Raw genomic sequence first — 43,476 nt, 5'->3', positions numbered from 1 at the left:
GGCCGGCGCCGCGCCCCCAGGCCCGCCAGGCCAAACCCGCGCCGGCCCCGGCCAAGCGCGCCAAGGCGCGTGCCCAGAACGCCCCGCGCAAGCTGTTCGTGCTGGACACCAACGTGCTGCTGCACGACCCCAGCTCGCTGTTCCGCTTCGAAGAGCACGACATCTTCCTGCCGATGATGACGCTCGAAGAGCTGGACCACCAGAAAAAGGGCATGTCGGAAGTGGCGCGCAATGCCCGCCAGGTCAGCCGCTCGCTCGACGCGCTGGTGCAGGACGCGACCCAACTCGAAGACGGCCTGGAGCTGGCCAAGCTGGGCAACAAGGACGCCACCGGGCGCCTGATGTTCCAGACCACCGCCATCCACAGCACCCTGCCGTCGGACCTGCCCATGGGCAAGGCCGACAACCAGATCCTGGGCGTGGTGCGGGCCTTGCAGGAAAAATACCCGCAGCGCGAAGTCGTGCTGGTGTCCAAGGACATCAACATGCGCCTGAAGGCGCGCGCGCTGGGCATGGCCGCGGAAGACTACTTCAACGACCACGTCCTGGAAGACTCGGACCTGATGTACTCGGGCGTGATGCAGCTGCCCGAGGACTTCTGGAACAAGCACGGCAAGGACGTCGAGTCCTGGCAACAGGGCGGCACCACCTTCTACCGCATCCACGGCCCCTTGTGTTCGCAGTTCGTGGTCAACCAGTTCGTCTACTTCGAAGGCCAGATGCCCCTGTATGCCCAGGTGCGCGAGGTCAGCGGCAAGATGGCGGTGCTGGCGACGCTGCGTGACTACACCCACGGCAAGAACAACGTCTGGGGCATCACCGCGCGCAACCGCGAGCAGAACTTCGCCATGAACCTGCTGATGAACCCGGAATGCGACTTCGTGTCGCTGCTGGGCCAGGCGGGCACGGGCAAGACGCTGCTGGCGCTGGCGGCCGGCATCACGCAGGTGCTGGAAACCAAGCGCTACACCGAGATCATCATGACCCGCGTCACGGTGCCCGTCGGCGAAGACATCGGCTTCCTGCCCGGCACCGAGGAAGAAAAGATGCTGCCCTGGATGGGAGCGCTGGAAGACAACCTCGACGTGCTGAACATGGGCGAAGGCGAAGGCAATGGCGACTGGGGGCGCGCCGCCACCATGGACCTGATCCGTTCGCGCATCAAGGTCAAGTCGCTGAACTTCATGCGCGGGCGCACCTTCCTGAACAAGTACCTGATCATCGACGAGGCCCAGAACCTGACGCCCAAGCAGATGAAGACGCTGGTGACCCGCGCCGGCCCCGGCACCAAGGTGATCTGCCTGGGCAACATCGCCCAGATCGACACCCCCTACCTGACCGAAGGCAGCTCGGGCCTGACGTTCGTGGTCGACCGCTTCAAGGGCTGGCCGCACTCGGGCCACGTGACCTTGCAGCGCGGCGAACGCTCGCGCCTGGCGGACTATGCCGGGGACGTGTTGTGAACCCTCGCGGGTGAGTCTCCGCGCCGCGCCCACTGCCGTGGACGGGCGCCGCCTCCCCGGGATGGCGTCTCCAAAGAAAAAGCCCCTTGAGCGATCAAGGGGCTTTTTTATCACCGGGGTCGGACGATTACTTGTCGGCGGCGTTGGTGATGGCGTTGCCGGCCCGCGACATGTCCTTGCCCATGCCCGCCACGGTATTGCAACCGGCGAGTACGAAGCCGAACACGACGAAGGCGGTCAGCACGATCTTGCTGCGCATGCTGGCGCTCCTGAAGTGAAGAAACGGTTCCGGGGCGTACTTTAAACGATCTGGACGCGGAGTTCGCCCAGGCCTTCCACGCCGCCGGTGATGACATCGCCCTGCACCACGGCGCCCACGCCTTCCGGCGTGCCCGTGAAGATGATGTCGCCCGGTTGCAGCTCGAACAGGCCCGACAGGTAGGCGATGCTTTCCGGCACATTCCAGATCATCTGGGAGATATCGCTGGCCTGCTTGCGCTGGCCGTTCACGTCGAGCCAGATGGCGCCCTTGTCGAGCGTGCCGACCACGCTGCGCGGATGGATCGGGCCCAGCGGCGCCGACAGGTCGAAGGCCTTGCCCACTTCCCAGGGACGGCCCTGCTTCTTCATCTCGCCCTGCAGGTCGCGGCGCGTCATGTCCAGGCCGAGGGCATAGCCCCAGACGCAGTCGTTGGCTTCTTCAACGGGGATGTCGCGGCCGCCCTTGCCCAGCACCACCACCAGCTCCATTTCGTAGTGCAGGTTGGAGGTCTTGGGCGGGTACGGCATCTTGCCCGTCTCGCCGTCGGCCACGCTCAGCACCGCGTCGGCGGGCTTGCAGAAGAAGAACGGATCTTCACGGCCGGTGAAACCCATTTCCTTGGCGTGCTCGGCGTAGTTGCGGCCGACGCAGTAGACGCGGCGCACCGGAAACAGCGCGGCGCTGCCGGCAACGGGAACCGCGGTCAGCGGCTGGGGAGGCAATACGTAGTCCATGATCTATCAACCTATGACGGGTGGGACGGTCCGATGGCAAAAATCATCCGCGAGTGTATCCCTTTCCGGGAACGCGAATATTCAGGAAATTGTAGGGATTTCCCCGTCGAACACCACCAGGCGTTCGATGAAATCCGCCATGTAGGCCTTCATTTCCTGGTGGGTGGGCGACACCTGGTAGCGGTCGTGGGCGGAGGCATCGGTGAAAGCCGCCACCACGGCGTGGGTCAGGCCGTCCGCGCGGCTGGCCAGATTGGGCCGGAAGGCGTAGCCGGCCACCCCGTCGCATTCGGCCAGGATGCGGTCGCAGTACCCCTGCACCCGGTCATGGAAGCGCGCATCGGCGGCGCCGGACAATTGCAGCATCACGACATGCAGGAACATCAGGACTCCTTTTTCGAACGGGCGACGGCCAGCCAGGCCCGGGACACCAGTCCCATGATGCCGTCGCGGAACAGCAGGACGCAGAGGATGAAAATGGCGCCTTGCACGATTAAGACCCAGGAACCCAGCGGCGCCAGGTAATTCTGCAGCGAGACGAAGGTGAAGGCGCCGGCAAGCGGCCCGAACACCGTGCCGATGCCTCCCAGCAGCGCCATCAGCACCACTTCGCCGTTGGCGTGCCAATGCACGTCGGTCAGCGAAGCCACGCCGAACACCAGCACCTTGAGCCCGCCGGCCAGCCCCGCGACCGCGGCCGACAGCGTGAAGGCCAGCAGCTTGTAGCGCGAAGTCGAATAGCCCAGCGAGCGGGCACGCTGCTCGTTGTCGCGCACGGAACGGATCACCTCGCCGAACGGCGAGTTCAACACCCGCAGCACGAAGGCGTAGCCCAGCGCGAACACCGCCAGCGTGAAGTAGTACATCGGCATCACGCTGTCCAGGTCGAACAGGCCGAACAGCTTGCCGCGCGGCACGCTCTGCAGGCCGTCCTCGCCGCCGGTGAAGCCCGCCTGCACCGCGATGAAGTACACCAGTTGCGACAACGCCAGCGTGATCATGGCGAAGTAGATGCCCTGGCGCCGGATCGCAATGGCGCCGAACACCAGCCCCAGCAGGCCGCCGGTCAGCACGCCGGCCAGCAGGCCCAGTTCCGGCGTCGCGCTCAGCAGCTTCATGACGATGCCGGTGGCGTAGGCCGCCGCGCCAAAGAAGGCCGCATGGCCGAACGACAGCAGGCCGACATAGCCCACCAGCAGGTTGAAGGCGGCGGCGAACAGCGCGAAGCACAGCACCTTCATCAGGAAGGTGGGATAGACGAACCAGGGCGCGGCCAGCGCCACCACGGCCAGGCCTGCCATGCACCAGCGCATGGCGCGGCGGCCCAGCTGCACCGGCTCGCGCGTGGCTTCGGCCGCCAGCACGTTCTGCACCTGCAACGGCTTGCCGAACAGGCCGGCCGGCTTGCACAGCAGCACCAGCACCATGATGATGAAGATCGCCAGGTTGGCGGCCTCCGGGTAGAACACCTTGGTCAGCCCCTCGATGATGCCCAGCCCGAAGCCGCTGACGATGGCGCCCATGATGGAGCCCATGCCGCCGATCACGACCACTGCGAACACCACCACCACCAGGTTCGAGCCCATCATCGGGCTGACCTGGTAGATGGGCGCGGCGATCACGCCCGCCACCGAGGCCAGCGCCACGCCCAGCGCGTAGGTCAGCGTGATCAGCAGCGGCACGTTGATGCCGAACGAGCGCACGACGGTCGGGTTCTCGGTGGCCGCGCGCAGCATGGCGCCGACCCGGGTCTTCTCGATCAGCACCCATACCGCCAGGCACAGCACCAGCGACACCACCACCGCCCAGCCGCGATACCAGGGCAGGAACATGAAACCCAGGTTGACCCCGCCGGTCAGCGCCTTGGGGATGGTGTAGGGCAGCCCCGACACCCCATAGGCCTGGCGCAGCCCGCCCTCGATCAGCAAGGCCAAACCGAAGGTCAGCAGCAGCCCGTACAGATGGTCCATGCGGTAGGTGCGCGAGATCAGCACGCGCTCGACCACGATGGCGAACGCCGCCATGATGAGCGGCACCAGCACCAGCGCGGCCCAGTAGTTCACCCCCAGGTAGTTCAGCAGCATCCAGGCCAGGAACGCGCCCGCCGTGTACTGCGCGCCATGGGCGAAGTTGATGATGTTCAACAGACCGAAGATCACCGCCAGCCCGATCGAGAGCAAGGCGTAGAACGAACCGTTGATCAGGCCGAGCAGGAGCTGGCCGAACAGTGCCGTGGACGGCACGCCGAAAATTTCGAACACAGGATTCTCCCCCTCAGACACCCAGGCGGCGCGCGATCCGCCCGGGATCGTTGCGCGCCTCTTGCGCCGACAACTGGTCGACCACGCGGCCATGCTCCATCACGTAGTGGCGGTCGGCCACCTTGGTGGCGAAGCGGAAATTCTGCTCGACCAGCACGATGGTGAAGCCGCGCTCCTTGAGCGTGCGGATGGCCTGCCCGATCTGCTGCACGATCACCGGCGCCAATCCTTCGGTGGGCTCGTCCAGCAGGATCAGCTGGGCGCCGGTGCGCAGGATTCGGGCGATGGCCAGCATCTGCTGCTCGCCGCCGGACAGGTTGCCGCCGGAGCTGCCGCTGCGTTCGCGCAGGTTGGGAAACAGGGCGTAGATCTCGTCCAGCGACATGCCGCCGTCGGCCAGGCGCGGCGGCAGCATCAGGTTCTCGGTCACGTCCAGGCTGCGGAACACCGCGCGTTCCTCCGGGCAATACACCACGCCCAGGCGCGGGATGCGGTGTGGCGCCATGCCCACGGTTTCCTGGCCATTGAGCCGGATCGAGCCGCGGCGCTTTTCCAGGATGCCCATGACGGCGCGCAGCGTGGTGGTCTTGCCGGCGCCATTGCGGCCCAGGATCGTGACCAGCTCGCCGCGCCGCACCTCGATGTCGACGCCGTGCAGCACATGCGATTCGCCATACCAGGCGTTGAGGTCCTTGATCGACAGCATCAGTCGTCTCCCTCGTCGGCGCCCATGTAGGCGGTAATGACGCGCTCGTCGCGCGACACCGTGGCGTAGTCGCCCTGCGCCAGCACCGCGCCGCGCGCCAGCACCGTGATGGAATCGGACAGGTCCGCCACCACCGACAGGTTGTGCTCCACCATCAGGATGCTGCGATTGGCCGAGACCCGGCGGATCAGCGCCGCGATACGGGCCACGTCTTCCTGGCCCAGGCCGGCCATCGGCTCGTCCAGCAGCATCACTTCGGGTTCCAGGGCCAGCGTCATGGCGATTTCCAGCGCGCGCTTGCGACCGTAGGGCAGCAGCGCCGCCGTGGTGTCGGCCAGGCCCGCCAGGCCGACGGCCTCCAGCAGGGCCAGGCCCTGGTCGTTGAGCCGATCGACGCTGCGGCGGCTGCGCCAGAACCGCATGCCGTCGCCATGCTGGCGCATCAGCGCCACGCGCATGTTCTGCAGCACGGTCAACCCCAGGAACACCGCCGAGATCTGGAACGAGCGCACGATGCCCAGCCGCGCGATCTGCTCCGGCGCCAGCGCGGTGATGTCGCGGCCGCGGTAGTGGATCGTGCCCTGGTCGGGCGTCAGGAACTTGGTCAGCAGATTGAAGCAGGTGGTCTTGCCGGCGCCATTGGGGCCGATCAAGGCATGGATGGAACCTTCCCGCAGGGCCAGGGACACGCCGTCGACGGCATTGAAGCCGCCGAACCGCTTGACCAGCCCCTGGGCGGACAGAACCGCTTGGGTGCTCATGGCCGTCCTCCTACATGCGGGCCAGCAGGCCGCCATCGATGGCCAGCACGTGGCCGTTGACGAACGCGGCGCCCGGCGAGGCCAGGTAGACCACCGCCGGCGCGATGTCCTCGGGCGTGGCCCAGCGTCCCGCCGGCACCGCGGTCGACAGGAACGACTGGAACTGCGGATTGTCTTGCAGCCCCTGGGTGAAGTCGGTGCGCACGAAACCCGGCGCCAGCGCATTGCAGGTGACGCCCCGGCCGCCATACTCGACCGCCAGCGCGCGGGTGAACGCCGCGATCGCGCCCTTGGCGGTGGCATAGGCCGCGATGTTGGGCATGGTGGCCTGGCCCGCGACCGACGACATCAGCACGATGCGGCCGAAGCCGCGCGCCGTCATGGCGGGCAGCACCGCGCGGGCGCAATGGAAGGCGCCGTTGACGTGGACGTTCTGCAGCGCCTGCCACTCGGCCGGAGTCATCTCGACCACCGGCTTGCGGTTCTGGTTGCCGGCATTGCTGACCAGCACGTCGATGGCCACGCCATCGGCTTCCAGCTGGGCGATGGCCGCCGCCACGGCGGCGCCGTCGGCCACGTCGAACACCGCGCTACGCGCCGTGACGCCGGCCGCGGCCAATTGTTCGCAGGCGCCGTTGCAGGCGGCCTGCGACAGATCGTTGATGATCACGCGCGCCCCCGCCCGGCCCAGGCCGGCGGCAATCGCATAGCCCAGCCCGCGCGCGGCCCCCGTCACCAGCGCGGTGCGCCCGGCCAGCCCGAAGGCCTGGCCCAGATAGTCCTGATTCAAGCTTGTCTCCTTGTTTTATAGGCGCCGGATCTCTCGCCGCGGCGACCTTCGGGACTGGCTCCTGAAGGTCGCCGCGCCCTGGCCCGGCCCGTGTCGCTCCGCTTTCCTTGCTGGAAAACGTGATTGACATAAATCTCAATATACGCGACTATTTTTAAACACTCAATAACAAGATTTTTAGTTTTTCTTCCATAACGAGTTTTGGCTAGGAGACATCATGGCCCTCGAAACCCCTGGCTGCCCTGCGGCCAACGCGCTGCCGCCGCTGGCATCGCGCTTTTTGAAAGTGGATGAATTGCCCTGGAAACCCACGCAAGTGGCAGGCATCGACATGAAGGTACTGATGCAGGACAAGGAGTCCGGCCTGCTGACCGCCCTGTTCCGCTGGCAGCCGGGCACCGAGCTGCCGCTGCACGAGCACGTCGAGGTCGAGCAGACCTACGTGCTGGAAGGCTCGATCGTCGATGCCGAAGGCGAAGTGCGCGCCGGCGACTACGTCTGGCGTCCGCGCGGCAACCGCCACGTGGCGCGGGCGCCGCACGGCGCGCTGGTGCTGAGCTTCTTCCTGAAACCCAATCTGTTCATCGACGCCTACGCCGGCCAGACGCTGGAATAGACGCCGGAACAGGCGCACCCCGGCAAGACCCGCGCGACCGCCCGGCACAGGATGGCGCGCCAAGATACAAGCCCCCGAGGAGACAAACCCATGAAGACCCGTTTCAAGCATTGCCTGGCCGCCTGCGCGCTGGGCGCGGTATCGCTGTCGGCCCAGGCCCAGGTGTCCGACGATGTCGTCAAGATCGGCGTGCTGGGCGACCAGTCCGGCATGATGGCCGACCTGTCCGGCAAGTTCGGCGTCGAGGCCGTGAAGATGGCCGTGGAGGATTTCGGCGGCACGGTGCTGGGCAAGCCGATCGAGGTGGTGTCCGCCGACCACCAGAACAAGGTGGACATCGGCGTAGCCACCGCGCGCCGCTGGTACGAGAACGAAAAGGTCGACCTGATCCTGGACGTGCCCAACTCCGCCATCGCCCTGGCGGTGCAGGACCTGACCCGCCAGATGAAGCGCGTGGTGATCTTCACCAGCGCCGGCTCGGCCGACCTGACCGGCAAGGCGTGCTCGCCCAACGGCATGCACTGGACCTACGACACCTACGCCTACGCCACCGGCGTGGCCAGCGGCGTCATGGAGGACGGCGGCAAGAGCTGGTACTTCATCACCTCCGACTATGCCTTCGGCCATTCGCTCGAACGCGACGCCATGGCGGTGGTCAAGGCCAAAGGCGGCCAGGTCGTGGGCAGCGTGCGCCACCCCATCGCCAGCGCCGATTTCTCGTCATTCCTGCTGCAGGCGCAGGCCTCCAAGGCCCAGGTGATCGGCCTGGCCAACGGCAGCGGCGACACCATCAACAGCATCAAGCAGGCCTTCGAGTTCGGCATCATGGGCAGCAAGCAGCGCGTGGCCGCGCTCTTCATGAGCATCGTCGACGTGCGCAGCGTCGGGCTGGAATACGCGCAGGGGCTGAACCTGGTCGAGCCGTTCTACTGGGACCAGGACGACAAGGCGCGGCAATGGTCCGAACGCTACTTCAAGCGCACCGGGCGCATGCCCTCGATGGTGCAGGCCAGCAACTACAGCGCCGCCATGCACTATCTGAACGCCATCAAGGCGGCCGGCACCGACGGCTCCGAGGCGGTGATCAAGAAGATGCATGAAACGCCCATCAACGACTTCATGACCGAAAACGGCCGCGTTCGCGAGGATGGCCGCGTGATGCGCGACCTGTACCTGTTCCAGGTGAAGAAGCCGTCGGAATCCAAGCGCGACTGGGACTACTACAAGCTGGTGCGCAAGATCCCCGCCGAACAGGCGTTCCGTCCGCTGAACCAGGGCGGCTGCGCGCTGGTGAAGCAATGAGCGGCGGCCCACTCGGACTGCTGGCCGGCAAGCGCGCCGTGGTCACGGGGGGCGCCAACCCCCGTGGCATCGGCGCGGCCATCGTCGCGCAGTTCCTGGCGCAGGGGGCCAGCGTGGCGGTGCTGGACCGCGACTACCCGGCCGGCGCCGACGCCGCGCTGGCCGGCGGCCGCGTCAACCTGCACTGCGACGTGTCGAGCGGCGCCTCCTGCGAGCAGGCCGTGGCGCGGGCGGCGCAGGCGCTGGGCGGCATCGACGTGCTGGTGAACAACGCCGGCATCGTCGCCGCGACCCGCATCTGGGACCTGCCCGAGGACGAGTTCCGCCGCATGCTCGACGTCAACCTGACCGGCACCTACAACGTCACCCGCGCCGCCCTGCCCCATCTGTTCGAGAGCGGACGCGGTCCCGCCATCGTCAACCTGGGCTCGACCGCCGCATTGCGCGGCGGCGGGCTGCTGGGCGGTTCGCACTATGCCGCGTCCAAGGGCGGCGTGATCAGTTTCACCAAGGCGCTGGCGCGCGAACTGGGGCCTCGCAGGGTGCGCGCCAACTGTGTGGCGCCGGGCATCATCGAGACCGACATGACGCTCGGCAAATTCGGCGAAAATTGGGAACAAGAACTCAAACAGGGCATTCCGCTGCAACGCTTCGGCTCTCCGGCCGAAGTGGCGCAGGCCATTCTGTTCCTGGCCTCGGACCTGTCCTCCTACTCAACCGGCATCGTGGTCGACGTCAACGGCGGCTTCCACATTCACTAGGCGCGTCAGCAGCAATGAGCACTCCCGATCGCATGTTGTCCATCCTCGACCTCTTCCGCGACGACACCACCGCCGCCTTCCAGGAGGACGTCATGGCGCATCTGGAGTGCTCGCGCGCCACCGCCTACCGCTATCTCAAGTCACTCACCGAAAGCGGTCTGCTGGCGCCGACCGCCGGCGGCGCCTACGTGCTCGGCTCGCGCATCATCGAGCTGGACCGGCACCTGCGCCGGCACGATCCGCTGATGCGCGCGGCGCGCGACGTCATGCGCGCCACGGGCGACGAACTCAACGCCAACCTGATGCTGTGCAGCTATTACGGCGACAAGGTCATGTGCGTGGACCGCTACTGGACCGACCATTCGATCGAATCCAGCTACGCCCGCGGCCGCCCCTTCCCGATGTTCCGCGGCGCCACCGCCAAGCCTATCCTGGCCAACCTGCCGCCCTACCAGCTACGCAACCTGATGCTGTGGCATGCCGCCGAGATCCGCGAGGCCGGGCTGGGCGAGGACTGGGATGCGTTCCGCGCCAACCTCAAGCAATTGCGCGCGGCCGGCGTGTGCGTGTCGCACGGCGAGGTCGACCCGGGGTTGATGGGGATCGGTTCGGCCATCTTCACGCCGGACCAGAAGGTGGTGGGCAGCCTGGTGTTCATCGCCGCCGAGGCGCGCACCCCGGCCAAGCGGCTGGTGCTGCTGCAGGAACGCATCCAGGCCGCGGCGGCGCAGGTGACGCAGAATCTGCAGGGCCTGCAAGACAACGGCGCGGCGGCGATCGGCATCATGCCGTCGCGGCCGCGCCGCCTGAAGACGCCCGCCGGTGCGACACCGGCGCGGCGTGGCAAGGCCTGATCAGGCCTTGTTGTAGCGCTCGGCGCTCTTGGTGATTTCCTCGTGGGCGGCGTCGACGCCCTTCCAGCCCTTGACCTTGACCCACTTGCCCTTTTCCAGGTCCTTGTAGTGCTCGAAGAAATGCTGGATACGGGCGGTGTCTTCGGCCGGCAGGTCCTCGTAGGACTTGATGTTGCGGTACGGGGGGTACAGCTTTTCGATCGGCACGGCCAGCAGCTTGGCGTCGCCGCCGGACTCATCGTCCATTTCCAGCACGCCGATGGCGCGGCAGCGCACCACGGCGCCGATCTGGATCGGGAACGGGGTCAGCACCAGCACGTCGGCGGGGTCGCCATCTTCCGACAGGGTCTGCGGGATGTAGCCGTAGTTGCACGGGTAGTGCATGGCCGTCAGCATGAAGCGGTCGACGAAGATCGCGCCCGATTCCTTGTCGACCTCGTACTTCACCGGGTCGGCGTTCATGGGGATTTCGATGATGACGTTGAAGTCTTCCGGCAGCTTCTTGCCGGGGGGCACGCGGTCATAACTCATGATGGAACCTTGTCAGTCTGAAAAGAGGATCAAAGCGAACCGTCGTCCTTGAACGGCGGCTTGGTGGTCGGCACCGGCACGGCGGGCGGCGCGGCCGGCTTGGGGGCGGCCGGCGTGGCCGGCGTATAGGTCGGCACGGGATTGTCGAAAGCCGCCGCGGGAATTGGCGCGCTGTCGAAATACTCGTCGATGTCGGAGGTGCTGCCGCCAACGACCGGCGCGTCTTCGGGCGCCAGGGCGCGGGCCTGCTGCTCCTTGCTGGCGCGGGCATCCGGATCCAGCACGTAGTCGGACGCCGATGCCGCCACGGCGGGCGGCAACGCGGGATAGTCGCCGCCGATCTCGGCGTCGCCATCCGACAGCCCCACCGCGTAGCCGCCCTCGGCGTCGACGTGGTAGGGATCCGATCCGGTATCCGCGGCCGGCAGCGCCGCGTCCGCGGCCAGCACCGGCAGCGCCATGCTGGCGGCCGTCGCCAGGCGCCAGTGGCGCACCGCGTCGGCCGGCCGATCGAGGCGGTCGTACAGGCTGCCCAGCAGCGCGTGCGTCTGCGCGTCGCTGCGGCGCGACAGGCTGCGCAGCAGGTAGCGCTCGGCCTGGCCCCACAGCTGGCCGTTCAGGCACAGCATGCCCAGCGCGGTCAGCAGATCGGGATCGGTGGGACGCTGCTGCAGCCAGGTCTCGGCCTTGGCCAGGCGACGCGAGACCTGCCCGGCATCACAACGGGCGTAGGCAGCCACCAGGGCGGGATTGAATTTCACGGCGATGGCGGCTTCCAGCACCTTGGCGGCCTCGTTGGCCTCGCCCGCCGCCTCGAAGGCGGAGGCGCCGGCCAGCGCGATTTCCGGCAGCAGGCGCTCTTCGGCCTTCAGGTCTTTCCAGATGGCGCGCCAGGCGTCATTGGCCGCACCCGCGCGCAGGCGCGCCGCGCCGGCCGCGTCGATCAGTTGGTCGCCTTCGCTGCGCGCCAGCGCATTGCGGCGCAGCAGGCCGCGCGCCAGCGTGAAGACCTGCTCGTCATGATGCAGGGCCGTGTGGGCGCGCAGGAGCAGGCGCATGGTGTGCAGATGACGGGCGCCGCCGTCGGCCAGCGGCGCCAGTACTGCCAGCGCGCGTTCGGCGCGGCCCTGGTCGAGCAGCATGTCGGCCGACACCGTGGCGGTGGCCTCCACCAGGCCCGGCTCGGCGCCGGCATGTTCCTGGGCCACGGCCAGCAGGCGGTCACGGCGGTCGAATTCACCCAGGCCATGCGCCGCGCGCGCGGCGGACAAGGCGGCCAGCACACGGCGGGTCTGCACCTTGGTCTGGTCGAGCAGGCGGGTCAGGTCTTTCTCGGCATGCGAATAGCGGCCTTCCAGCAGGCCGATCCAGCCGCGTTCGAGCAATTCGTGATCACGCGCCTGCGCGCGCTTGCCGCGCCAGGCGCGGACGCGATCGGGAATCGCCAGCAGCCAGGCCAGCAGGCGCAGGCCCACGTACAGCACCACGAAGGCCGCCACGATCAGCAACACAGCCAGCGTCAGCGACATCGAGATGCGCCACGGCCACACCAGCAGCAGCACATTGCCGGAATGGGAACGCAGCACCACCGCCAGGGCGACGGCGATGACGGCAAGCAGCAGGGTCCAGAACCAGGTACGCATGGGCCTAGTCCTGGTCGGTGGTCTTGAAGCCGGCGGCGCGCAGGGCGGCCACGGCGTTCAGGCTGTCGGAGACGTCCGGCATGCGCACGGCGATGTCCGTCTGCGCCAGTTCGCGGGCCAGGTTCTGGGCCGCGACCGTGTCCGGTGAGCGGTTGTCGAAGTACTTGGCCAGCGTGGTGCCGACGTTGTCGAGTTCGCTCTTCCAGACCGCGGGCTGGCGCATCAACATGGCCAGTTGCACGGTCAGCAGACGCTGGCGCAGCGTGCCGCGCACCTGGTCGGCCTGTTCCGGCGACAACAGCAGCGCCGCGGGTTCGTCCACGCGCTGGATGGTGATCAGGCCGCCCAGTTCATGCGCCAGCGCCGAACCGGCACGGCCAGGCCAGGACGCCACTTCGGCGCGCCAGCGTTGCCACCAGGGCGCATCGGCCGGCAAGGCGGCCTGTGGGTCGGCCACGGCCGGAGCCGGGGCCGCGGGACGGGCGTCGCCGGCGGCGGCGATACCGGGCGCGGCAGCGTCCGGCACCAGCAGCGGCGCCTTGCCGACCAAGGCGGTCAGGCGCTCGATCCGCGCCGATTGGGCGGGGATGTCCACGGTGGACACGGCGCGCAGGCGGTCCAGGTCGCCATTGATGGCTTGCTGCAGGCTGGAAAAGCGCGGACGGTCGGCGCGGGCCAGCCGCGACTGCGCAGTTTCCAGCGCGACGATGGCGTTGGAGACGTTGCCGGCCAGGCGCAACTGCTGGCTGCCGATGGTCAGCAGGCGCTCGACGTCGTTGGCCAGCAGTTCGTCACTGGCGCTGTCGTTGAAGTTCTGCCAGGCCTGTTGCAGGGCGTTGTACTGGCTCTGGGTCTCGCGCACGCTTTCTTCGAGGTCGCCCAGGCGACCGGCCTGGGCTTGCGCCAGCGCCAGCGCTTCGCGCGTGTCCTTGCGCGCCTGCGCCACGTCGGCGGTCAGCGTATCGAGCCGCGAGGCGACCTCGCGGCCGGCGGCGACGAACTGGGTACGCTGTTGCCACAGCGCGTAGCCCAGGCCGACGGCCAGCAGGATGACGATGATGAGGGCGGTGACCAGGGGGCCACTGCCGCGCTTGGCCGGACGGGCCTTGACGGAATCGGCCGGGGCCGATGCGGGCGCGCTGGCGCCCGGGGCGGCCGGGTGAACGGCCGGATCGGTAGCGGGAGTCTTGTCTGTCATGACGCGATTGTATTCGGTGTCAGTCCGAAGCAACGAATCAAGCAGCAACAAAAGCCTGGAAAATCGACTCGTCGTTGGGCATGCAGATTTTTACCATTGCCTGCTGCCCGGCTCCACCGGCCGGTGCGGGCACGCGGGCGCCGAGCGAGGGATGGGTCAGGACGAAGCGGCAGCGCTGCCACCAGTCGGCCAGCCCCGCGGCCCGCAGTTGCGCGCGCACCGCGTCCGCGCCCTCCCCGCTGGTGATGAGCCAGGTGGGGAAAACGCCTTCCGCGGCCCAGCGCCGCAGGCGCGACAGCTCGGATTCGTCCCATTGCGCGGGAGACCGCGCATAGGCCGCATGACGTGTCACGACAACGCCATGCCCCGCCAATTTGTCGCCCAGCCAGTCACGCCCCTGCGTGCCGCGGACCAGCAGAACCCGGGCGGGCAGCCGTGGCAGCCCGCGAAGGACCTCCCAGAGGGCTTCGGAGTCATGGCTGGCGGCCTCGTCCCCAGGGTGCAGAACTGTTGTATTCGCGCCAAAACCGGGCATTTCCCGCAGCCCCGCCGCGCTGGCCGGCCCGACCGTGGCGACGACCACCTGCCGCGGCCAGGCCGTGCAGGCTCCGATGCGCGCCAGCTGGTCCAGGTACTGCCGGGCGGCATTGCCGCTGACGAACACCACCATGTCATGGTCGGCCGGCCGCGGCAGGTCGTCCGCGGCCACCGGCAAGGCGTGGATGGCAAGCGCCGGCAGGACGCAAGGCGTCCAGCCGGCGGCACGCAGACGGTCGGCCAGCGCCTCATTGCGGCCCGCGGGCCGTGTCAGCACGGCCACGCGCGACGCTCGGGCGGCGGCCCTTTCCATCACTCGGGGGCGGCGTCTTGCTGCAGTTCGTCGAGGATGGCCTGGGCGCCGGCGTCGAACAGCTCGGCGGCGACCGCCTCGCCGATCGCCTGGGCCTGGGCCACCGGGCCGCTGCCGTGGGCGCGCAGCATGCGCGTGCCATCGGGCGACGCCACCAATGCGCGCAGCGTCAGGGTGTCATCGGCGATTTCAGCGTAGGCCGCCAGCGGCACCTGACAGGAACCGCCCAGCCGGCGCGACACGGCGCGCTCGGCCAGCGAAATCGACGTGGCGCCCGCGTCGTTCAGCGGCGCCAGCCAGGCGCGCATATCGTCGCGATCGTCACGGATTTCGATGGTCAGCGCGCCCTGCCCGGCCGCCGGCAGGCTTTCGGCGGGATCGAGCAGGCTGCTGATGCGGTCGGTCAGGCCGAGCCGGTTCAGGCCGGCCGCGGCCAGCACGATGGCGTCGTATTCACCGCGATCGAGCTTGCCCAGGCGGGTGTCGAGGTTGCCGCGCAGCGGCTTGACCAGCAACTGCGGATAGCGCGCGCGGATCTGCGATTCGCGGCGCAGGCTGGAGGTGCCGACGACCGCGCCGGCCGGCAGGTCGGCCAGCGTGGCGTAGCGGTTGGAGACGAAGGCGTCGCGCGGATCGGCGCGATCGAGCACCGCGCACAGCTCGAACGGGGCCTGCATGTCGACCGGCATGTCCTTCAGGCAATGCACGGCCAGATCGGCGCGGCCGTCGAGCAAGGCGGTTTCGAGTTCCTTGACGAAGAGTCCCTTGCCACCCACCTTGGAGAGGGTGCGATCGAGGATCTGGTCGCCTCGGGTCGTCAGGGTGAGAAGCTCAACCGCGCACGCCGGATACAGCGTGCGCAGCCGATCGCGCACATGCTCGGCTTGCCACAGGGCAAGCCGGCTGGCGCGGGTCGCGATGACCAAGCGTTGCGGTAGCGACACGTCGCGCCATCAAACGAAGTTGGAGACGATGACCGTCGCCACGACCCCGAGGATGGCCAGCACGAACAGGCCCTGCAGGAGGCTCAGGCCTGATTCGGATTGCTGGGGATCGGCGGATCTACGCAGACTCATGTACGGATTCCTTGGAGGCGGTTTTGCGGCTTGCCAGCCACCGTCCAAGGACAACAACGAGCAAGGCGCCGAAGATTTCTACGCCGATTTTAACCGCAGTGGGCTGGACGCCGAATTGACTTTCGACAAACACGTCCGTAACCAGCATGCCGCCCGCGATCCAGCCCAGCAACGCCGCGCCGAAGGTCACCACCAGCGGGTAGCGGTCGATCAGCTTCAGGACCAGCGTGCTGCCCCAGATGATGATGGGCACGCTCACGATCAGGCCGAAGATCACCAGGCCGATCTGGTGATCGGCGTGGGCGTTCTGGGCAGCGCCGGCAATGGCGATGACGTTGTCCAGGCTCATCACGAAGTCCGCGATGATGATGGTCTTGATGGCGCTGATGATGGACGTCCCGCCCTTCACGTTGCCATGGGCGTCGTCTTCGGGGATCAGCAGCTTGACGCCGATCCACACCAGCAACGCGCCGCCCACCACCTTCAGGAACGGGATCGACAGCAGGGTCAGCGCGAAGGCGATCAGGACCACGCGCAGCAGGATGGCGCCGGCGGTGCCCCACAGGATGCCCTGCATGCGTTGCTTGGGCTCCAGGTTGCGGCACGCCAGCGCGATCACCACCGCGTTGTCGCCACCGAGCAGGATGTCGATGAGGATGATCTGGAATACCGCTGCCCAACTCAGCGTCTGGAAAAACTCAAGCAATTTGAACCCCCGAAGGCATTTATCAAAATAAAGGCCGGCCCCGTGCCGGCCAGCCCGCCGCGCGCCTGGCGCGGGCGGGCCCATTCAAAACAACATATTATTGTAGTTCAGCTTTCAGTCAGCTTTCTGGCGCATCAACAAAACTTTGCCAATTGCCAGGACCAGCAGCGCACCCATCGCGCCGGTCATGAGGGCGAAACTGTGCTGCGTCACGCCCAGGGCCGCGTCGATGCGCGCCACCGGCTCCTGCAGGGCCGGATCGCCCACCAGCAGTTCGCCGGCGATGAACCCGAGCAGCGCCGCGCCCACCCAGACAATGAGGGGGAAGCGCTCGATGACCTTGAGCAGCAGCGTGCTGCCGAAAATGACCAGCGGAATACTGATCGCCAGGCCCAGCACCAGCAGGGTCGTGTCGCCCATGGCCGCAGCGGCCACGGCCACCACGTTGTCCAGGCTCATCACGAGGTCGGCAATCATGATAGTGCGGATTGCGGTCAGCAGATTGCCGTGGGTCTTGCCATCGCCCTCTTCTTCGCCTTCGGGCAACAGCAGCGTCACGCCGATGTAGACCAGCAGCAACGCGCCGATGAGCTTGAGCCACGGCAGCATCAGCAGCTTGGCGGCGACCAGCGTCAGCACGATACGCATGATGATCGCGGCGGCAGAGCCGATCACGATCGCTTTCTTTTGCTGCGCCGGAGGCAGCGAGCGCGCGGCCAGCGCAATTACCACGGCGTTGTCGCCCGACAGCAGAATGTTGACCCAAATGATCTGGAGCAACGCTAACCAGAATGCCGCTGAACTGAGTTCCATACCTCTCTTTCCTAGGACGTGATCCCCCTAGGACAAACCAAATGAATGGGTGGAAAAGACAAAAAGACGTACTGACCGTCTTGGTGCGAGCCCGACGGCATTCTTGCTGGGTACGTGCAGAATTTCTTTCATTATAGTTTCGTTCAGCTTTCCGTATGTTTCACCCGGCCGCATCATGGACGCGGGATTTCCCCTAGGCCCTGCGGTGAGCGGGCAAGAAAAAGGCCCGCCGAAGCGGGCCTTCTGGGTCAGGCTGACAACCTTACAGCACCGACTTGAGCAGCTTGCCCATTTCGGAGGGGTTGCGCGTGGTGCGGATGCCGCAGGCTTCCATGACTTCCAGCTTGGCGTCGGCCGTGTCGGCGCCGCCGGAGATCAGCGCGCCGGCGTGGCCCATGCGCTTTCCGGGAGGGGCGGTGACACCGGCGATGAAGCCGACGACCGGCTTCTTCATGTTGTCCTTGGCCCACTGGGCGGCGTTGACTTCGTCCGGGCCGCCGATTTCGCCGATCATGATGACGGCGTCGGTGTCGGGATCGTCATTGAACATCTTCAGGACGTCGACGTGCTTGAGGCCGTTGATGGGGTCGCCACCGATGCCGACGGCGCTGGATTGACCCAGGCCCAGCTCGGTGACTTGCGCCACGGCTTCGTACGTCAGGGTGCCCGAGCGGCTGACGATGCCGATGCGGCCCTTGCGGTGGATGTGACCGGGCATGATGCCGATCTTGATTTCGTCCGGGGTGATCAGGCCGGGGCAGTTCGGGCCCAGCAGCAGCGTCTTGCTGCCCTTGGCCTTCATGCGGTTCTTGACTTCCAGCATGTCACGGACCGGGATGCCTTCGGTGATGCAGATCACCAGATCCAGTTCGGCCTCGACGGCTTCCCAGATGGCGGCGGCAGCGCCGGCGGGCGGCACGTAGATGACCGACACGGTGGCGCCGGTATCGGCCTTGGCGTCCTTGACCGACGCGAAGATCGGCACGCCTTCGAAGTCCTCACCGGCCTTCTTGGGGTTCACGCCGGCCACGAAGGCGGCTTTGCCATTGGCGTACTCGCGGCACATGCGAGTGTGGAACTGACCGGTCTTGCCCGTGATGCCCTGGGTGATGACCTTGGTGTCCTTGTTGATCAGAATCGACATTTGTGAATCCTTGGATTTTTTCTCTTTACTTGACGGCGGCAACGACGCGGGTGGCGGCTTCGGCCATCGTGTCGGCGCTGATGATCGGCAGGCCCGACTCGGCCAGCATCTTCTTGCCGAGTTCTTCGTTGGTGCCCTTCATGCGCACGACCAGCGGCACGTTCAGGTTGACGGCCTTGCAAGCGGCGATCACGCCTTCGGCGATGACGTCGCAGCGCATGATGCCGCCGAAGATGTTGACCAGGATGGCCTTCACGCTCTTGTTCTTGAGCATGATCTTGAAGGCTTCCGTGACCTTCTCGGCCGTGGCGCCGCCGCCGACGTCCAGGAAGTTGGCCGGCTCGCCGCCGAACAGCTTGATGGTGTCCATGGTGGCCATGGCCAGGCCGGCGCCGTTCACCAGGCAACCGATGTTGCCGTCGAGCTGGATGTAGGCCAGGTCGAACTTCGAGGCTTCGATTTCAGCCGGATCTTCTTCGTCCAGGTCGCGGTAGGCGACGATTTCCGGATGGCGGAACAGGGCATTGGAGTCGAAGTTGAACTTGGCGTCCAGGGCGATGATGTTGCCCTTGCTGTCGCGGTTCAGGGGGTTGATTTCGACCAGCGAGGCATCGGTGTCCATGTAGCACTTGTAGAGCTTCTGGAACACGTCCACGGCCTGGGCGGTCGAGTCGGCGGGCAGGCCGATCGCGTTGGCGATCTTGGTGGCTTGCTCGGCGGACAGGCCGGTCAGCGGGTCGATGTATTCGGTGACGATCTTCTCGGGGGTGGAGTGGGCCACTTCCTCGATGTCCATGCCGCCTTCGCTGGAGGCGATGAAGGCGACCTTCTGGGTGGCGCGGTCGGTGACCAGCGACACGTAGTATTCCTTCTGGATGTCGGCGCCGTCTTCGATGTACAGGCGGCGGACCTTCTGGCCTTCCGGGCCGGTCTGGTGCGTGACCAGCTGCATGCCCAGGATTTCGGAGGCGAGCTTGCGCACGTCGTCCAGCGAGCGCGCCAGCTTCACGCCGCCGCCCTTGCCGCGGCCGCCCGCGTGGATCTGTGCCTTGACGACCCAGACCGGTCCACCCAGCTTTTCAGCGGCAGCCACGGCCTCGTCGACGGAAAGAGCGGGGATCCCGCGCGGCACCGGGATGCCAAATTGCTTCAGCAGTTCCTTGCCTTGATACTCGTGGATTTTCATGTGTTACCTGTCAGGACGTATGAGAAAGAGAAGGTGAATCGGAGGTCGAATCGGCCGATGCCTCAGCGCTGCCCCCGGTGTACCACTTGGGATAGTGCTCAGCCACCACCGGGCCGTCGGTGCTCAGGGCATGACAGCCGTCCAGCTGGAATGGACGCCGGTTCGGGTTGCTTTCCTGCCGCCGGCGGTTGGCCATGGTCTGCACCGCCGCGGTGGGAAGCACCTGCGACAGTTCGGTCATGTGCGTACAGCCCTCGACATGGCCGAAGCGCTCCTTGACCTGGCGGCGGAACCCCTTGAGCAGGTTCATGCCGATCAGGTCAGCGTAGGCGGATTCGATGGCCATGCAATGCTCGCCGTAAGGCGCGGCATCATAGACGGCCTGCGCCGCCACGATGGTGAAATCGCCATCGATGGTGATGCGCAGGTGCATATGGTGGATGGGCTGCCCCGCCTTGAACATCTCGCCGTCGCGCTTGGGGAAATCGTACGCCTTGACGTCGATGAGTTCGGCCTCCAGGTCCCAGTTGCCGTCATCGCGCGCATACGACTGCACGCGTATGGAACGCGTGTGCAGCGGCTGGCGAGGACAATCCGGCGGTGGCAAGGGCATGCTTGGGGCCTGCGGGGCAGAGACGGCCGGCGCATGGTGCGCGGCAACAAAACCTTCAAAGTATAGCGCAGCCCGCCCTGCCCCGACCGTCAGAATACGCGTCGCGCTCGCCCCGGCGCCGGGCGTGCCGGCGCCTCTCGGCTCATTGGCGCGTCCACGGCGTGGCCGGGCTGCCCATCCAGGACTGCCCAGCCGGGATGCTCTCGCCCTTGAGCACCAGGGTCAGCGGTCCCAGCCGGGCGCCGTCCTCGACCCGGGTGTCGTACAGGATGGTGCTGCGCGGCCCGACGTTGACGCCATGGCCGATCCGTACCGGCCCGATTTTCATCACGCGGTCCTCGAACAGGTGGGTCTGCGGGCCCGACCAGGCGTGCATGACGGCATCGTCCCCAATTGATACGCAGTCGTACTCGGTGACGTCGGTGGTGTCCATGAACACGCGCTTGCCGATGCGCGCCCCCATGCAGCGCAGCGCCAGCGGCAGCCAGGGCGTGGCGCGCAGGAAATTGAAGAAATTGGGCACCGCGATCGATTCATACAGGCTGGTGACGGCCTCGCTCTTCCACACGAACGGCGTCCACATGGGCTCGGCGCGCGGCCGGTAGCGGCCGACCAGCAGCCACTTGAGCAGCACCAGGAACAGGAAGGTGCCGACGCCGTAGAGCACCCCGGCCAGCATCAGTTCGTCGAAGGCGGCCAGGAATCCCTCGCGCGCGGCGATCGGGATGACCTTCATGACCGTCAGGTAGCCCACCGCGATCACCACCGCCAGCGGCAGGATCATGCGCATCAGCTCGACCGCGCCGCGCGCGACCTTGCGGCCCAGGCTGGGGCGGAAGGTCAGGTGCTCGGGAAAACCGGCCGCCTGCTCGCGCGCCGGCAGCGCCAACGGCGGATTGCCGAGCCAGGTCTGGCCGCTGGCCATGCGGGCATTGGCCGGCGCCCGGCTCTGCACGCCGATCAGCACGTCGTCGGGCAGCACCGAGCCATCCGGCACATAGGCGCCGTTGCCCACGAAACTGCGATTGCCGATGACGGTGGGCCGCATCGTCATCCAGCCCCGGTCGATCTCCTCGTCGCCCAGCATCACGCCGTCGGCAATGAAGCTGTCGCGGCCCAGGGTCAACATGTCGGGCACGATGCCCATCGCGGTCGAGATTTCGGTGCCGCGCCCGACCCTGGCGCCCAGCAGCCGGTACCAGGTGCCGGCGTAGATCGACGCATACAAGCCGTGCAGCACGCTCAGGCTGGATTCCTGGATCTGGTTGGTCAGCCAGCGCCGCAGGTAGATCTGTCCATACACCGGCCAGCGGCCGCTGGCCAGGCGCGGCAGCAGCGTCCAGCGCAACAGCGCGGACACCAGCACGGTCAGCAGCAGCAGCAAGGCGCTGGCCGGCAGCGCCAGCAACAGGTAGACCAGGAACGCGTAGGGCCAGGACACGCGCGAGCCCATCAGGTCGAGCCAGCGCGCGTCGATCCAGTCGATCAGCACGAAACTCGGGAACACGGGCATGAAGAACAGGGCCGCGATCAGCGTGCCGCCGGCCGCATAGGCCAGCACGTCCAGCCGCGCCCAGCGTCCTTCGCGCGCCGGCCGCGCGGGTAGCTCGGGGGCGCGCGCCTGCGAATCGTGCCGCGCCGGCGCGCCGGTCCAGATCTGGCCGGCCGGGATACGGGCGCCGGCGGGCAGCGAAGACAGGCCCTCGAGCCGGCCGTCGTCCTCGATCACGACGTCGCCCTGCACCACCGCGTAGGAGCCGACGTAGGCATTCGCGCCCAGCGCGATGGGCGCCACCTCCCAATGCGCGCCGCGCACTTCAAAGTTCTCCAGGTTGACGGCGGCGCCGATGCTGGCGCCGTCAGCCACCGTCAGCAGATCCGGGGCGCGCACCGAAATGCGGCTGATGGCGGTGTCGCGGCCAATGCGCGCGCCCAGCGCCCGCAGGTACCAGGCCTGCAGCGGCGAGCCCGCCAGCAGGTGAGCCGGCGGGATGTCGAGGATGCGGTCGACCAGCCACCAGCGATAGAAGGTCCAGCCATAGAGCGGATAGCGGCCGGCCTTGAGTCGCCCCAGGATGCCCCACTTGCAGACCACCGCCACGCCAAAGCTGAGCAGGTTGCAGGCCAGGTAGCTGGCGATCGACAGCGCCACCGCGCGCCATACCGAATCGCCCTCGTCGCCGGTGAAGTAGTGGTAAGTGAAGAACGGCGTCAACCAGATCAGCATGCGCACGCCGATCAACAGCGGCAGCACCGCCAGCTGCGCCAGGCCGCAGGCCCAGCGGCGCCACTGCGGCGCGCGCTCGACCTCCGCTGCCTCGGCCGCCGGGGCCTGGACCTCGTCCGAAGCGAGCGCCAGCGCATCGAGCCGGGCCGCCAGCGCCCCCAGCACCGAATGCTGGTAGAGCTCGTGCATGGTCAGGGCCGAGAACTGCGGATGCGTGCGCAACGACGACACCAGCCGCGCCGCCAGCAGCGAATGGCCGCCCAGGTCGCGGAAGAAATCGCTCGCCAGCCGCAGCGGCTGGCCCGGAAAGAGTGGCCGCAGCGCCTCGAACAGGGCCTGCTCGCCCGCCGAGACCGGCACGTCATCCTCGCCGCTGGGCTCGGACGCCGTGGCCAGTTCGCGCGCCTTCAAGGCCTTGCGGTCGATCTTGCCCGAGGTCAGGCGCGACACCTCGGCCACCAGCTCGAAACGGGCCGGAATCATATAGGCCGGCAGTTCGGCGGCCAGCGCCGCCCGCAGCGCGTGCGGGTCGAGACGGACATCGCCCTCCGGCGTCAGGAACGCCACCAGCTGGTCGATGCCCGCCAGGTCGCGCAGCACCACGGCGGCGGCGCCAACGCCAGCCTGGCGGTACAGCGCGGCCTCGATCTCGCCCAGTTCGACGCGAAAGCCGCGCACCTTGACCTGGTCGTCGCTGCGGCCCAGGCACTGGATCTGGCCGTTCTCGTCGATGCGCGCCAGGTCGCCGCTGCGGTACATGCGGGTGTCATGTTCGCCGCTGGGACGCGGGTTGGCCAGGAACTTCTCGGCTGTCAGTTCGGGGCGCCCCAGATAGCCGCCGGCCACGCCCGGGCCGGTGATACAGAGCTCGCCGGTCTGGCCCTGCGGCAGCACCGCGCCGTCCTCGCCGCGGATCAGCATGCCGTAGTTGGGCAGCGGCGTGCCGATGGTCACCGGCTGGCCGGGCAGCAGTTCGGCCAGGCTGGCCGACACGGTGGTCTCGGTGGGACCATAGGTATTGAACAGGCGCCGGCCGGGCGTGGCCCAGCGCTGCACCAGGAACTCCGGGCACATCTCGCCGCCCAGGTTGACGATGCGCAGGCCCGGCACGTCGCGCGCGAACAGCGCCAGCAGCGTCGGCACCGCGTGCAGCACGGTCACGCCCTCGCGCGCCAGCGCATCGGGCAGCGCCTCCGGATCGGTGGTCAGCATCTTGGGCGCCACCCACAGCGTCGCGCCGACCAGGTAGCTGATCCAGATTTCCTCGAACGACATATCGAAGGCAACCGAGAAGCCCTGGTAGACCTTGTCGCCGTGGCGCACGCCGAGCACCTCGTTTTCGCTGCGCAGGAAATGGCAGATGCTGGCCTGGCTGATCGGCACGCCCTTGGGCTTGCCGGTGGACCCCGACGTGTAGATGACGTAGGCGGGATGTTCGGGCAGCAGGCCATCCCGGCGCCGCAATGGCGCGTCGACCGCCGCCGCCAATTCCCAAGGCGTCCAGGTGGCCATGCCGTCCAGGCGGACCTCGCCACCGGCAACCAGCCCGTGGGCGCCGGCGTCCTGCAGGCAAACCAGCATGCGCTCGGGCGGCGTGTCGGATTCGAACGGCAGCCAGGCCGCGCCCGCCTTGGCGATGGCCGCCTGCATGACGAGCAGTTCGTCGCCGCGCGGCAGGCACAGGCCGACGATGTCGCCCGGCCGCACGCCGGCCTCGATCAGGTGGTGCGCGGCCAGGTCGGCGCGGCGCCCGAGTTCGTCATAAGTGAGGGATTGATCCAGCCAGTGGATGGCAATGGCGGCGGGATGCCGCAGGATCGTGGCTTCCAGGATATCGGGCAGCGTTTCCGCTTGCAGCAGATCCGGCCGACGGGGGCCTTGGAGAATCATAGGTACGGCGACAATCCGGCAAATGGGATGTTTGCCTATTGACCCACACGGTGCGAATTCGTTCAAGCAGGGACGAAAAAAACCCCTGTGGCGTGCATCAGGCGCGCAACACAGGGGCTCCGGGTTGCCGGCCCCGGCAAACTCGCGGCGGGCCGGCCGCCGCCGGTCAGGCGGCTTCGCGCAGTGCGCGGGCGGCTTGCACCATGCCGATCAACGCCGCTTCGGTTTCCGGCCAGGCGCGGGTCTTCAGGCCGCAATCCGGATTGACCCACAACCGCTCCTTGGGCAGGCGGGCGGCGGCTTTCTGCATCAGGCCGACCATCCAGTCCACTTCCGGAACGTTGGGCGAGTGGATGTCGTAGACGCCCGGGCCGATGTCGTTCGGATAGCGGAAATCCTCGAACGCCTTGAGCAGTTCCATGTTGGAGCGCGACGTCTCGATCGTGATCACGTCCGCGTCCATGGCGGCGATAGACTCGATGATGTCGTTGAACTCCGAATAGCACATGTGCGTGTGGATCTGGGTCTCGTCGCGCACGCCGGCGGTCGACAGGCGGAAGCAATCCACGGCCCAGTCCAGGTACGCCTGCCAATCGGCGCGACGCAGCGGCAGGCCCTCGCGGATGGCCGGCTCGTCGATCTGGATGACACTGATGCCGGCCGCTTCCAGGTCCACCACCTCGTCGCGCAAGGCCAGCGCCAGTTGGCGGCAGGTCTGTTCGCGCGGCTGGTCGTCGCGCACGAACGACCACTGCAGGATGGTGACCGGCCCCGTCAGCATGCCCTTGACCGGCTTGTCGGTCAGCGACTGGGCGTACGAGGACCAGCCCACCGTCATCGGCGCGGGGCGCGCCACGTCACCGAAGATGATCGGCGGCTTGACGCAACGCGAACCGTAGCTCTGCACCCAGCCGTTCCTGGTGAAGGCAAAGCCGGCCAGCAGCTCGCCGAAGTACTCCACCATGTCGTTGCGCTCGGGTTCGCCATGCACCAGCACGTCCAGGCCGACCTTCTCCTGGAATCGGATCACCTCCTCGATTTCCTTGCGGATGGCGCTCTCGTAGGCCGAATCCGTCAGCGCGCCCGCCTTCCAGTCGCGGCGCAACGCGCGGATCTCGGCGGTCTGCGGGAACGAACCGATGGTGGTGGTCGGGAACGCCGGCAGGCCGAGCTCTTCCTGCTGCCGGGCGATACGGCCGGCGAAAGGCGCGCGGTCCCGCGATACCGCGGCCGAGGCGGCCATGCGTTGCGCCACGGCGGGGTTGTGGATGCGGGCGGACGAGCGACGCGCGGCCAGGGCGGCGCGCTGACGGGCCAGGCCGTCCTGCACGCTGGCCTCGGTGGCGCTGTCCAGCGCGCGGCCCAGCAGGCTCAACTCGTCCAGCTTCTGCGCGGCGAACGACAGCCAGCTCTTGAGCTCGGCGTCCAGTTCGGTTTCGTTGGCCAGGTCCACCGGCACGTGCAACAGCGAGCACGACGGCGCCAGCCACAGCCGCTCGCCCAGTTGCTGCTTGACGGGCGCCAGCGTCGCAATGGCGGCGTCCAGATCGGTGCGCCAGATGTTGCGGCCGTTGATGACGCCGGCGGACAGCACCTTGTCGGCGCCCAGGCCGGCCAGCACGTCGCCCAGTTGCTCCGGAGCACGCACCAGGTCCACGTGCAGGCCGGCTACCGGCAGCGCCAGCGCCGTCCCCAGGTTGTCCTTGAGGCCATCGAAGTAGGTGGCGACCAGCAGCTTGACCGGGCTGGCCGAGAGCGTGGCGTAGACCTGCCTGAAGGCATCGCGCCAGGCTTGCGGCAGGTCCAGCACCAGGATGGGTTCGTCGATCTGCACCCACTCCACGCCCAGCTTGGCGAAGCGGGCCAACACTTCCTGATACACCGGCAGCAGGTTGGCCAGCAATTGCAGCTTGGCCGCGTCGGCCGCGCCGCCGGCAAAGGCGTCGCCCTTGCCCAGGAACAGCCAGGTCAGCGGACCCGGGATCACCGGCTTGACGGCATGGCCCAGCGCCTGCGCTTCACGGATCTGCTCGAACAGCGATTCACGCGCGATGCGGAAGGCCTGGCCCGGCACCAGTTCCGGCACGATGTAGTGGTAGTTGGTGTCGAACCATTTGGTCATTTCGCACGCGGCGGCGGGCTTGCCCGACGGGGCGCGGCCGCGGCCCATGCGGAACAGCGTGTCCAGCGAGACCGGCTCGTTGTCCTTCTGGCCGAACCGCGCCGGCACGGCGCCCAACAGCGTGGTCCATTCCAGGATCTGGTCGTACCAGGCGAAATCGCCCACCGGCACGAATTTGACGCCGGCGGCGGCCTGCGCCTGCCAGTGCCGGGCGCGCAGCTCGCGGCCGGTCTGCTCCAGCGTTTCGCCGGTCTGCTTGCCCGCCCAATAGGCTTCGACCGCGCGCTTCAGTTCGCGCTGGGCACCAATGCGGGGGAACCCCAAATTATGAATCGTAGTCATGGCAGTCGCGTCTTAGACAAATTTTGTTCAAGTGCCGATTATTCTGGACCCAAAGCAAAATGAATCAAAATCAATGTCTACATTCATAAGATGAAAAAATCTCATAGAATATAAGTTCATTCCCGCCCCTGGTCGGGAGTTCCCGCCGTGTTGCCCCCCCGGCGACGGCGCCATCCTCACCGCTACCGCCGCCCCATGCTGGAAATCCGCCACCTCGAAACGTTGACCGCCATCCGCGAAGGCGGCAGCCTGCAGGAAGCCGCCGAGCGCCTGCACCTGACCCAGTCGGCCTTGTCGCATCAGTTGCGCGACCTCGAAACCCGGCTGGGCACGCCGCTGCTGAACCGCCGCACCCGGCCGGCCCGCCTGACCACGGCGGGCCTGCGCGTGCTGGCGCTGGCCGACGAAGTGCTGCCGCGCATGCGCGCCACCGAACGGGAATTGCAGCGGCTGGCCGCGGGCCGCACCGGCCGCCTGCACCTGGCCATCGATTGCCATTCCTGCTTCCAGTGGTTGATGCCGGCGCTCGACGCCTTCCGCGCGCAATGGCCCGACGTGGCGCTGGACCTGTCGGCGGCCTTCTCGTTCGCCCCCCTGCCCGCGCTGGTGCGCGGCGACCTCGACCTGGTGATCACGTCCGACCCGCAGCCGCTGGACGCGGTCGAGTACCTGCCCCTGTTCAAGTACGAGCTGGTTCTGGCCGTGTCCGAATCGAATCCGCTGGCCGGCAGCAAGTTCGTCATGCCCGATCAACTGGCCGACCAGACGCTGATCACCTATCCGGTGGACAAGCAGCGCCTGGACATCTTCACGGCCTTCCTGGACCCCGCCGACGTCGAACCGGCCGCCATCCGCAAGGCGGAACTGACGCCCATCATCGCGCAGCTGGTGGCCAGCAACCGCGGCGTGGCCGCCCTGCCCAACTGGGCGCTGACCGAATACATGAACCAGGGTTGGCTGCGCCAGTGCCGGCTGGGGCCCCAAGGCGTGTGGCGCACCTTGTACGCGACGGTGCGCAGCGAGGACACCGACGCCTCGTACATCGACGAATTCCTGACATTGACGCGCGACGTCTGCTTCAAGACGCTGAGCGGCATCAAGTCGGCGAAATAGGAAAAGGCAACGACGGGCCGGCAATGGCCCTCGCCGCGCGGCCTGCTCAGTCGTCGTCGCCCGCGCCCAGGATGCGACGGATGACGTCATGCGCGAAGCCGCGGCTGGCCAGGAAGCGGGCCTGTTTGGCATAGGCGGCGCGATCCTCGGGCTTGGCGCCGAAGCGTTTCTGCCAGACCTCGAGCGCGCGCTCGTATTCGGTGGCGCGCAATTGCTCGCGCAGCTCGGATACCTGGGCATCATCCACGCCGTGCTGGCGCAATTCCTGCACGATGCGGGCCGCCCCCTGGCGCGAGGCGCGGCGGTGCACCAGGCTTTGCGCAAAACGCTCGGTCGACAGCCAGCCTTCCTTTTCCAGCGCGTCCAGCACGCGCTCGACCTCATCGGGGTCTTCGGCATGGGGCGCGAGTTTTCGCGCCAGCTCATCGCGGGCATGCTCGCGCCGCGACAGATAACCCACCGCCCGCATTTTCAGCGACGGCCCCTTGGGGCGCGGGCGCGACTTGTCTTCGGATGGCTGCGCCCCCTCGCCCGCGCCATCGCCATCATCACCGCCCTTGCCACGCCGGCCGCGCCCGCCGGCCGCGCGCCGTTCGGAACTGCGCTGCCACTGCGACGCCGGCGCGCCGGCGCCCTCTGGTTCCTGGCCGGACGCCCCGGTGGATTCGGCGGCCCGCCGCAGGTCCGACGTGCGGCGCAGCCCTTCGGGCTTGGCCACGGTCTCGAATTCATCGTCCAGCCTGGCGCGCAGGCGATCAGCGGACGTGACGGGCGGTTTCCAGCTCATGCGCTTCCTCTATGTGCCAGCGGCAGGCCTCCCGGGACGGGAGCCTGCCGCTGGCGGCCGGGCTGGCGGGCCCGGCGCTATCCGGTGAAGGGGCGACGCGATTACTCTTCGCTGTCGTCTTCGGCGGTGGGCACGAATTCCGCGGCGCGGCTGACGATGCCCTGGTTCTCGCGGACCCGGTTTTCGATCTCGATCGCCAGTTCCTTGTGTTCCTTCAGGTATTCACGGACGTTGTCCTTGCCCTGGCCGATGCGGTTGCCGTTGTAGCTGTACCACGCGCCCGACTTGTCCACCACGTTGGCGGCCACGCCCAGGTCGATGATTTCGCCTTCGCGCGAGATGCCGGCGCCGTACATGATGTCGAACTCGGCCTGCTTGAACGGGGGCGCGACCTTGTTCTTGACCACCTTGACGCGGGTTTCGTTGCCGACGACCTCGTCGCCCTTCTTGATCGAGCCAATGCGGCGGATGTCCAGGCGCACCGAGGCGTAGAACTTGAGCGCGTTGCCGCCCGTGGTGGTTTCGGGGTTGCCGAACATCACGCCGATCTTCATGCGGATCTGGTTGATGAAGATGACCATGCAGTTGGTCTTCTTGATGGTGGCGGTCAGCTTGCGCAGCGCCTGGCTCATCAGACGGGCCTGCAGGCCGGGCAGCGAATCGCCCATTTCGCCTTCGATTTCGGCCTTGGGCACCAGGGCGGCGACCGAGTCGACCACGATCAGGTCGACCGAACCCGAGCGCACCAGCGCGTCGGTGATTTCCAGGGCCTGCTCGCCCGTGTCCGGCTGTGAGATCAGCAGGTCGGACAAGTTGACGCCCAGCTTCGAGGCGTACTGCACGTCCAGCGCGTGTTCGGCGTCGACGAAGGCGCAGGTGCCGCCCAGCTTCTGCATTTCAGCCACGACCTGCAGGGTCAGCGTGGTCTTGCCCGAGGATTCCGGACCGTAGATTTCTACCACGCGGCCGCGCGGCAGACCGCCGACGCCCAGCGCGATGTCCAGCCCCAGCGAGCCGGTCGACACCACCTGGATGTCATGCGAGACCTCGTTGTCGCCGTAGCGCATGATCGAGCCCTTGCCGAACTGCTTTTCGATCTGCGAGAGCGCGGCGGCCAGCGCCTTGGCTTTTTCCGCGGCGGCGGCCTTGGTGGTTTTGTCGTCCATGTAGTGTCCTGTCAGGTCTGGTCTGTAACGTATCGGGGCGCGGCACGTGTGTCGGTCAGCGCGCGGGTTGTCGCAAGGGGTGATCGGGCCGTTGCTGACAGCTGTTGCCAGAAAATTGGCAGTGAAAGCTGTGGCGCTGAAGCGGTGATCGGTAAAGCGATAGCGCAGATTATGGCATCGGATTGTACTGTACAAAAAACCAGTGTGCCACAGTTTTCCACGTATTCCCTGAGTGGGCAAGCCCGGTGCCATATGACAGAATCGGGGAAAAAACTGGCGCTATGTCCCCATTGCGCTCCCGGCACGCCGCCCCGGCATCCCACCGAGGGCGGCACGCGTGCGCCGCTCACCCGGCGCCCTTCTTCTTTTCGACTGCCCATGCGCATCCTGATCGCGGAAGACGACAGCATCCTGGCCGACGGCCTGTCACGCTCGTTGCGCCACAACGGTTACGCGGTCGACGCCGTCCGCGACGGCCTGGCGGCCGATTCGGCGCTGGCGGCCCAGGCCTTCGACCTGCTGATCCTCGACCTGGGCCTGCCGCAACTGGCCGGCCTGGAGGTCCTGCGCCGGCTGCGCGCCCGCAATTCCGCCCTGCCTGTCCTGATCCTGACCGCCGCCGACAGCATCGAGCAGCGCGTCAAGGGGCTGGACCTGGGCGCCGACGACTACATGGCCAAGCCCTTCGCCCTGTCGGAACTGGAAGCGCGCGTGCGCGCCCTGACCCGCCGCGGCGCGGGCGGCGGCGCCACGTTGCTCAAGCATGGCCGGTTGGTGTTCGATCAGACCGGACGCGTGGCCACGGTCGACGACCAGACGCTGGACCTGTCCGCGCGCGAGGTCAGCCTGCTGGAAATCCTGCTGACCCGCAGCGGCCGCATGGTCAGCAAGACCCAGCTGGTGGACCACCTGTGCGAATGGGGCGAGGAAGTCAGCACCAATGCCATCGAAGTCTACGTGCACCGCCTGCGCAAGAAGCTCGAGCCCAGCGGCGTGAAGATCGTGACGGTGCGCGGCCTGGGCTATTGCCTCGAACGGGACCAGGGTGCGGCCTACCTCGCAAGCTGAACCGCCACAGCCGGAGGCGCTCAACCAGGAAGCGCTGGATGTGATGCAGGCCGGGGCCCGCGGCCCCAGTTTCGCGCCACCGCAGCGCTCGCTGCTGGGCGAGATCCTCGACTGGATGCTGGCGCCACTGTTCCTCTTGTGGCCCATGAGCGTCGCCATCACCTATGTGGTGGCGCAGAACATCGCCAACGTGCCCTACGACCGCGCGCTGGCCAACAACCTGCACGTGCTGACGCGCCAGGTCCATGCCCAGGATGGCCGCGCGGTGCTGCGCATGACCGACCCGGCGCGCGAGGTGCTGCGCGCCGATGAAACCGACAGCGTGTTCTGGCTGGCCCTGGGAAGCCGCGGCGAATACCTGGGCGGCGACCGCGCCCTGCCGCTGCCGGCCTCGGTCGGCCAGCCGCGCCCCGGCGAAGTCCAGTACGAGGACGACACCCTGCGCGGCTTCGGCGTGCGCCTGGCCTTCACCTGGGTCGACCTGAACCTGCCCAATACCCAGCCGGCGCTCTTGATCGTGGCCGAGACGGTGGAAAAGCGCACCCAGCTGGCCAACGACATCATCAAGGGCGTGATCATTCCGCAGTTCGTGGTGCTGCCGATCGCGGTGTTGCTGGTGTGGTTCGGCCTGTCGCGCGGCGTCGCGCCGCTGAACGCGCTGCAGCAGCGGCTGCGGGCGCGCCGGCCGGACGACCTGTCGCCCATCGACGAACGCGCCGCGCCCTCCGAGATCGCGCCGCTGGTGGCGGCCATGAACGACCTGCTCGACCGCCTGTCCGCCAACGTGCAGGCGCAGCGCCGCTTCGTCGCCGACGCCGCGCACCAGCTGAAGACGCCGCTGGCCGGCCTGCGCACCCAGGCCGAGCTGGCCCTGCGCGACGCCAGTCCCGAGGAAATGCAGGCCAGCCTGCGCCAGCTGGTGACCGGTTCCGAACGCGCCACCCGCCTGGTGAACCAATTGCTGCTCCTGGCGCGGGCCGAAAACCCCAGCGCCATCGGGCTGGCCGCCACCGACCTGAACGCCATCGCCTATGAGCAGGCCATGCACTGGGTGCCGCAGGCGCTGTCGCTCGGCACCGACCTGGGCTTCGAGGGTTCGGAGACCCCGGTCGAGATCAACGGCAACCCGCTGCTGCTGGCCGAGCTGCTCAACAACCTGGTCGACAACGCGCTGCGCTACACGCCCCGCGGCGGCCACATCACGGTGCGCGTGCAAGCCCTCGATGGGCAGGCCGTGCTGGAAGTCGAGGACTCCGGCCCCGGCATCGCGCTCGAAGAGCGCGAACGCGTGTTCGACCGCTTCTACCGCGTGCTGGGTACCCTGTCCGACGGCAGCGGACTGGGCCTGGCCATCGTCCGGGAAATCGCCCAGAAGCACCAGGCGACCGTCCTCATCAGCGACCATCCGACCCCGCACTCCGACCTGCCCGGCACTCGCATCCGGGTGGTGTTTCCGCTCTACGCCGAACCGGTCGAGGACCTCGGCGACTAGGGCTGCCGTGGCGCGCGGGCGCCATGCAACGCTCCCCCTTGCGCACAGGCGCACGCCCCATCTTGCCGACCCATTCTTCGCATGGCAGGTTCGCGCCCGGCGAGGCAAGGTTCCCCACTCCGTCCCTAGGACTATCCCTAGCTCCCCAGGGGAAAATTACTTTTTGTTTCAATTTTAAGATTCAGGTAAGGGTCTCGTCAGAACCCCGTCAGCCTGGCGTTCCAACCTTGCGGTAGCTCGATGTCGGCCCCGCCGGCGGAGGGTCAAGCACGGCGGAAAACCGCCGGCCAGAAAAATCGAGGAGACATCATGAGCACAACTACCATGGCAGGTCGCGGTCCATCCGCGAATCCGCGCCCGATGACCAAGGATGAACGCCGCGTCATCTTTGCCTCGTCGCTGGGCACGGTGTTCGAGTGGTACGACTTTTATCTTTACGGTTCGCTGGCCGCCATCATCGCCCAGCACTTCTTCTCCGGCGTGAACCCCACGGCCGGCTTCATCTTCGCGCTGCTGGCCTTCGCCGCCGGTTTCGCGGTGCGCCCTTTCGGCGCGCTGGTGTTCGGCCGCCTGGGCGACCTGGTCGGACGTAAATACACCTTCCTGGTCACCATCGTGATCATGGGCCTGTCCACCTTCCTGGTAGGCGTGCTGCCCAGCTACGCCAGTATCGGCCTGGCCGCGCCCGCCATCCTGATCGTCCTGCGCCTGCTGCAAGGCCTGGCGCTGGGCGGCGAGTACGGCGGCGCCGCGACCTACGTCGCCGAGCACGCGCCGCACGGCCGCCGCGGCTTCTACACGTCGTGGATCCAGACCACCGCCACGCTCGGCCTGTTCCTGTCGCTGCTGGTGATCCTGGGCATCCGCACCTTCATGGGCGAGGACGACTTCAAGGCCTGGGGCTGGCGCATTCCGTTCCTGATCTCGGTCGTGCTGCTGGGCATCTCGGTGTGGATCCGCCTGCAATTGAACGAGTCGCCGACCTTCCAGCGCATGAAGGATGAAGGCAAGGGCTCGAAGGCTCCCATCGCCGAATCGTTCGGCCAGTGGAAGAACCTGAAGGTCGTGCTGCTGGCGCTGCTGGGCCTGACCGCCGGCCAGGCCGTGGTCTGGTACACCGGCCAGTTCTACGCGCTGTTCTTCCTGACGCAGACGCTGAAGGTCGACGCCAACACCGCCAACATCATGATCGCGATCGCGCTGCTGATCGGCACGCCGTTCTTCGTGATCTTCGGCGCGCTGTCGGACAAGATCGGCCGCAAGCCCATCATCATGGCGGGCTGCCTGATCGCCGCCGCGACCTACTTCCCGATCTTCCAGGGCCTGACGCACTTCGCCAACCCCGCGCTCGAAAAGGCGCAGGCCAGCGCGCCGGTCACGGTCATCGCCGACCCGTCCACCTGCTCGTTCCAGTTCAACCCGGTGGGCACTGCTTCGTTCACCAGCTCCTGCGACGTGGTCAAGTCGTTCATGGCACGCAACTCGGTGAACTACAAGAACGAGGCGGCCCCGGCCGGCTCGGTGGCCAAGGTCAAGATCGGCAGCGACGAATTCGCCTCGTTCGACGGCAAGGGCATGGCCCCGGCCGACTTCAAGGCCAAGGCCGCCGAGCTGGACAAGGCCCTGACCACCGCGATCCGCAGCCACGGCTACCCGGCCAAGGCCGATCCGGCGCAGAGCAACAACGTCATGGTCGTCGTGCTGCTGACCATCCTGGTGATTTACGTGACCATGGTGTACGGCCCGATCGCGGCCATGCTGGTGGAAATGTTCCCGACCCGCATCCGCTACACCTCGATGAGCCTGCCGTACCACATCGGCAACGGCTGGTTCGGCGGCTTCCTGCCCCCGGTCGCCTTCGCCGTGGTGGCCGCCACCGGCAACATCTACGACGGCCTGTGGTACCCGATCATCATCGCGGTCATGACCCTGGTCATCGGCACGCTCTTCGTGCGCGAGTCCAAGGACAACGACATCAACGCTTAACGACCATCCCCCGCCGGGCGGGACTGCTGCGCCTGCCCGGCCTTTCAAAAGCTCCCCTGGGAGCTTTTTTTTTTGCGCCGAAATCCTCGCCGGCCGTCCAGCCTGGCAACGACCGGGCCTGGATGGACCGCGGACACGCGATGCGCAATCCTGATTCAGGACGCTGTCAGACCCCCGCCGTTAGACTGGCGCCTCAGATTACGGCCTTGCGCCTCATCGCCCGGCGATTGATCCCCCTGCCAGGCGGTTGCAGGGCTAGTGTTCTGACACCGATACCGCGTTCCCCGCGAGCCTTTTATGACGCGGTATTGTGTGCTCCCGTACCGGCCCGGCCTTTATTGAGCCGGGCCGCTTTTTTTTTGCGGTGGCTGACGCCGGCGCAAAAAAAGGCGGCCGCGATGGCCGCCTCCGGTTTTCCGGGGGATGCGCCTCAACGGCGCATGCCGACCCCGATGACCAGCACGCCGGCCACGATCGCGGCAATACCGGCCCACATCGGAATTGGCACGGACTTCTCGGTCTCGGCCGTGGCCTTGACCGAGCCGACCTGCAGCACGGTTTCCTCGGACTTGTAGCTGAAGCCCTTGTAGGCCAGGGCGGCAATGCCCAGCACGATCAGGATGGCGCCGACGATCTTCATGCTTCTTCTCCTATTGCACGGGGATGTCGCGGACATTACCGCAAGGCCGTCCCCCTGTCAGTGACAGAACGTGTCGCCTGGCCCCATCGTATTGCGCCGCTACGGCAAAGCGGTCCGCGTCGTATAGAATCAACCCTTTTGGCCGACGCTCATGTGGTTCAAGAATCTCAAGATTTACCGTCTCTCCTCGCCGTGGACGCTGACCGGCGAGCAGCTTGAAGAAACGCTTGCGCGGCATGCCTACCAGGCCGGCAACAACCTCGAAATGCAAAGCCTGGGCTGGGTCCCGCCGCGCGAAAACGGCGGGCTGGCCCACGTCGTGGGCGGGCAGATCCTGCTGAATCTGCGCGCCGAGAAAAAGCTGCTGCCCAGCACCGTCGTCAACCAGGTCGCCAAGGCGCGCGCCCAGGAAATCGAAGAGCAGCAAGGCTACAAGCCGGGCCGCAAGCAGATGAAGGAAATCAAGGAGCGCGTCACCGACGAACTGCTGCCGCGCGCCTTCAGCGTGTACCGCGACACCCGCGTGTGGATCGACCCGCAGAACCACTGGCTGGTGATCGACGCCGCCGCCTCGGCCAAGGCCGATGAAGTCATCGGCCTTTTGGCCAAGTGCGTGGACCCGTTCCCGCTCGAAAACCTGTACGTGGCGCAGTCGCCCGCCTCCGCGATGACCGGCTGGCTGGCGGAAGACGAAGCGCCGAGCAACTTCAGCATCGACCAGGACACCGAGCTGCGTTCGTCCGGTGAAAGCGGCGCGGCCATCCGCTACGTCAAGCACTCGATCGACGCCGACGACGTGCGCCGCCACATCCAGTCGGGCAAGCAGTGCACGCGCCTGGCCATGACCTGGGCCGACCGCATTTCGTTCGTGCTGACCGAAGGCCTGGACGTCAAGCGCGTCGCGCCGCTGGACGTGCTCAAGGAAGGCAACGACACCGTCGCCACCAACGACGACGAGAAGTTCGACTCCGACATGATGCTCATGACCGGTGAACTGGCCAAGATGCTGGCCGAGCTGGTCGAGGCGCTGGGCGGCGAAAAGAAGATCTGAACGCAGCCGCCTCGCCGACACAGGCCGCCTTCGCAAGAGGCGGCCTTTTTCATCGCCGAGCCGCCTCAAGATGAAAACGCCCCCCCTCGGGGGGGCAACTAGCCGGCGACGCTGCGGTCGCGCCCCGCCTGCTTGGCCTGGTACAAGGCCTTGTCGGCCCGATCGATCAGGTAGGCGTAGTCCGGATGGCCGTCGAAGGTCGCCACGCCGATGCTGGCGGTGATCCGCAGGCTGCCCGCTTCCGGAATGGCAAAGGCGTGGCGGCGGATTTCTCCGCCCAGTTTCTCGGCCGCGGCCAGCGCCGCCTCGCGCGCCGTGTCCACCAGCACCACCAGGAATTCCTCGCCGCCATAGCGGAACACGAAATCACTGGAACGACAGGACTGGTGCACGACTTCGGCGAATTGCCGCAGCACCTGGTCGCCGCCAGCGTGGCCATGACTGTCATTGATGGCCTTGAAGTGATCAATGTCCAGCAGCAATACCGAGAAGGTCGAATGCTCGCGCGTGGCGATCAGGATCTCGCGGCCGATCACCGACGGCAGGAAGCGGCGGTTGAGCACATTGGTGAGGGGATCGCTGCCGCTTTCGATCTCGGCCACCATGTCGAACAGGCCGTTGAGCAGATGCTTGATGCGCGCCACCAGTTCCTGCAGTTCGCGCACCTGGTCCGGCAGCGACTCGGGGCTGCCCTGCAGCAGGCGTGGCAGCACCACGTCGTCGAGCCGCGCCACTGCCTCGATGATCTGTCCCAGCGCGGGCGCGCTCTCGAACAGCACCCCGCCCTTGTGTTGCAGCCACAGGCCGAACTCGGAAGCGGCCAGCCGCGGCAGCACCTGCTCGGGGGCGCGATAGTGCAGGCCGATCAGCACCGCCTGGCTCCATTCGAGCAACGCGGCCCGCTGGCGCTCGCGCTCGGTCGATATGTTCTGCCCCAACGCGAACAAGCGATAGGCCTCGTCGTTGCGGGCGCCGCGGTTGATGTCGCGCATGAACGCGCGGCTCATCTGCTCGATCGCCAGGTCGAACAGGTTGCAGACGTACTGGGTCGCGATCGACGCAGCCATGCCATCCAGATCGCTGGCGCGCAGTCGCTGGGCGATCTCATTTTTCAGAATGCGGGCGCCGGCCATCACCAGGTGGATCGGGATATGCACGCGCGCATGGACTTCGCCCACTTTTTTCTGGGTCGCCATCAACGCCGCGATGTCGCCCTGCTCGCGCACGCACAGCAGGCCCTTGAGCCAGCCCTTCATGCCTTTGTGCAGGCGCGTGGAAACGATCTCGTGGGACAGGCGCGGCCCCGCCTCGGCATCGGCCAGCAGCGTGGAATAAAAGGCGTCGACCAGTTCGTTGGCGCTGTCGGACACCACCGCGGCAACCTGGCCGCGGGTATAGGCATCGACCGAGGAATAGACCGCCTGCCAGGCCTGGGCATTGGAAGCGCTGAGGTAGCACGCCTGCCCGGCGGGATCAGGGGAAGACGGGACTGCGCGACTACTCGAAGACATAAGACCATCCGACCGAAGATTCCACGGCGTGCCCTGGAGCGGCACGCGACGGGAAAAACCAGCGCGGATTATGCTTGAAATCGCCGGCGGCGGCCGTCATGACCACACCGCCGCGCGGCCCGCGGACGCCTTATTCCAGGCCGTGGAACACCGAGTCGTCCGGACCGATGTGCGACGGGTGCTGCCAGGTCACATCGCGCAGCGAGTGCTGCACCAGCCCTTCCACGCCCAGCAGCACCGCGAAGATGGCCATGCGGATGGGAATACCGTTGTCGGTCTGGCGGAAGATCGCCAGGCGCGGATCGTGGTTCAGGTCCACGCTGAGGTCGTTGGCGCCCGGCCGGCTGTCGCGCGGCAGCGGGTGCATGACGATGGTGTCCGGACCGCAATAGGCGTCGATGATGGCGCGGTTGATCTGGAAGTCGGGCGTATAGCCTTCGTTCTCTTCGTTGGCGAAGCGCTCCTTCTGCACGCGCGTGGCGTAGATCACGTCCGCGCCGGCAAGGCCTTCGGCCAACGAACTCTTCTGCTCGATGATGTTGCCGTTGCGGCTGGCCTGCTCGACGATGTAGGACGGCATTTCCAGTCCCTTGGGCGACACCAGCGAAAACTTGACGTTCTTGTAGAGCGCCATCAGCTTGATCAGCGAATGCACCGTGCGCCCGTATTTCAGGTCGCCCACCATGGCGATGTGCGCGCCGTCGAGCAGCTTGCCCAGGCGCGAGAACTCGGTCAGGATCGTGTACAGGTCCAGCAGGGCCTGGCTGGGATGCTCGCCCGGGCCGTCGCCGCCGTTGACCACCGGGATGTTGGTGGCGCGCGCGAATTCCGCGACCGAACCCTGGTCGGGGTGGCGGATCACCATCGCATCGACGTAGCCGCTCATGACGCGGCTGGTGTCGTAGATGGATTCGCCCTTCGCCATCGACGAAAACGTGAAGCCCGTGGTGTCGCACACCGAGCCGCCCAGGCGGCAGAAGGCCGAGCCGAAGCTGACGCGGGTGCGCGTGCTGGCCTCGAAGAACAGGTTGCCCAGCACTGCGCCTTCCAGCACGCGCGAGACCTTCTGGCGGCGCGCGATGGGTTGCATCATGTCGGCCACACGGAACAGGTCTTCCACCGATTCCCGGGTGAACTGGTCCACCGACAGCAGTTGATGCTTGCCTTCCACCGCGATGCGTTCACGCAGCGGCCCTTCTTGTACGCTTTGCGTATATTTTTCGAGCAGCACGCCGTTCTGCACGATTTCGCTGACGAAGCGCTGCACCACTTCAGGCATGGCGCGGAATTCCTGCGATCCTTCCGGCAGCAGCCACGTATCCAGGGCCCGGCGCTTGACGCCGATCCGGGTGGCGAACACATCGCGCGTGAGGTTCAGGCGGCGCATCGCGTCGCGCAGGAAGGCTTGCTGGGAAATGGTCATGGCAGGTCCCGGAGAATGGGTTTGTATACGCACTGCGCATATTATTCTCAACGCATGCGCAAGTCCAACATTTTTGCGCACACGGGTTTACCCTGAAAATTCAAAGCGTGGCGTAAGTCGTCATTTGCGAGGCGGCATCGGTGGCGCCCTGCCCGGCGGCCAGCCAGCAGGCGGCGCAAAATGCCAGGGCGCTGGCCACGTAGCAGAGCATGGCCAGTATCTGCGCCGGCAGGTGGCCGCGGCCCAGGCGACCGGTGTAGCCCTGGCGCAACAGACTGACCTGCGCCAGGTAGGCGAACAACACGCCCAGGCAAGCCACCAGCAGGCCCGCCAGCAGGAAGAACAGCGGCAATTGCAGATCGGGCGCGGCGATATCGCCGCCCACCATGCCGAGCACGAATGCCACCAGGCCCAGCGCGGCGCCGCCGTTCAACCAGCCCAGCAGGCGAAAAGCGCCCGTCAGCAGCGCGAACGGCAAGCCGGCGGCGCGGATCTGCCGGGCGCGCGGGTCCATGCCTAGTCGCCCTTGCGGCAGACGGGGGTGGCGCTCTGGATCGACGCGCGGGCGGCGGCGATCTCGGCCGCATCCCAGCGGCCCTCGCCCAGCACCGTCACGGTGACCTTGGCCTTGGCCGGCCCGTCGGACTCGGCGGACACCAGCTCCAGGATCTTGGCGGTTTCACCCACCTTGTAGACCTGCACCTCGTCGGGGGCGCCCTTCTCGCCGATGACGTGCTTCCACGCATAGGCGACGTTGTAGGGATGCTGCACGTTGACGTGGCAGGTGCGCACGAATTCGCCCGCGCGGCGGAAGGCAGCCTGGTAATTGGTATCCACGCTGAAGGTTTCCTTCAGCGTGGTTTCGGACTCGTAGACGCCCGTGCTGGCGCAACCACCCAACAAGGCCATCAACGTGACGCCCACCCACACAGACTTGCGCATGATTCTTCCTGCCATCGGATTCGGATTCCGCGATTATGCCAGCGCACGCAAAAAGGCCACGCCCGAAATGCCGCAACATTCCTGCGTGGCCCTGGCCGCGCCGCGAAGCGCGAAACCCATGCCGGCCGAGACTTGCTTGCCCGGCTCGCCTGCCCGGATTACTTGGTCGCGGCGCCCTCGATTTTCTCGCCACCGCGCTGGATGTCCTTGCCGGCCCCTGCCACGGTATTGCACCCCGCCGACATGGCGGCAATCGAAAGCAGCATCACGAGAATGACTTTGTTCTTCATGGGCATCTCCTATCGAGGCGTGAAAACCGAAGCCAGCATACCGCAAAGACCGCCGTTTTGCGCGCTGTGTCGCTGGCGTCTCTCGCCGGCCTGGCCAACCGCGCGGTCACATGGCCCGGCCTTGCGCGGCCTGTCGCGTATTTGCCGGCAATCGATTAGGATTCTCCAATGACCACGAAACACCTATCGGAAAACACGGGCGGCGGGCCCCAGGCATGGGGCTGGGAACAGCCGCAATGCCGCGGCCAGGCCGCATTGGCGCTCTTCATCGACGATCTGCACCGCATCCTGCAGGCGCACGCCGCCGGCCAACTGGCGGCCAGCAGCACCCTGGCGGATGCCCAGGAACAAGTCGACCAATTGCTGGTCCGATACAACGACATCGCCGCGGCGCCCGAGATTTTCCTGGGGCAGTCGGTGCAGCTCAAGGAAGGCGTCGACCGCAGCGGCGTCTCACATACGATACCCATTTTTTCGTCGCGCCTGAAACAGTCGCTGGTCGCGATGCTTGGCCAAGCACCCGGCTGACCCCGCCCCGGCGCGCCTGTCGGCGACCGGCCAGAACAGCTCCAACAAGAGGGAGACCGCAGCATGAATACCGACAACGTCGTAGAGTTCCTCCGCCTGCTGTCGCTGGATGTCTCGTTGGGCGCGGCCGCGCAACATGCCGCGAGCCAGGCGGACGCGCCCCTGGCGTTGGCCCGCCTGGCCACCGCCCACGGCCTGCCCTGCAGCGCCTCCGACTGGTCAGTATTCGCCCGCAGCTGTCTGGATGCCCCCGACAGCACGGAAACCGATGGTTTTTCCGGGGACGCCAGGATCTGGCAATTGGTGCAGGATCCCGGCCAGGGCACCAGCATGCCGGCCAGCGCCATCACCCGGGTCATCGGCATCGTCACGCAACCCGAGGGGCCGGCGGTGGTCGGCCACGTGGTCAACGACCTGGCGCCGCGCCCGGCGCAAAGCGCCGCCCCCTATCCCAACGGCTCCTGAAGCCGCTCAGCGGCTCGCCAGGAACCGCGCCACGCCCTCGGCGGCAATCACGCCGCTGGCCATGCACGCGGTCAGCAGATAGCCGCCTGTGGGGGCTTCCCAATCCAGCATCTCGCCCGCGCAGAACACGCCCGGCGCCTGGCGCAACATCAGGCCGGGCGCCAACGCGTCGAAGCACACGCCCCCCGCCGTGCTGATGGCCTCGTCGATCGGACGGGTCCGCTGCAATACCAATGGCAAGGCCTTGATCAATCGGCCCAGGCGCGCCGGGTCGCGATAATCGTCGGCGCCCGCGCATTCGCGCAGCAACCCCGCCTTGACTCCCGTCAGCCCCAGCCGGCTTTGCAAGTGGCTCGACATCGAACGCGCGCCACGCGGATGCCTGATCGCGGCCAGTACCTTTTCGTCGCTCCAGTCCGGCGCCAGATCGAGCAGCGCCACGGCCTGGCCGGCCGCTTCGATCCGGTCGCGCAAAAGCGCCGACAACGCATACACCAGGCTGCCCTCGATGCCGCTCTCGGTCACCACGAATTCGCCCTGGCGGGCCGGCCCGGGTCCGGCGTCGCCGACACAGCGCAGCGTGACCGACTTGACCGGCTGGCCGGCATGGCGCTGGCGAAAATGCGAGGACCACGCCACCTCGAAGCCGCAATTGGCCGCCCGCAAGGGCGCCATGGCAATGCCGTGCGCCGCCAGTCCCGGCAGCCACGCGCCATCGGAGCCCAGTTTGGCCCAGCTTCCGCCGCCCAGCGCCAGCACCACGGCGTCCGCCGCCTGGGTGCGAACGCCGTCGGGCGTATCAAAGCGCAGGCTGGCCGCGTCGGGCCGCTCGGCCGGCGGCCAGCCCAGCCAACGGTGACGCATGTGGAAGCGCACGCCGCTCGCTCGCAAGCGCGCCAGCCAGGCCCGCAACAAGGGCGCGGCCTTCATTTCCGCGGGGAAGACCCGCCCCGACGACCCCACGAAGGTCTCGATGCCGAGCTGTCGCGCCCAGGCGCGCAGGCCATCGCCATCCAGCGCGCGCAGCCAGGGTTCGATCTGCGCGGCGCGCGCGCCGTAGCGCGCCAGGAACGGCGCCGCGGCTTCGCTGTGGGTGAGGTTCAACCCGCCACGGCCGGCCATCAGGAATTTGCGGCCCACCGATGGCATCGCGTCGTATACATCGACCTGGATGCCGCGCGCGGCCAGGCCTTCGGCGGCCATCAGGCCAGCCGGCCCGCCGCCGATGACGGCCACGCGCCAGGAGGACGCGCTCATGGCGCTGGCGCCTTCGCGCCGCCACGGAACGGATGCGGGTTGCAATGCATGAGGAGGAATCCGGAATTACCGAGGCGGCACACGCCGCCGGGGCTGCGATTGTCGCACGCGTCACGGCGCCTGCCGCCGGAATGAAAAAAGCCCCGTATGGGGCATTTTTTCATCGCCGCGGCCAAGCCCTTGATATTGCTGCCATATCGAGACATGCACAGCGTCTATCCCAAGGCTTGTCCACAATCGCTGTGGGTAACTCCAGCCTAGGCGTTGCCGGCCGCCTGCATCGGGCCCGACCAGGGTTCGGCATCGAGTTGGAAACGCAGCTCCTGGTATTCGCCGTCGACGGCCACGGCGCGCAACAGCCCCGCCCCCAAGGCCTGGCCTAGAGCCCGGCGGCAGAGGGTTTCGGGATCGTCGGGCAAGGACTGGAACACCCCATCGGGAATGCGCAATCGCAGAAGCGCCTGCGGATCGCCGCGTTCGGCGGGCCGGCCGATATGGATGTGGGCCGGATAGCCGTGCGGGCACCAGATGCCCACGTGGTACTTGCCTTCGGCGCCGGTATCGGCGACATAGCCGGGATGATCGTATTTTGCCGTGCCCATGGACCCTCCTCGTATGCGGCGGACTCGCGCGCTTGAACCATGGTAGCGCAGCGCCCGCCGGCTGTGCGGTCCGTGGACCCAGGGAAACTCCGGACTGGAACGATGGCTTGATGCAAGGCAAGCGAAGGACGAAAAAAAACCGCGACGCGTGTCACGGTTTTTTCGCAGCGCTGGCAGAGGCTTGGAACCTTGCCGCCGATGGCGCCGGGTACTGCTGGAAACTGGTTGCGGGGGCAGGATTTGAACCTACGACCTTCGGGTTATGAGCCCGACGAGCTGCCAGACTGCTCCACCCCGCGTCTGA

At 67.0% G+C, this 43,476-nt stretch carries 42 protein-coding genes and 1 tRNA gene; 12 read left to right on the top strand and 31 right to left on the bottom strand.

From position 1 onward, the window contains the following. Nucleotides 1–1,463 (top strand): PhoH family protein (locus DK459_RS07775; protein WP_233256779.1); only part of this gene is annotated, 1,463 nt, incomplete at its 5' end. 127 nt (nt 1,464–1,590) lie between these two features. Here DK459_RS07775 and DK459_RS07770 read toward each other — a convergent pair. From DK459_RS07770 to DK459_RS07740, 7 genes are all read right to left on the bottom strand, one after another. Continuing rightward, complete coding sequence (locus tag DK459_RS07770) at nt 1,591–1,722, bottom strand: entericidin A/B family lipoprotein (protein ID WP_006388428.1); 132 nt, start codon at nt 1,720–1,722, stop codon at nt 1,591–1,593. Nucleotides 1,723–1,763: 41 nt separating this feature from the next. Further along, on the bottom strand, nt 1,764–2,459 hold the full coding sequence (locus DK459_RS07765; protein ID WP_006388427.1) for a fumarylacetoacetate hydrolase family protein: 696 nt from the start codon (nt 2,457–2,459) through the stop codon (nt 1,764–1,766). A gap of 81 nt (nt 2,460–2,540) precedes the next feature. Further along, nucleotides 2,541–2,843, bottom strand: coding sequence for a Dabb family protein (locus DK459_RS07760; protein ID WP_110134626.1), 303 nt, complete (start codon nt 2,841–2,843; stop codon nt 2,541–2,543). Next, nucleotides 2,843–4,720, bottom strand: coding sequence for an ABC transporter permease (locus tag DK459_RS07755; RefSeq protein ID WP_024068240.1), 1,878 nt, complete (start codon nt 4,718–4,720; stop codon nt 2,843–2,845). Before DK459_RS07755 ends, DK459_RS07760 begins: the two co-directional genes overlap by 1 nt. 13 nt (nt 4,721–4,733) lie before the next feature. Next, complete coding sequence (locus DK459_RS07750; RefSeq protein WP_006388424.1) at nt 4,734–5,426, bottom strand: ABC transporter ATP-binding protein; 693 nt, start codon at nt 5,424–5,426, stop codon at nt 4,734–4,736. Then, entirely contained in the window at nt 5,426–6,187 is a 762-nt protein-coding gene (locus DK459_RS07745; RefSeq protein WP_006388423.1) for an ABC transporter ATP-binding protein, read from the bottom strand. Before DK459_RS07745 ends, DK459_RS07750 begins: the two co-directional genes overlap by 1 nt. 10 nt (nt 6,188–6,197) lie before the next feature. Beyond that, entirely contained in the window at nt 6,198–6,977 is a 780-nt protein-coding gene (locus DK459_RS07740) for an SDR family NAD(P)-dependent oxidoreductase (RefSeq protein ID WP_070542959.1), read from the bottom strand. Nucleotides 6,978–7,194: 217 nt separating this feature from the next. On the opposite strand from DK459_RS07740, the gene DK459_RS07735 reads away from it, so the two are divergent. The 4 genes from DK459_RS07735 to DK459_RS07720 all read left to right on the top strand — a co-directional run bounded on the left by DK459_RS07735 (nt 7,195) and on the right by DK459_RS07720 (nt 10,510). Continuing rightward, nucleotides 7,195–7,593 carry a cupin domain-containing protein gene (locus DK459_RS07735; protein WP_006388421.1) on the top strand — a complete coding sequence of 133 codons (399 nt, stop codon included), beginning with the start codon at nt 7,195–7,197 and terminating at the stop codon, nt 7,591–7,593. Nucleotides 7,594–7,683: 90 nt separating this feature from the next. Continuing rightward, the gene (locus DK459_RS07730) at nt 7,684–8,895 is read left to right on the top strand and encodes an ABC transporter substrate-binding protein (protein ID WP_006388420.1); all 1,212 of its coding nucleotides are present in this window, start codon (nt 7,684–7,686) and stop codon (nt 8,893–8,895) included. Continuing rightward, nucleotides 8,892–9,656, top strand: a complete 765-nt coding sequence (locus DK459_RS07725) for an SDR family NAD(P)-dependent oxidoreductase (protein WP_024068236.1) — start codon at nt 8,892–8,894, stop codon at nt 9,654–9,656. The genes DK459_RS07730 and DK459_RS07725 overlap by 4 nt, the downstream gene beginning before the upstream one ends. 14 nt (nt 9,657–9,670) lie before the next feature. After that, nucleotides 9,671–10,510: an IclR family transcriptional regulator gene (locus DK459_RS07720; RefSeq protein WP_054437289.1), complete on the top strand. Its 840-nt coding sequence runs from the start codon at nt 9,671–9,673 to the stop codon at nt 10,508–10,510. On the opposite strand, the gene ppa is transcribed toward DK459_RS07720, so the two are convergent. From ppa to metE, 13 genes are all read right to left on the bottom strand, one after another. Beyond that, nucleotides 10,511–11,041 (bottom strand): inorganic diphosphatase, encoded by a 531-nt coding sequence (ppa, locus tag DK459_RS07715; protein ID WP_006388417.1) that lies wholly within the window; start codon nt 11,039–11,041, stop codon nt 10,511–10,513. A gap of 29 nt (nt 11,042–11,070) precedes the next feature. Continuing rightward, nucleotides 11,071–12,684, bottom strand: coding sequence for a heme biosynthesis HemY N-terminal domain-containing protein (locus tag DK459_RS07710; RefSeq protein WP_026383143.1), 1,614 nt, complete (start codon nt 12,682–12,684; stop codon nt 11,071–11,073). Between the two features lie 4 nt (nt 12,685–12,688). Next, complete coding sequence (locus tag DK459_RS07705) at nt 12,689–13,882, bottom strand: uroporphyrinogen-III C-methyltransferase (RefSeq protein ID WP_110134625.1); 1,194 nt, start codon at nt 13,880–13,882, stop codon at nt 12,689–12,691. Between the two features lie 37 nt (nt 13,883–13,919). Beyond that, nucleotides 13,920–14,732, bottom strand: a complete 813-nt coding sequence (locus DK459_RS07700) for a uroporphyrinogen-III synthase (protein WP_054443048.1) — start codon at nt 14,730–14,732, stop codon at nt 13,920–13,922. Further along, entirely contained in the window at nt 14,732–15,676 is a 945-nt protein-coding gene (hemC, locus tag DK459_RS07695; RefSeq protein ID WP_006388413.1) for a hydroxymethylbilane synthase, read from the bottom strand. The genes DK459_RS07700 and hemC overlap by 1 nt, the downstream gene beginning before the upstream one ends. A gap of 9 nt (nt 15,677–15,685) precedes the next feature. After that, complete coding sequence (locus DK459_RS31115; RefSeq protein WP_020924500.1) at nt 15,686–15,808, bottom strand: hypothetical protein; 123 nt, start codon at nt 15,806–15,808, stop codon at nt 15,686–15,688. Beyond that, a complete protein-coding gene (locus DK459_RS07690; protein ID WP_024068232.1) occupies nt 15,795–16,514 on the bottom strand; it encodes a TerC family protein in 720 nt (239 codons plus the stop codon). The genes DK459_RS31115 and DK459_RS07690 overlap by 14 nt, the downstream gene beginning before the upstream one ends. A gap of 114 nt (nt 16,515–16,628) precedes the next feature. Then, a complete protein-coding gene (locus DK459_RS07685) occupies nt 16,629–17,327 on the bottom strand; it encodes a TerC family protein (protein ID WP_006388411.1) in 699 nt (232 codons plus the stop codon). A 262-nt stretch (nt 17,328–17,589) separates the two neighbouring features. After that, on the bottom strand, nt 17,590–18,471 hold the full coding sequence (sucD, locus tag DK459_RS07680; protein ID WP_006388410.1) for a succinate--CoA ligase subunit alpha: 882 nt from the start codon (nt 18,469–18,471) through the stop codon (nt 17,590–17,592). Nucleotides 18,472–18,496: 25 nt separating this feature from the next. Continuing rightward, nucleotides 18,497–19,657, bottom strand: coding sequence for an ADP-forming succinate--CoA ligase subunit beta (gene sucC / locus DK459_RS07675; protein WP_006388409.1), 1,161 nt, complete (start codon nt 19,655–19,657; stop codon nt 18,497–18,499). A 10-nt stretch (nt 19,658–19,667) separates the two neighbouring features. Continuing rightward, nucleotides 19,668–20,270, bottom strand: a complete 603-nt coding sequence (locus DK459_RS07670) for a DUF2889 domain-containing protein (RefSeq protein ID WP_006388408.1) — start codon at nt 20,268–20,270, stop codon at nt 19,668–19,670. A 142-nt stretch (nt 20,271–20,412) separates the two neighbouring features. Continuing rightward, complete coding sequence (locus tag DK459_RS07665; RefSeq protein ID WP_110134624.1) at nt 20,413–24,387, bottom strand: Pls/PosA family non-ribosomal peptide synthetase; 3,975 nt, start codon at nt 24,385–24,387, stop codon at nt 20,413–20,415. Between the two features lie 166 nt (nt 24,388–24,553). Beyond that, nucleotides 24,554–26,851: a 5-methyltetrahydropteroyltriglutamate--homocysteine S-methyltransferase gene (gene metE / locus DK459_RS07660; protein WP_054443050.1), complete on the bottom strand. Its 2,298-nt coding sequence runs from the start codon at nt 26,849–26,851 to the stop codon at nt 24,554–24,556. A 195-nt stretch (nt 26,852–27,046) separates the two neighbouring features. Between metE and DK459_RS07655 the strand changes: the two genes are divergently transcribed. Beyond that, a complete protein-coding gene (locus tag DK459_RS07655; protein ID WP_006388402.1) occupies nt 27,047–27,964 on the top strand; it encodes a LysR family transcriptional regulator in 918 nt (305 codons plus the stop codon). A 46-nt stretch (nt 27,965–28,010) separates the two neighbouring features. On the opposite strand, the gene recX is transcribed toward DK459_RS07655, so the two are convergent. Both recX and recA read right to left on the bottom strand, forming a co-directional pair. Further along, complete coding sequence (recX, locus tag DK459_RS07650) at nt 28,011–28,751, bottom strand: recombination regulator RecX (RefSeq protein WP_006388400.1); 741 nt, start codon at nt 28,749–28,751, stop codon at nt 28,011–28,013. A gap of 101 nt (nt 28,752–28,852) precedes the next feature. Then, entirely contained in the window at nt 28,853–29,917 is a 1,065-nt protein-coding gene (recA, locus tag DK459_RS07645) for a recombinase RecA (protein WP_006388399.1), read from the bottom strand. A gap of 378 nt (nt 29,918–30,295) precedes the next feature. Here recA and DK459_RS07640 point away from each other — a divergent pair, with 378 nt between their 5' ends. The 3 genes from DK459_RS07640 to DK459_RS07630 all read left to right on the top strand — a co-directional run bounded on the left by DK459_RS07640 (nt 30,296) and on the right by DK459_RS07630 (nt 34,463). Further along, nucleotides 30,296–30,985, top strand: a complete 690-nt coding sequence (locus tag DK459_RS07640; protein WP_006388398.1) for a response regulator transcription factor — start codon at nt 30,296–30,298, stop codon at nt 30,983–30,985. Between the two features lie 115 nt (nt 30,986–31,100). After that, the gene (locus DK459_RS07635; RefSeq protein WP_085941802.1) at nt 31,101–32,477 is read left to right on the top strand and encodes a sensor histidine kinase; all 1,377 of its coding nucleotides are present in this window, start codon (nt 31,101–31,103) and stop codon (nt 32,475–32,477) included. 324 nt (nt 32,478–32,801) lie between these two features. After that, nucleotides 32,802–34,463 (top strand): MFS transporter, encoded by a 1,662-nt coding sequence (locus tag DK459_RS07630; RefSeq protein ID WP_035183535.1) that lies wholly within the window; start codon nt 32,802–32,804, stop codon nt 34,461–34,463. Between the two features lie 430 nt (nt 34,464–34,893). On the opposite strand, the gene DK459_RS07625 is transcribed toward DK459_RS07630, so the two are convergent. Then, nucleotides 34,894–35,103: a hypothetical protein gene (locus DK459_RS07625; protein ID WP_006388393.1), complete on the bottom strand. Its 210-nt coding sequence runs from the start codon at nt 35,101–35,103 to the stop codon at nt 34,894–34,896. A gap of 151 nt (nt 35,104–35,254) precedes the next feature. On the opposite strand from DK459_RS07625, the gene DK459_RS07620 reads away from it, so the two are divergent. Next, on the top strand, nt 35,255–36,154 hold the full coding sequence (locus DK459_RS07620; RefSeq protein ID WP_006388392.1) for a recombination-associated protein RdgC: 900 nt from the start codon (nt 35,255–35,257) through the stop codon (nt 36,152–36,154). Between the two features lie 98 nt (nt 36,155–36,252). Here DK459_RS07620 and DK459_RS07615 read toward each other — a convergent pair whose 3' ends face one another. The 5 genes from DK459_RS07615 to DK459_RS07595 all read right to left on the bottom strand — a co-directional run bounded on the left by DK459_RS07615 (nt 36,253) and on the right by DK459_RS07595 (nt 40,320). Continuing rightward, nucleotides 36,253–37,665 (bottom strand): diguanylate cyclase, encoded by a 1,413-nt coding sequence (locus DK459_RS07615; RefSeq protein WP_006388391.1) that lies wholly within the window; start codon nt 37,663–37,665, stop codon nt 36,253–36,255. A 130-nt stretch (nt 37,666–37,795) separates the two neighbouring features. Next, entirely contained in the window at nt 37,796–39,088 is a 1,293-nt protein-coding gene (locus tag DK459_RS07610; protein WP_006388390.1) for an aspartate carbamoyltransferase, read from the bottom strand. A 100-nt stretch (nt 39,089–39,188) separates the two neighbouring features. After that, on the bottom strand, nt 39,189–39,602 hold the full coding sequence (locus tag DK459_RS07605; RefSeq protein WP_006388389.1) for a hypothetical protein: 414 nt from the start codon (nt 39,600–39,602) through the stop codon (nt 39,189–39,191). A gap of 2 nt (nt 39,603–39,604) precedes the next feature. Next, a complete protein-coding gene (locus DK459_RS07600) occupies nt 39,605–40,030 on the bottom strand; it encodes a BPTD_2524 family lipoprotein (protein WP_110134623.1) in 426 nt (141 codons plus the stop codon). Nucleotides 40,031–40,188: 158 nt separating this feature from the next. Next, entirely contained in the window at nt 40,189–40,320 is a 132-nt protein-coding gene (locus DK459_RS07595; RefSeq protein ID WP_006388387.1) for an entericidin A/B family lipoprotein, read from the bottom strand. 168 nt (nt 40,321–40,488) lie between these two features. Here DK459_RS07595 and DK459_RS07590 point away from each other — a divergent pair, with 168 nt between their 5' ends. Together DK459_RS07590 and DK459_RS07585 are read left to right on the top strand one after the other, a co-directional pair. Continuing rightward, nucleotides 40,489–40,848 (top strand): hypothetical protein, encoded by a 360-nt coding sequence (locus DK459_RS07590; protein WP_049050782.1) that lies wholly within the window; start codon nt 40,489–40,491, stop codon nt 40,846–40,848. Nucleotides 40,849–40,911: 63 nt separating this feature from the next. Next, nucleotides 40,912–41,313, top strand: a complete 402-nt coding sequence (locus tag DK459_RS07585; RefSeq protein WP_006388385.1) for a hypothetical protein — start codon at nt 40,912–40,914, stop codon at nt 41,311–41,313. Between the two features lie 6 nt (nt 41,314–41,319). On the opposite strand, the gene DK459_RS07580 is transcribed toward DK459_RS07585, so the two are convergent. The 3 genes from DK459_RS07580 to DK459_RS07570 form a co-directional block, all read right to left on the bottom strand. Continuing rightward, on the bottom strand, nt 41,320–42,570 hold the full coding sequence (locus DK459_RS07580; protein ID WP_024068229.1) for a TIGR03862 family flavoprotein: 1,251 nt from the start codon (nt 42,568–42,570) through the stop codon (nt 41,320–41,322). Between the two features lie 257 nt (nt 42,571–42,827). Then, nucleotides 42,828–43,172, bottom strand: coding sequence for a hypothetical protein (locus DK459_RS07575; RefSeq protein WP_006388383.1), 345 nt, complete (start codon nt 43,170–43,172; stop codon nt 42,828–42,830). A 222-nt stretch (nt 43,173–43,394) separates the two neighbouring features. Continuing rightward, nucleotides 43,395–43,471 (bottom strand) — tRNA-Met (locus tag DK459_RS07570). Between the last annotated feature and the right edge of the window lie 5 nt (nt 43,472–43,476).

The organism is Achromobacter sp. RW408 (genome assembly GCF_003184165.1).
GTDB lineage: Bacteria > Pseudomonadota > Gammaproteobacteria > Burkholderiales > Burkholderiaceae_B > Achromobacter > Achromobacter xylosoxidans.
Note: the sequence above shows the minus strand (reverse complement) of the source record. Positions and strands in the feature narration are given on the sequence as shown.

Bases quoted from the DNA above. Each gene is read 5' to 3' on its own strand.
- DK459_RS07685 (WP_006388411.1), bottom strand. From the start codon at position 17,327: ATGGAACTCAGTTCAGCGGCATTCTGGTTAGCGTTGCTCCAGATCATT.
- DK459_RS07575 (WP_006388383.1), bottom strand. From the start codon at position 43,172: ATGGGCACGGCAAAATACGATCATCCCGGCTATGTCGCCGATACCGGC.
- DK459_RS07640 (WP_006388398.1), top strand. From the start codon at position 30,296: ATGCGCATCCTGATCGCGGAAGACGACAGCATCCTGGCCGACGGCCTG.
- DK459_RS07745 (WP_006388423.1), bottom strand. From the start codon at position 6,187: ATGAGCACCCAAGCGGTTCTGTCCGCCCAGGGGCTGGTCAAGCGGTTC.
- DK459_RS07730 (WP_006388420.1), top strand. From the start codon at position 7,684: ATGAAGACCCGTTTCAAGCATTGCCTGGCCGCCTGCGCGCTGGGCGCG.
- DK459_RS07595 (WP_006388387.1), bottom strand. From the start codon at position 40,320: ATGAAGAACAAAGTCATTCTCGTGATGCTGCTTTCGATTGCCGCCATG.
- DK459_RS07665 (WP_110134624.1), bottom strand. From the start codon at position 24,387: ATGATTCTCCAAGGCCCCCGTCGGCCGGATCTGCTGCAAGCGGAAACG.
- DK459_RS07735 (WP_006388421.1), top strand. From the start codon at position 7,195: ATGGCCCTCGAAACCCCTGGCTGCCCTGCGGCCAACGCGCTGCCGCCG.
- DK459_RS07630 (WP_035183535.1), top strand. From the start codon at position 32,802: ATGGCAGGTCGCGGTCCATCCGCGAATCCGCGCCCGATGACCAAGGAT.
- DK459_RS31115 (WP_020924500.1), bottom strand. From the start codon at position 15,808: ATGAGTCTGCGTAGATCCGCCGATCCCCAGCAATCCGAATCAGGCCTG.
- sucC (WP_006388409.1), bottom strand. From the start codon at position 19,657: ATGAAAATCCACGAGTATCAAGGCAAGGAACTGCTGAAGCAATTTGGC.
- DK459_RS07670 (WP_006388408.1), bottom strand. From the start codon at position 20,270: ATGCCCTTGCCACCGCCGGATTGTCCTCGCCAGCCGCTGCACACGCGT.
- DK459_RS07600 (WP_110134623.1), bottom strand. From the start codon at position 40,030: ATGCGCAAGTCTGTGTGGGTGGGCGTCACGTTGATGGCCTTGTTGGGT.
- DK459_RS07605 (WP_006388389.1), bottom strand. From the start codon at position 39,602: ATGGACCCGCGCGCCCGGCAGATCCGCGCCGCCGGCTTGCCGTTCGCG.
- DK459_RS07635 (WP_085941802.1), top strand. From the start codon at position 31,101: ATGCTGGCGCCACTGTTCCTCTTGTGGCCCATGAGCGTCGCCATCACC.
- DK459_RS07625 (WP_006388393.1), bottom strand. From the start codon at position 35,103: ATGAAGATCGTCGGCGCCATCCTGATCGTGCTGGGCATTGCCGCCCTG.
- metE (WP_054443050.1), bottom strand. From the start codon at position 26,851: ATGACTACGATTCATAATTTGGGGTTCCCCCGCATTGGTGCCCAGCGC.
- DK459_RS07760 (WP_110134626.1), bottom strand. From the start codon at position 2,843: ATGTTCCTGCATGTCGTGATGCTGCAATTGTCCGGCGCCGCCGATGCG.
- recX (WP_006388400.1), bottom strand. From the start codon at position 28,751: ATGAGCTGGAAACCGCCCGTCACGTCCGCTGATCGCCTGCGCGCCAGG.
- recA (WP_006388399.1), bottom strand. From the start codon at position 29,917: ATGGACGACAAAACCACCAAGGCCGCCGCCGCGGAAAAAGCCAAGGCG.
- DK459_RS07655 (WP_006388402.1), top strand. From the start codon at position 27,047: ATGCTGGAAATCCGCCACCTCGAAACGTTGACCGCCATCCGCGAAGGC.
- DK459_RS07580 (WP_024068229.1), bottom strand. From the start codon at position 42,570: ATGAGCGCGTCCTCCTGGCGCGTGGCCGTCATCGGCGGCGGGCCGGCT.
- DK459_RS07590 (WP_049050782.1), top strand. From the start codon at position 40,489: ATGACCACGAAACACCTATCGGAAAACACGGGCGGCGGGCCCCAGGCA.
- DK459_RS07750 (WP_006388424.1), bottom strand. From the start codon at position 5,426: ATGCTGTCGATCAAGGACCTCAACGCCTGGTATGGCGAATCGCATGTG.
- DK459_RS07700 (WP_054443048.1), bottom strand. From the start codon at position 14,732: ATGGAAAGGGCCGCCGCCCGAGCGTCGCGCGTGGCCGTGCTGACACGG.
- DK459_RS07725 (WP_024068236.1), top strand. From the start codon at position 8,892: ATGAGCGGCGGCCCACTCGGACTGCTGGCCGGCAAGCGCGCCGTGGTC.
- DK459_RS07770 (WP_006388428.1), bottom strand. From the start codon at position 1,722: ATGCGCAGCAAGATCGTGCTGACCGCCTTCGTCGTGTTCGGCTTCGTA.
- DK459_RS07615 (WP_006388391.1), bottom strand. From the start codon at position 37,665: ATGTCTTCGAGTAGTCGCGCAGTCCCGTCTTCCCCTGATCCCGCCGGG.
- DK459_RS07765 (WP_006388427.1), bottom strand. From the start codon at position 2,459: ATGGACTACGTATTGCCTCCCCAGCCGCTGACCGCGGTTCCCGTTGCC.
- DK459_RS07710 (WP_026383143.1), bottom strand. From the start codon at position 12,684: ATGCGTACCTGGTTCTGGACCCTGCTGCTTGCCGTCATCGCCGTCGCC.
- ppa (WP_006388417.1), bottom strand. From the start codon at position 11,041: ATGAGTTATGACCGCGTGCCCCCCGGCAAGAAGCTGCCGGAAGACTTC.
- DK459_RS07610 (WP_006388390.1), bottom strand. From the start codon at position 39,088: ATGACCATTTCCCAGCAAGCCTTCCTGCGCGACGCGATGCGCCGCCTG.
- DK459_RS07585 (WP_006388385.1), top strand. From the start codon at position 40,912: ATGAATACCGACAACGTCGTAGAGTTCCTCCGCCTGCTGTCGCTGGAT.
- DK459_RS07720 (WP_054437289.1), top strand. From the start codon at position 9,671: ATGAGCACTCCCGATCGCATGTTGTCCATCCTCGACCTCTTCCGCGAC.
- DK459_RS07705 (WP_110134625.1), bottom strand. From the start codon at position 13,882: ATGACAGACAAGACTCCCGCTACCGATCCGGCCGTTCACCCGGCCGCC.
- sucD (WP_006388410.1), bottom strand. From the start codon at position 18,471: ATGTCGATTCTGATCAACAAGGACACCAAGGTCATCACCCAGGGCATC.
- DK459_RS07620 (WP_006388392.1), top strand. From the start codon at position 35,255: ATGTGGTTCAAGAATCTCAAGATTTACCGTCTCTCCTCGCCGTGGACG.